This is a genomic window from Brevibacillus sp. DP1.3A (assembly GCF_013284245.2).
Taxonomy (GTDB): Bacteria; Bacillota; Bacilli; order Brevibacillales; family Brevibacillaceae; genus Brevibacillus.
Genome location: NZ_CP085876.1, coordinates 755,001 through 812,671, shown reverse-complemented (window position 1 = coordinate 812,671; position 57,671 = coordinate 755,001). Strand labels below are relative to the sequence as shown.

Below are 57,671 nucleotides of genomic sequence, written 5' to 3'. Positions count from 1 at the left end.
TAATAACCGTTCGTTCTCCCGCCGTGATTAATAGATGTCCCCTTAATGACGCCATAAATCTGGTCACCGTCGGCGATGGCCTTCGCAAGCGGCTTCAACAGGACGGCTCCAACGCCTTCCCCGGGGACATAGCCATCTCCGCCGGCTCCGAAGCTTTCGCAACGGCCTTTGGTGGACAGGAAATTTCCTTGGCCAAGCAACAGATATTTGTTCGGATGCAGCGAGACGTTTACGCCGCCAGCAATGGCTGCATCGCACTCTCCTCTTTGCAGGCTGTGGCATGCAAAATGGATGGCCGTCAGCGAGGACGAGCACATCGTATCAACAGCAACGCTCGGACCGTTAAAATTACAAACATACGATACCCGATTTGCAATCGACGCCGGACTTCCGTTCAGCGCGACCGGATTACCGTTCATCGTCTCCCGAACTCCGTAAAGCTGGTACTCCTCGTACATGACACCTGCGAATACCCCTACACTGGAACCGGCATCGTCCCCTTTTCTTCCTGCAAGACTGTCCCGGGTGTAGCCAGCATCCTCGATTGTTTCATAGACACACTGCAAAAAAAGCCGCTCCTGAGGATCCATGAGCTCGGCTTCACGCGGCGAAATATTAAAAAACAACGGGTCAAACTGATCGACGCCCTCCAGAAACCCGCCCCACTTGCCATTTGTTTTGCCGGTCGTTCCTTTGGCAGGGTGGAAATAAGGGGTATGATCCCACCGTTCCTTCGGAATTTCTGTCACGCAATCGACGCCACCTTGCAGCAGCTCCCAAAACTCATCCATATTTCGCGCACCCGGATATCTGCCGGCAACACCGATTATCGCGATATCAAGGGGGGCGCTACCGGGAAGGCTGCGCTGCTTAGTAGCGGCATCCTCGCTTTTCTTCTCTGTTAAAAGTACCGTTTGCCGCACAGCAGAATGTTCCGGCATACGCGCATCTTCCTGCAGCACCTTCGGCTGAGGACGATCGCCGAATAATTGCGCGCAACGTGATTCGTGCCGCTGTATGAAAAACTTCGCCAAGTCACGCAGATTTTGATATTCGAAAAACAGCGTTTTCGGCAAGGAGCCGAACAGACGCTCGAGCTGTCCCGTCAATTGCATGACGATAATGGAATCCAGCCCGAACGTCATCATGTGCGCATCCGCTTCCACCCGATGCAGCGGCAGCCGAATGACGGAGGAAACGATCTCCCTCACTTTTAGGAGGACACGTTCTTCCACTTCGGTCGAAAGGGTGTCCATTGCCGATTCGTACTGCTTCACGTCATCTGACGATACTTGGATATCCCCTGTCAGGGCTTGCTCCAATCGATCAGCGCTTCCGGCCGCGACGATCACGTTCGGCGAACCGATTGACATCGCCTGATCGAAGGCCCGGATTCCGGCTTTGGTGGACATCGGAATCAATCCGATCGCCTTGGCGAGCTCACGCTCCGCATGTTCGCCTGCCCTCATGCCGCCTTCTTGCCATAACGGCCAGTTAATGGAACAAGTATGGCCTTTTCTTTGGCCCTCCGCGGCCAGTCTGCTGCGGAAGGCGGCATACGCGTCCATAAACGCGTTCGCCGTGCTATAGTCCGCCTGCCCGGGATTGCCAAGCCAAGCAACCACAGATGAAAACATGACGAATACATCCAAAGGGATATGCTTCGTTGCTTGATCCAGGTGGACGAGCCCCGAAACCTTAGGAGCCAATACCGCATTCCATTCGTCCTTGCTTTTGCGAAGTAAATAATTATCCGCATGCACGCCGGCACTGTGAAGGACCCCGTTCAATCCGCCGTATTCCGTCTCGATAGCGTGAACCAGCCGCTTTACCTCTTCCATCCGTGTCATATCGGCTTGCTTATATACAATGTCGGCGTTTCCCGAAACAGAATTTTTGATCTCGTACAGCTTATTTGGATCGCACTGTGCTCGGCCGGTCAGAATGATCGTCGCTCCGCGTACGGCTCGAGCGATTTCCTTCGCAAAAATGATACCCAAGCCACCTGCTCCGCCCGTAATGAGATAAACGCCATCGTCCTTCCATAAACGGGAGTTCGTTCCCTCTTCAGGAGCCCGCCTCTTGAGTGTCATCACCATACGGCGGGAACCTTGATAGCCGATATGCGTATCCTCGGGATGATCGAGATTATCGCGAAGCTTTTGCACGATTGCGAGCTCTGTATCGTCTTGTGATATTTCAATCAGTTGCCCTGACATATGCGGGTTTTCCAGACGCATCGTTTTTAGCAGCCCTCGCAATCCCGCTAGCAGCTCGTGTCCGCTACCGGGGGTATAAACGATCTGTATGACGCCTCTCCCTGTTACTTGGCGTAGTAAGCGCTGGGTCTCTTCGAAGATCCGCTGCGCGAAGTGGCTGAATCTCTGCTCCATGGCGGCCTCTTCAGCCGTCAGCGCCAAGCAACGGACGCCGGGAAACGCGCTTTCCACTGATGCTTGCAGCATGGGAGCAGGCTCGCACAAGATCACGGTATGCTCGGTTACCCGTGAATTCGCAATTCCAGGCTGCGGAGCTTTGTCCCTCCATTCCGGAACCATAAAGAAGACATCCTCTTGCCTGGTACCCGCCTCCATCACTCTCGCGCAATACCCCTTCATTCGCACGCAAATATTACCCTGCTCGTCCAGCAGATCGATGTCAAGGCTTGGAAGCTGATTGTGCCGACCGCTGCCGCTACTGAAGCGGGCGAAAGCCCACATAACAGGCAGGCATTCATTCAGCAGCTCCATCTCCTGCAACGCAAAAGGAAGCGGAGGGTAGGTACCTGGTTGGCAGCCGGCTTCCGTATCGAGTCCGAGCAGCAGGCATGAAGCTGCCTGCAGCGCGCCGTCCAGCAAGCTCGGGTGCAACGCAAAACTCCGCACAGACGCAGCTAAGGATTCGGGAAGCACCAGCTTCGCAAGCGCCTTGCCCTGTCCGGTGAGCAGAATGTCCATGACCTGATGAGAAGGACCATAATGGACACCGATCCTATTAAATGTCTCGTAGCATTCCGTCCGGCTGATCGAACGTGCAGCACATTCCTTCAGCAGCCGGTCGATCTGAATGCGCGGCTGCTCACCCGGCTCCTCCAGGCATACGGATCCTTCACTGCATAAGAGGGTTTCGGCTTCTGCCGGACCGTATACCCGAAAAGCAATATCGCCGTCGGTCGACGGTGTCAGCGTAATTTCGGCCGAAACGGCTGCAGCCCCTGCCGTGATGGGCTTAGCCCATATCACATTTTTGAGCCGGATCTTCTTCCCGCTGTATTCCCCATCGCTTACGGCCGATTGAATGGCCGCCCTTGCCATCTCTAAATATGCAGCTCCCGGCAGCACCCGCTGCCCGTGCACCACATGGTCTTCCAAGAAAAACTCTTTGCCGGTAAAGATCGACTTAAACCGTTGTTCGGCAAACGTAGAAACATTCCGATGCAGCAACGGATGAAAAGCCTCCGAGGATTGCAAAGCTTCCTGTACTCCTGCACGCGGACTGCTCCCGCCCTCGTTTACCCAATACCGCTCATCGGCAAAGGGGTAGGTCGGAAGAGACACTCTGTTATAACTGCACCCTTCGAACAATTGTTCATAGTTCAAGGAATAGCCTTGGCTGTATAAGTCTGCCACGGCGGTCAGACTCTCGATAAACTTGGCATCTTGGTCGGCCGCTGCGCAAATGGCTATACATTCATTTCCATACTGTTTCAGATCCGGCTTCTCCCGTTGCTCTTTCGTAAGGCCATCAGATCCATAGATACCCGTACCTTCTCCATTCATCAGCCAAGTTTCAAGCCGGAGAAGAAGCTCCTCCGTATCCCTGACCAAGAAGGCGAGCCGGTCGGCAAAATGTCTCCGTCCAAGAAGAAGCGTTAAGCTCATATCCCCGATGAATATACTGCCGTTCTCCCGCTTGCAAAACGCAGCGAGCCTGTCTGCTTGCATACGCAGCTGCTCACCTGTCCGGGCGGATAGTACAATCAAGTAGAGAGGGCGCCTCCGCTTACCGCGTCCGATATGCGGCGGCGCCTCCTCAATGACCGCATGGGCGTTCGTGCCGCTGAAGCCAAACGAACTGACAGCAGCGCGGCGCGGCGTGCCGGGCTCCGTCTCCCAAGCCCGTATGGACTTGTTGATGAAAAACGGACTGCCTTCCAGGCGGATATTCGAATTGATGCGCTCTGCGTGCAGCGACGGCGGCAGCTGCTTATGCTTCAAAGCAAGCAATATTTTCATAACGCCGGCTACTCCGGCAGCGCCGACTGAATGGCCGATATTCGTTTTGATCGAACCAAGAGCGCAATAATGCTCCTTATCCGTATAATGCCGGAACGCACGCGTTAAGGCCTGAAACTCGATCGGATCGCCTAGTCTTGTTCCCGTTCCATGCGCCTCTATCATTTGGATCCCCTGCGGATCGAGCTGGAAGCGGTCATACACTTGGCGCTCCAGTCGTTCCTGGGATTTGGCGCTTGGCGCTGTAATGCCGTTGGTCGTCCCATCCTGATTAATTCCGGAGCCCCGGATGACACCATAAATATGGTCGCCGTCTGCCAATGCGTCCTTCAGCCGCTTCAGCATCACGACACCAACCCCTTCGCCGGGTACAAAGCCGTCCGCCCGTTCATCGAACGTATAGCAGCGGCCGCTCGGCGAGAGCATGCCGGCTCGAATGGCGTTTTCATAAAATCGAGAAGTCGCTTGCACGAAAACACCGCCTGCCAATGCCATTTCGACCTCATTGGACATAAGCGCTTGGCAAGCCAAATGAATAGCCGTCAGCGAGCTGGAGCAGGCCGTGTCAATCGTAACCGCAGGCCCCTGCAGATTAAGAAAGTACGAGATACGGGATGGGATTACGGATATCGCGTTCCCCCAAAACGATTGAGCCGGCGGATGATTACCGAATAATTCATTGTAATCGCTTCCGCAGCATCCGACATAGACCCCGCATTGCCGGCTTGAAGCTGCCGATCCCGCGTAGCCCGCATCCTCAAGCGTCTTCCACGCTTCTTCGAGAAACAGCCTTTGCTGGGGATCCATATACGATGCTTCGAGTCCCGAAATATTAAAGAACATCGGATCAAACCGGTCGATCTTGTCCAAAAAGCTGCCGTCGCGGCAAGCATCCGATCCGCTCCAGGCCAGGTGGGAAGAAAGATCCCAGCGGGTGATCGGGCCCACCAAATCATGGCCGCTTGCGATATGCTGCCACAGCTCATCCGTCGTTTCCGAGCCAGCAAACCGTCCGCTCATCCCGATAATCGCAATGCCCTCCGCCGTCATCGGGTCACAAGCAATCTCCTTTTCTTGCTCCGCAGTATCGATTACGACGCTGTCAGCTGCAGCATTAGCTGCTTCTGCTTTTGGTTCAAGCACATTTTTATGTATAAAAACGTCCATATAAGCCGACTGGATATATGCAGTCAATTCGTTCACGGAGGAGTAGTCGAACAGACTCGTTGTTTCCAGCTCCACCTTTAGCGCCTCGTTCAATATACGCACCAGATGAATGCCAAGGATGGAGTCGACGCCATAATCGGCAAACGATTCATCGTCTTGGATCATATCGGCACTCACCTTCAACGATTCGGCCAGTTTCTCCCGAATAACCACTCGAATCATTTCCGATATCGCGTGTCGGTCGATGTCCTGAACGTTCGCCGCTTCTACCTTGACGGGCGGCGCTGGGTAACCATGCTGCGTTTCGATCCGATCCAAGCGTACCGAAGACGAAGCCCGGGATCTCGCAGGCTCTGCAACACCGGCAAAGGCCGGACGTTTTTCAAGCTGTCGAACGATGCCGTCGCTCTCTGCAATGACAATTTGCTGCCCCCATTCATGTCTGCTTTCAGCAGGGAAAAATACGTGCCGAAAGCCCTCCTCCTCCAGCACCCGCTTCCATGTCTCGGGGTACAAGCCGGGACAGCCGGGTATTCGGAGCTCTGCATCCTCATACTTCCACCAGCCATCCAGAAATCCAAAGGTAAGATGGGAGAACAGGAAGTTGTCATTTAATTCATTGAGAAGAAGCAACCCATTCTTTTTAAGCGCGGCTTTGGCATTGCGCAGTGTTTGCCTGATCTGCTTTGTAGCATGAAGAACGTTCGTCGCAATCACCAGGTCATAGGCTCCCGGCTCTATGCGCTGCTCCGCTAGGGGTTTCTCCAGATCGAATAATTGACAGGTCAAATACGGATTGTCAGGCCGGTATTCTTTCTCGGCGTGCATAAAAAAAGCACGGGACAGATCCGTGTAGCAGTACTCCTCAATATTCGCCTGGTGCGGTTTCAGCTTGCGAAAGACCATCGCGCTCGTTCCGCCCGTGCCGGCGCCGATCTCTAAAATCCGGATGCGTACCGATGCGTCCTGACGCTTTCGTTCTTGTACATAATCGACCACGAGGTCTGCGATCACTTCATTGAAGTAATCCGCGGCCAGATTGTTCTTGTAAATCCCCTCCGTCAGCGCCATGGAGGCTTGAGGGAATATAACGTCGGTTGCAGGAATTTTGCCCGTAATGATCTCCGGCAGCGCCTTAAGCGCGGCTTCGACCAAGACGGCCTGCGATTTAAGATTCGGGTCGGCGAGCCACTCCATTTTTCGTCGGTCCCATTCAGCCCAGATGGTCTCGATATGGACAAGCGATGGATCGTAAACATTGATATTGCCGCCGCTAACCTCGAGATAACCGTGCCGCGCAAGTGCGGCGACACTTTCTTCCAGCCATCTATCGTATATCCCGCGCAAGCCGGCAGCTGCTTTTAGCGCATCCAGTGTCGTATTTCGTTCCCTAAACATGCCAATCGATTGCAGTTGACCCCAGAGCAACCGGCAAAGAAGCGGATCGTTCCACTTCATTTGCAGACTTCCAACCTTAAATCCCGACATTAGCAGGCCATCCTTTCTTTTATTATGCATCGCCTTCGGATATTGGGTATCAGCTCTTGTCAGCGCCAATTCCTATTGCCTCGCGCACACATGAACTGATCTGACGCAGCGATGCTTGAGCAGACAGCTCAGCCGGCTGCAAATCGATATGATATTGCAGGTTTACGGACACGAGCATTTCATTAAAAACGACCGCATCAATCCCGTATTCCTCCAGCCGAGTATCCACGCAAATTTCACCGAAATCCACTTGAAGCCATTCAGCGGCTAAACCGGATAAATACGTCAGCACAGGATCGTCTGTCTCATCAACCGATACCGAAGAAGCTGGGACAGGATACTCCTGCTCCGATGCACTGCGCCTCTTTCGCTCCGTTATCAGCCGTTGGATATTGGACGAGAGCTGTTCCGGATAGTTTGCAATCCATTCATCATGCTTCATATCAATTAGCGGATAAGGCTTTGTTGTTTTGATTAGCATCATTTGGTCAAACGGCCCGGCAAGGAGCGTCTCCAGTGCGTCCATCGCTTCTTCCGGCTCGATGGAGCCAACCCCTGCTTGTGCCATGCGCTTTCGGTATTGTTCCGAGGAAACGATGCCTGTGCCTCCCCAGTAGCCCCAGTTTATGACCTTCACTTTGCATGGCCATTCCATCGCCAGACGCTGTGCGAATGCATCTTTGAAGGTGCACCCTGCCGCGTAATTGCTCTGACCTCCGGGTTTTGCAAAAGAGTTCATGGAAGAGAAGAACAGAACGAAATCCAATTGTTCCCTTCCGAATACCTGTACGATCCTTACGCTCACGTCCACCTTTGCCGTCAATCCCGCTGCGAACCGCTCCTCCGACATATTCGCCAAACTTTGATCCAAAAGCACAATTGCCGAGTGTATGACGCCATGGATCCGTCCGTAGCTGGATTTTATGCTCTCGTACGCCAGTTCCAGCGCCTTCCCGTCCTTTGCGTCTGCTTGGATGTAGCACGGAGACGGCCCCAGTTTTGACAGCCGATCGATCTTCTCCTGAATACCGGCGTCAATCTCCCGTCGGCCAATCCAGACGATGTTCGCCTGATACCGGCGAATCATATATTCGCTCCATGCTTCTCCGATTCCGCCGGTTCCGCCGATTACCGCATAGACCCCTCCCTTCCGGTATACTGTACCTTCAGGTTTGGGGATCCGCGACGGGATCATTTTCTGCCGGTACCACTTCCTGGACCGGTATGCCCATACGTCGCCCCGCTCATCAGGCGGCAATGCGATCAACTCTTCGATCGGCCAAGCATCTTCCCGCTCCAAATCGGCAAAGCTAACCGACCAGTTCGGATATTCCTTGGCCATCGAGCCGATAAGCCCATGAAGGCTTGCATGGGCCGGCCGAATTGTTTCCTTCCGGAATACCTGCACGGTTTGGAATGTGATGACGCTCCACTTTAACGACTTTGCGCCATATCCAAACATAAGCAGCACTTTGATGATCCGAAACAGGAATAGCACGCCTTCATGCTGCGCCGCAAGCATCGCATCCGATTCGGCTGACTCTATCGAATCGTCAGGCGCAATCCAAACAAAATGGCCGATCTCGCCGCACTGCTCCAGCTTTCTTGCCAATACTTCCAGGTCATCCTCCACCTGTAGCTGCACATCCTGCGCATTCGGAATAACCCGCCCTATCTTGTCACGGCTCGCTGCCGAACCTCCGGCTATTACGGTTCGTATGTTCGGAGCATCCGTTTTACGTGCAGCCGGTGTGATCGGGTCCCATAACGGCACCATTAATCCCGCATATGCCTTTGACGCCTCCGGTTTTGCAGGATCTGAGACGCCGCCGGCGAACCCGCCCTCCAGCGGCCTTAGGACGAAGCCCTTGATGCTCACACAGACGCTGCCGTCCTCATCGCATACATCAATACGGAGACGTTTCATTTTGCTGTCTCCCGCTTCTTCCTCGCTTACAATCGCCCAAGCAGCAGAAGCGCACGGACGTATAATTTCGAGCTCCCGCAGCGTAAAAGGCAGCAAGGGCTTGCCGCTTTCACCAACAGTCGTTTGTCCGGCATTTGAATAACTGTAAACCGCCGTCTGCAGAGCCGCATCCATCAAGCTCGGATGAAGAACAAAGTGATTTCGCGTATCGGAAATGGATTCCGGCAGCAACAACTTAGCGGCAATAAAGCCGTCCATTTGATATAGTTGCTCAATTCCTTGATGAGCCGGACCATAATGAAGACCCATCGCTTCCATACGTTCATAACAGACGAGCGATGGGACGGGGGTTCGCCCGGAGTTTAAGAAATCTTGAATTTGCAGTTTCCTGGAAGCCGGATCAGCCGAACGAAACGAGACATGACCTTCGCAATGAAGAACACGATCTTGCTCTGATTCACCGGATACGCTGTAAACTTGAAAGCTGCAGCTATCGTCATTTTGAACCGAAAGCGACACATGAACCTCAACGGAGCTATCCGTCACAATAACAGGCTGCGACCACACCACCCGATTCAGCACGATACGCTTACGCTCGCCTAACCATTTCCTGCCGGCCTGTTCAGCCGCCTCGCGGACCATTTCCAAGTAAATGACACCCGGCAATACACGCTTCCCGGCGACGACATGATGAGCGAGAAAAAATTCCTCTCCTGTGAAAACCGAACTGTAGCGAACCCCGGCAAAGTCCGATGTGTTCCGATGCAGTACAGGATGAAGCTCACCTCCACCTCCGCTACCTGACGTCGGCACAATAGCGGATTCCGGAGTACTGCCCGTAATCCAGTATCGGTCTTTGGTAAAAGCATAGGCAGGCAATCGAAGTCTGTTCAGGTCCATTCCTTCAAAGAGCGCCAATGCATCGAAGTCATAGCCCTTTACGTACAGCTCTGCCAAAGCCGATATTTTCTCCCGATACTTTTGCGTATCATTCACACATTCGCGGAGCTCTCGGATCAGTAGGCCTGCCAGCTCTTGAAAAAGCGCAGTTTTGGTCTTTTCTATTTTTGAAGCTTCCTGCTTCAAAAATCGCTGTGCTTCTTCCCGGTCAGACAACAGCTCCTTTAAACGACCTTTAAGCTCCTCCGCACTTTGCGCCGCGATGGCGGTACGAATGCCAAAATGCTGTTTGCGCAGCAGCAAGGCGGCACTTAGGTCCGCGGCTTCGCACTCGCTTCCTTCGCTGTCCAACCATACGACTAACGTCTCTAGCGATAGAAGAAGCGATTTTTCAGACTTTGCGGAAAAACAAAATAGATGGCACGGCAATTCATGCTGCGCCATCTTGCGAGACGGCCTCTGCGGCGCTTCCTCGATCAGCACATGCCCATTCGTCCCTCCGAAGCCGAACGAGCTTACGCCGGCTCTTCTCGGAAGCGGCTGTTGATTATGATCCAGAAGCGGCTCCCATTCCCGCGGCCGGTCCACCATATAGAAAGGAGTCCCGGTTAATTCAACCCGATGGTTCAACGTTTTGAAATTTTGTAATCCGGGGAGTGTTCGGTGCTTCATGGAAAGCAGCACTTTAATCACGCCCGCGATGCCTGCTGCGGATTCGGCATGCCCGATATTTGTTTTGGCTGAACCGATGCCGCAATAACGCTGACTAAGCGGCTTATCCATCTCTGCTTCGAGTTTTTGAAACGCAAGCGTAAGGCCCTGAAATTCAATCGGATCGCCTTTAGGCGTTCCGGTGCCGTGTGCCTCCATATAATTCACCTGATCCGGCGTTAGACCCGCTTTGCGGAACGCCTCCTCGATGACTTCAGCCTGCGCCTGTGCATTCGGATAAGTTAAGGTGTGTGTCTTACCGACATGATTCACAGCGCTTCCTTTAATGACGCCATAGATTAAATCGCCGTCTTTTTCCGCCAGTGCCAAGGGCTTAAGCAAAATAAGACCGGCGCCTTCACTGCGGACATATCCATCCGCGTTATCATCAAACGTTTTACAGGAGCCTGTAGGTGACAGCATGCCTGTTCTGGAAAATGAAATATGGCGGGTCGGAGTCAGGATTAGACTGACGCCACCCGCCAAAGCCATGCTGCATTCACCTGTCTGCAGCGATTGGACCGCCAAATGAATCGCTTGCAGCGAACTTGAGCACGAGGTGTCCACTGAAAGGCTCGGCCCTCTCAGATTCATAAAATGGGATATTCGATTCGCGATAACAGCAGCTGCGGTTCCCGTCGAATAATGAGCTTCAATAAGGCTGGAGGGCCTCTCTTGCAGTTCCTTGTAATCCAAGTTGAACACGCCGATATAGACCCCTGTCTTGCTGCCCGATAACGCTGACGGGACGATCCCAGCATCTTCAAGACACGACCAGGAAAGCTGAAGCATCATCCGCTGCTGCGGGTCCATCACCTCCGCCTCTCTGGCCGATATGCCGAAGAACGCTGCATCAAAAGCGTCTACATCGTCAATAAAGCCGCCCCATTTGCTGTTGGTCTTCGAATATTCAACTTTCGGATCTCCCCAATAGTCTCTCCAGTCCCACCGCTCCTTGGGAATTTCCCGGATAGATGAACGGCCCTCGATCAGATTGGACCAGTATTCATGATAATTCCGCGCCCCAGGTAGTCTGCAGGACATCCCGATGATTGCTATATCAACCATAACGTTCTCCTTCTCAGTCAATTGCCAACCAATTCGGAAATTCGGTGGTTCAACAGGGCTGCCGTTTCATTCAGCAGCAGCTCTCCAATCTGATCAATATGACGGTTTCTCCAATGCTCCAGCTCCGTGCCCAGCACCCACTGGTTGAATGCTCCGAGCGCAGGACCGCAATGAATTTGGTAATCTACCTTATGTTCCTTGCTGCCCGTCATCGCCAACCGCGTCGAATAGGAGAAATACCACTTAAATATAAGGGCCATTTTATGCTTCGGATTACGCTCCGCCTTCTCGATTTCGGCAGGAGCTTTGTGTGCTATGACTTCCTGATAGATTTCTTCAAAGGAGCGATGGAAATACTTATCCTGAAGACGCTCCCTTGTCGGCTCGTCTAATTCTTCCAAGGCGTTGAAATGCCGGTACAGATCATACAATTTATTCGCTCTTGCGGGGAAAAACAGGCCCTTCTTTAAAACCTGTATCTTGGCGCCAATTTCAAACATATCGCCCGCCGGCGCATAATCGGTATCCTGCACATTCGCCTGCTGCAGAAGGTCTTTAGCGGCATCACTAGTCGCAGCCTCCACCGTACATTGGTTAATGGAACCAGTCACAAGGAAATCCGCACCTAGCAATATCGCGGCAGCCGCCGCCTCAGGAGTTCCTATCCCTCCGGCAGCACCTACAGAAATCTCGCTCGTATAACCATGTTCGCGTACCATGTCGTCACGCAGCCTGATCAATGTCGGCATGAGCACATACGCGCTGCCTTGATCGGTATGTCCGCCCGAATCCGCTTCGACGCACAGATCGTCGGCAACCGGTACCATTTGCAGCAAGCGGCCTTCTTCCTGCGTAATTTTACCTTCTTGAACAAGCCTCTCGATGATCCGCTCCGGTGCCGGCCTTAGGAAGTTGGATGCGACCTCTGGTCTGGAAACCTTGGCGATAATTTTATTTCGAATCTCCACCGTTCCGTCCGCTCTTCTTGTCAGTCCCTTCGCCCGATATTTAATTAGCGCAGGAGTCATCGTAATGAAGGAAGAAGCCTCTATTACGGTTATGCCGTACTTCAAGTAAAGATCGGCAACCGCTTCTTCGAGAGCCTGGTTATCCGGATGGTGAAGAAAATTCATTCCATAGGGCTCGCCGCCGCGTAATTGGCGCTGAATGTCCCGAATCGCTTCCTCGATTTGCGTAATCCTTAGTCCTCCGGAGCCAAAGAAACAGAGCATGCCGGCCTTTCCGGCTTTCACAACCATTTCGGCCGAGGAAATCCCCTTGTACATGGCGCCCAAAACATAGGCATATTTCAGACCATACCGTTCCTTGAACGCCAGGCTGCCAAGCGAAGCTGCAGTGATCGTCTTCCGGGCGCTGGGCATGGAGGCCGATTCCCTGTCAACCAACGGCAGGTCGTTCATTTGTTCGTTTGTGCTCGGCTCCTCCGGCGTTTCTTCCTCTACGAATAACGGAGAGCTCGACTGCCTGATCTTCTCCGTCAGCTTTGTAAGCACGTCTTTCGGCCCAACCTCCTCGAACAGCTCTACCTCTTTTCCCATTAAATAGCGAATGGTGTCCGTCCAATTGACGGAGCTTGTGATTTGCTCAGTCAAGTTGCGTTTGATTTCGTTGAACGGATAGGGACGGGCAGACACGTTTGCGATGACAGGGATAACAGGCTCGTTGAAGATAAAGTTATTCAGAAATTGCTCGAATTCTTTCTTCGCTTCATTCATATACCGGGAGTGGAATGCACCGCTGACATTAAGCGGAATGTACATCCCTGCCCCAGCCTGTTCAAAAATGCGCTGCGCCTCCATTATATGGTCTTTACGCCCCGACAAGACGGTTTGCACGGGCGAATTATAATTGGCAACGTCGATTTCCAAGTGTCCATTCCGGCGAATAATGTCTTCAACCTCTTGTGCTTGCATGCCGATTACTGCCGCCATTCCTCCGCCTGTAGCCAGTGCCATCAGCTCGCCCCGCTTCTTAACGAGACGCAGTCCGGTTTCGAAATCGAAAACCTCTGCCGCAAACAGGGCATTATACTCGCCCAAGCTATGACCGGCTACAAAGTCGGGACGTCTGCCTGTTTCCCTTCTTTTCTTCATATACATCAGAGCATTGACCGTGTATAAAAGCGGTTGGGTAAAAGCGGTGTTGCCCAACTGATGCTTCGGATCGTTCAGGCATAGCTCCTTTACCGAATAACCAAGAATGGCATCCGCCTTTGCAGTCAAATCCGGAAATTCATCAAAAAGTCCCTCCCCCATACCAACGTGCTGGGAGCCTTGTCCTGGAAAAAGATATGCGATCATGCTTTCGTCGTCCCTTCTCGTAATCGAGTCATTTGGTCGTGCGATCGTTCGCTTGAGCTCATTCATTTTCTCAAAGTCAAAACCATATACCGTCAGAAGCCCGGCGCTTTCAGAGCTTGAATCGTCCCTAAAGAGCCGTTTCGTGAAATTTGCGAGCACCCCTGAAGGGCTCAAATCCAAATAAACGGCCGGCTGTTCCCGCTCCATAGCAGTTACCGCTTCCCGAAACCTCATTGGCTGCCTGACCACATCCCAGAAGTATTCGTGCCTCAAAGCTTCAACCCATTCTCCATACATGCCGGACAAAAAAGGAACGGCCGGTTTCTGAAGCGATAAAGTACGAAGATGACTGATAAACGCGTTTTCGGCAGGTTCAATTTCCCTAGAATGGAACGCGTAGGAGACAGGAAGCCGAATGGAAGCAATACCTTTATCCCTCAAATGCGTATGAATGCCGTCCAAGCCCACATTACCGCCTGCGATTACGAAATGCCCATCGTAGTTAATTCCTGCCAGCTCGGTGTTGTTATATAAGAGCGGGTTCTCCCGAAAGGTGCGCGGATCATCCAATACGGCCAGCATCCCCCCGCTTTCACAACTCATCTCAAAGATTTGAGCCTGTTTGATGACAGCAATGAGGGCCTGCTCCGGGTCCAAAATATTGGAGACGGCGGCCGCGACAAATTCCCCGAGACTGCTGCCCAATACATAATCAGGAAAGATCCCGTGATGAAGCATCTCTTGTGCCAAGGCGTACTGCACCATAAAAAGAGCCGGATGAGTAAAAAGCGTTCTATCGAAAGATTCTGCTTTCGAATGTCGAGGGTCATAGAGCAGCTGCATGATGGATCGGCCAACTAACGGTTCGGCAATTTGATCTAGCCGGGTCATCCATTTTTCGAATACATCTCCCTCGGCCAGGAGCGTCTCACCCATGTGATAATATTGGGAGCCTTGACCCGAGAACATAAACACGACTTTTTTCTCCATTGTCCCCTCCGTTTTACTTTCGTCTCTCTCTCGCATCCGAGCCATAGCCTTGAGCATGACGCATTCGGAACGAAATGAATTGCGTGCGATTCACAAGGTGAAAATAGATGTTGTTCTCCAATAAATACCAAAGCGGATATCCAGGCTCTTTCCCGTATGAATGTCCAGGATAGACTCTGGCGTAGATCGGCACGGTGTCTCGTATTTTTTGCAAGCTGTCGAACATATCATCCGGATTTCCGCCGGTTGTATCGCATCTGCCGCAACCTTCGATAAATAGCGTATCTCCTGTTATCAAACAACCGGATAATAGATAACAGGCGCTTCCGGCAGTATGGCCCGGCGTAAGCATACAGGTAATCGTGGTGTTTCCCAGCGAAATGGTATCTAGATCGTTAAACGTATGTAAATTGGGAGCAGAAAACGCGTAATACCGCGCTTCCTTCGCTGATATGTACACCTTGGGCGCATACCGTACACTTAGCAATTCCACAAGATTTACGTGATCAAAATGGGAATGAGTTAACAAAATGGCATGCAGCTTCACGTCCAGCCCTTCGATCACCGTCAAAATTCGATCGAGCTCCCAAGAAGGATCTACAAGAGCGGCCAGCTTTGTCGCTTTATCGACGATTAAATAATTGTAATTGGACAATTCATTGAGATAGCTCGTACAAATGGTATGGATCTGATAGGAATCGCTCATTGCAGCTAACTCTCCCTTCAGGAGCAAAACCCAAAACAAAAAGCCCCACTAAGTGGAGCTCATCCTTCGAAGCATCATTTTTTCTATAAACACGGCTTTTATTTTATAGTTGCACTTCGTTTACGGCAGACGCAATCGAATGCCAGAAAATGATTTTGCATTTGCAAGGGATCTAAATGCCACTCGCTTTTGCGAGGGGCTACGATTGACCAGACGTAGCCGCAAGTCAGGTATGTTTTGGCGCTGTACTGCGGAAAATGCGTGAACGTACTCACATAAAACCCGTCGTAAGTCTGAATCGTTTCGATCTCTAGCAATTCTAACGGGATGGTAAGTCCCGTACGAAGCACCTTTGACAGCGCCTCTTTGCTGGACCACAACAACGTTAATAAGAATGCTTTGCTGCTAATAACAGTTGCGCCGCTCTCCATCTCCGCCACTGTCATTTGACTGGCCATTGTTTCGTTTCTTGACGGATTAATGGCTTCCACATCGATTCCCATTGGGCTCCCTTCGGGGAAAACAATAGCAGCTCCCACGCATTGGCAATGAGAAATGCTGACCGCTAATTTATCCGGGCTGCCGGTATGAAGAACTGGCTGTCCGAAGACTCCCCGGCTAATGGTTATCTTTGTTAAATCAGACCGGCTCATCATTGTCGAAGCCGCTCGTTTGGCAGCTATTCTGCCTAACAAATAATTTCTTTTTCCGACATCAAATGTTAATTTTTGACAATATTCCATTTCGTCGAGGCCGAATATAAGCGGATCTATCCCAGGTTCCTTATCCTCGCTGATATGAACGAAGCTTAGCCCGGCGTTCATGGTTAGATCGGACCTATTCAACACGATGCATTTCTCGAACGAACGCCACTGCAAAGATGACCACCACCCAAAAATGGACATGACGAGACATTTCGCGGCTATATAGCAGCAAAAAAATGCATCCATAATATTCAGAATCCAAAGCGAACTAACGTGCCGTAACAACGATTAGTTCGTGCCCTTTTGGACTATGTACAAAGATTGTTTAGTTAATTATAATATTAAAATATGTATCTTATTGTACCACAATTTCAAAATTATGTCGATTTTTAAAAATTATGTCGAAATAAATGTGATATTTTCAACTTACATCCTATGAGGAGGCAATCGATGAATTGGTATGCCCTTTATGTAGAGACCGGATACGAAGAACGAGTGGCCAAATTTCTTTCGGATAAATTCTCTTCTCGCCAATTAAGGGCCGTTGTACCGAAAAGAAGGCTTCCTGAACGAAAACAGGGTCTTATTACCCACCCTTTAAAAATTATGTTTCCGGGTTATCTACTCATCCAAACGAATATGGACACGAAGACATACTACGACATTAAAGAAACCCCTAGAACTTTCAGACTCGTAAATAATAATAAGCAGATAAGACAACGATCGGATGGTTTACTGCAAGTATCCGAAATCGAAGAAGCAGAAATCCGTCCGATTTTAAAAATGCTGGACACAGACGGGGTACTCGGATATTCAACCTTAATGATTACCGACTCCAAAATTACCGTCAAAAAAGGTCCCCTTGCCGGAAAAGAAGGAATAATAAAGAAAGTGGATCGGCGAAAGAAAAGAGCCAAAATTGTAATCGACTTTCTAGGAGACGAGAGAATGATTGACGTTGGAATTGAAATATTGGAATAAATATTCATATAGCGCAGAAAGGCTGCCGAATCAATTACCTGGCAGCCTCGTGTTGTGTTTTATTTAACTATCGCTCTCCGTTAGCGGAATGACTGTGGAACCTCCTGTCATAACTTGATAAGTATCGAAATATAATAAAAACCCGACCTGAAGGTCGGGTTATTTCTTAAATCGCAATAATTTTAGTTTAATATAATAATGATATACCAAGACTTTTGGCAAAGTTAGCTTGAGTCATATTATGTTGTTTCTAAAAGGCCCTTATGCCCGAATATAAATAAAAAACTTTAAGCATATGTTTGCCTAAAGTTTTTTAAAGCAGAATCTTGCCGTTGTGGCAAATATATGGTTTAAGTTACACCTCATCAGGTGGCTTCACTTTATGTATTTGGTGGAGGCGGGGGGATTCGAACCCCCGTCCGAAAACAGCGATACATGAGCATCTCCGAGCGCAGTCACTCATTTAAATTTCGGTACCGGATTCGCGGAGTGACGCGCTGACCCGTTACCTAGCCTGATTGCTCTTCTTCCTTCGGCTCCAGGCGGAAGCCTCCGGCGTATCCCACTAAAGTTGAGCGCTAGTCATGCCACATGGGCGATGGAATGGTAGCGCCTCACTGGTTATTAAGCAGCGAGAGAAAGTTGTTTGTTGCCAGTTAATGGCGTTCCGCGTTGTTGACGAGGTCCGCAGCCCCCCGGCTCGCTTCTCATGCTCTACCATCCCCGTCGAATCCAGAACGCCCCCAGGTAGGTGAGAAAAAGTCTAGGTGAAGAGCCATTAAATCCGCACCTAGACTATATTGTAACTAACAGTGTATTGGCTTGTTGTTGCTTATTAAATATAGCACAGGCGACAACCAAAACTCAACGTTGATTGCTACCAAGCCTGCCAGTGCAATCCAATCAAACCTTCTGACGTTCGCGCAGAGCACGCTCGATATCACGCGCAGACTCTTTTTTCTTGAGGTCTTCACGCTTGTCGTAGTTCTTTTTCCCTTTGACAAGTGCGAGCTCGACCTTGGCCCAGCCACCCTTCAAATAAATGCTGAGCGGGACCAGCGAGTACCCTCTTTCGCGAATCAGACCATTGAGCTTGAGGATTTCCAAGCGGCGCATCAGCAGCTTGCGAGTCCGTTCTGGCTCATGGTTAAAACGATTTCCCTGCTCGTATGGACTGATGTGCACATTGTACAGAAGCAATTCGCCATCCTGTACACGGGCGAAGCTGTCCTTGAGCTGGACACGCGCCGCACGCACGGACTTGATCTCCGTACCGGTTAGCTCAATGCCTGCCTCGTATACTTGCTCGATGTGGTAATCGTGGCGCGCTTTTCGGTTTTGGGCGATTGTCTTGGTTCCGGCCTTATCTTTTGACATGGAGATCACCTCACTTGTACGTACTGCGTTTCGTACCAGTTAGTCTAGCAAATTTTGCCCATTGTGGCAAGTCATTTACCCGGTAAATAGCCATCCCCGAAAAGGGGACCCGATCGCTCCGAGTACTTTTCGGGGATTAAACAACTGTTTAACGGCGTTTCCGTTTCACCTGACTGGCTACATTTTTGCGATTCTTTTTCTTGGACTTGACGAGATCTTCCCAGAATCCCTTCTGGCGTTTCGTTGGGGTATCCCCTTCTCCTGTACCAATTGGCAGCACTTCTTCACCGCTCGAAGCTTTGCCCGATCCAGCACGACGAGGAGGTTTGTTCCCTTCCGCTTTACGGCGATCCTTGTATTTCTGACGGATTTCCGCCGGATGCTTTTTATCCTTTTGACGATCTGGTCTGCCTGGACGATCTGGACGATCTGGACGGCCTGTACGTGAACGATCTTGTTGCTTGCCACGTGTCGGCTTACGGTCTCCACCGCGACCATCTATTACGCGAGGCGCACGCTCACGGCTACCGCGGAAGCCAGCCTTCGGCATCCCGACGACTTCGAAGTCGATGGTGCGTTCATCCACGTTGACATTCGCTACACGTACCTCAACGACATCGCCGATCCGATACTGCTTGCCTGTACGCTCACCGACCAGTGCGAACATTTTCTCATGGTAATGATAGTAGTCGTCGGTCAAAAAGCTGACGTGCACCAAACCTTCAATCGTGTTAGGCAGCTCGACGAAAATTCCAAACGAAGTGACGCTGGAGATGACGCCTTCGAATTCTTCTCCCACTCGTTCCAGCATGAACTCCGCTTTTTTCAGATCGTCTGTTTCACGTTCGGCATCGACAGCCAATCGTTCACGCTGTGACGCATGCTCTGCGATTACTGGCATTTGCTCTGCCCAGTACCCCAGACGTTTTTCTGATATTTGATTCCCTAGCTCGATCCATTCGCGAATGCGACGATGTACGATCAGGTCGGGATAACGGCGAATCGGCGAAGTAAAATGGGTATAAAACTCCGTAGACAAGCCGTAATGCCCCAGACTTTCCGCGTCGTAGCGCGCTTGCTTCATCGACCGCAGCATGACGGTGCTGATAATAATTTCTTCCGGCGTTCCTTTTACCTCTTCCAGCAACTGCTGCAACGCACGTGGATGAACAGAATTGCCCTTGCCGCGGATCGAGTAGCCAAAATTCGTGATGAACTCCATAAAGGCCATGAGCTTTTCAGCATTAGGATCTTCGTGAATCCGGTACATGAACGGCTGCTTCATCCAGTGGAAGTGCTCTGCCACCGTTTCGTTGGCTGCGAGCATGAACTCTTCGATGATCTGTTCCGCAATCGATCTCGTACGGAAGCCGATTTCCGTAGGGGTTCCCTCTTCATCGACGTAAATTTTCGCTTCGCGGAAGTCAAAGTCAATGGCACCACGCTGCATCCGTTTCTTACGTAGCGTCAGGGCCAGGTTTTTCATTTCCTCGAACATCGGGACGAGCTGGCTGTACTTCTCGATCAGCGCTTCGTCCTTTTCGTCCAAAATACTTCGTACATCCGCATACGTCATGCGCTCATCTGTACGAATCACGCTCAAAAATATATCGTACTTAACGGTGTTCCCGCCTGCATCCATCTCCATATCACAAGAAATCGTCAAGCGATCCACCTGCGGATTGAGACTGCATATTCCGTTGGACAAGCGATGTGGCAGCATCGGAATGACGCGGTCAACCAAGTAGACACTGGTACCACGACGATACGCCTCATTATCCAGCTGGGACTTATCGCGAACGTAATAGCTCACGTCAGCGATATGCACGCCGAGTCTTACGTTTCCATTTGGCAGCTTCTCAAGAGACACAGCATCATCCAAGTCTTTGGCATCTGCTCCATCAATGGTGACCATCATCCGATCACGCAAGTCACGACGACCCTTGATCTCTTCCTCGGATATCTCATCTGGTGCTGCCTCAGCCTCAGCTAATACGTCCTCAGGAAAAGCCTCAGGCAAGTTAAACTTGCGGATGATCGACAGAATATCGACGCCCGGATCGTTCTTATGTCCGAGAATCTCGACGACTTCACCCTCTGGATTCACACGTCCCTCTGGATAGCGAACGATGCTCACGACTACCTTGTGACCATCTACTGCTCCGTTGAAGGAGTCTTTCGGGATGAAAATATCTTTGCCGATTCGTTTTTCGTCGGGGATGACAAACGCGTAATGCCTCTCATCCTTGAATGTCCCTACTACCTGCTTGATTCCACGCTCGACAATGCGAATGATCTGCCCTTCCAGACGATTGCCGCCTGCTTCTTTTTCCACGCGGACAAAAACCGTATCGCCATGGAGCGCTCCATTCATATCATTCGCATGTACGTATACGTCATCCATGTCAGGTGTCTCCGGGATCACAAATCCAAAGCCCTTCGGATGACTTTGCAGACGTCCACGTACCAGATTCATTTTTTCAGGGACGCCGTACCGATTTGCTCTGGTGCGGATCACCTCTCCGCTCGCTTCCAGTGCATTCAGTGTTTTCACAAGCTCCTTGAACGTGGCAGAATCCTTAATTCCAAACGCTTCTTCCAGTTCCCTCACCGTCATCGGGTGGTATGCTTGCTCTCGCATAAACGCGAGTATTTTTTCTTGGTCTTCCATTCACAAACCTCCTTTTTCGCGTGGCATTCCCGCGTTTCTCCATGACCATCCTATTATGTAGTATTCACCGTTCCCGCATATCGCAATCGGAATAGAGAAAAAGACAGCAAGTTGCACTCGCTGTCTTTCGGCCATTCGTCTATTACGCTCCTGATTTCAAGAAATACCCGAGCAAAATCGCAAAAATCATGAAGCCAACCGCAAATACAACGGTCAGTTTCCCTAAAAGTGCGTCAATCCCGCGGGCTTTTTGTTTGCCCATCAGTTGCTCAGCGCCGCCACCAATCGCTCCGGAAAGGCCGGCACTTTTTCCCGATTGCAGCAACACGACGATAATTAAGCCAATACTTGCAATCACAAGTAAAATTTTCGCAGCCAATGCCATTTTCATTCACCTCAAAACGTATTTCCAAGGCGGAAAAAACCAATACAACAACTTTATCATACTTGTCTGGTAACAGCAACCCGCTATCCCTTCCATTATAAGAGAAATTCTTTCAAATAATATTGACCGTTGTAAGGTAGAATAACAGCAACGTGTTTTTACGAAAAAATGGCAAATTGTGTACTTTCTTTGTCTTGTTTGGTAGTCGCCTTGATATTGTCAAACTTTTGCCGTAAAATTACCATGAAACTTTATAATTTGCTTTGGGAGGTCTTTGTCAGATGGCTGGGTCCAACAAAAAAGACATGAATCAAAACGATGTAATTGATTCCGCGAAGGCCTTTTTCACTTCGTTTGGTATCTTGTTTCTAGTTTTTCTCATTGCACTTGTAGGATCAATTATTTTTCCACCAAAACATGGGGAAGAGGCCAATGGTGGCGGCGCACCAACTGCACAAATTGACGCTGCTGCTGTATTCAAACAAAATTGCGCTTCCTGTCACGGTCAAAATCTCGAAGGCATTGCAGGTCCAAACCTGACGAAAATTGGAGCGACGCTCAGCGCTGACGACATTGCTAAAATCATCAAAGACGGTAAGGGCGGCATGCCTCCTGGAATGCTGAAGAAACAACCAGAAATTCAAGCGGTTTCACAGTGGCTGTCGGAGAAAAAATAAGTACATAGATAGCCTGTAGGAAAGAAACACCGAAGACTCGTCCTCTTCGGTGTTTTCCGCGTTAATGGGGAGGCTTTTACATATGACCATCAAGATTGAAGCTTTAGGGAAACAAATACACTCTCCCACGAGTACATGGTTGTTCCGTGACGTAAACGCTAGTATTAAAGAACCTACGATTATTGGAATTCTGGGAAAATCAGGTCAGGGAAAAAGCACCTTGCTTCGTATTTTGGGTCGTCTTCTACAACCTGACGCCGGTACGGTTTTCTTGGAGAATAAAGAAATGTCACTATGGGACGCTAGAGCTTGGCGAATGAAAATCAGTTATGTGTCACAGCAAGCCGTTATGCTGCCCGGCAACGTGGAAGACAACCTACGGACAGTGAGCAGCCTGCATCAGCGTCCTTTTGATAAGAAGCTCGCTTCTGACTTGATGGAGCAGTTATATATGGAAGAGATCGATTGGTCAAAACCAGCCGCTCAACTGTCTGGCGGAGAAAAGCAACGGCTCGCTCTCGTTCGCAGCCTGATGCTTCAGCCACCTGTCCTGCTGCTGGATGAGGTCACCGCTTCACTCGATACGAAAAGCAAGCAGGCTGCTGAGCGGCTCCTCGTCGATTTGCACCGCCAAACGGGTACGACCTTAATTTGGGTCACACATGATTTAGAAGAAGCGCGAGTCGCTTGCAAGCGCATTTGGTTTATGGCCAACCACCAACTCGCAGAAGACGCTGAATGTGAAGCGTTTTTCCACTCTCCCCAATCCGTTGAAGCTCGTGAATTTTTGCAAGATGGAAATGTCAATGCTGCCCTAAGTGAGGTACAGCGATGACGCATACGTTTACGTTTTCATACATGTGGCTACTCTTTGCCTATGCCTTTGTTTTCATCGCCCTTCTGCTCTCCGTTTGGCAGAAGCTCGGCTTGGAAAAAGACATTTTGATTGGCACCATCCGCTCTACCGTTCAATTGCTCGCAATCGGTTACGTCCTACATTTTGTCTTTGCTGCCGATAGTGTCTGGTTTATTTTATTAATCATTCTCATGATGATCTCGGTCGCTTCATGGAACGCTGCCAGCAGAGCGAAGCATTTATCGGGGATCTTTTGGCGGATCTCCCTTTCACTTGCGATAACAGAGATCATCACCATGGGACTGTTGGTTGTACTCGGGCTTGTCTCTCCTACGCCGCAGTATCTCATTCCGATGAGCGGCATGATTATTGGCAGCTCCATGATCGTCACGAGCCTTTTTCTCACACATATGAACAGAGAAGTAGAAGCCTCGCGTGGGGAAATCGAAACACTGCTTTGTCTGGGAGCCACTACACGCCAAGCCGTGCATGTAGTGTTGAAGCGCGCGGTCAAAGCGAGCATGATTCCTACCTTTGACACGATGAAAACAATCGGACTCGTCCAATTGCCAGGGATGATGACCGGAATGATCGTCGCGGGTGCCAGTCCCATCGAGGCCGTACGCTATCAAATCCTCATTATGCTCAGCTTCAGCTCCTCTGCGGCCATTTCGGCGGTTCTGATCAGCATGCTCAGTTATCAGCTCTGGTTTACGCGTGACTCCATGCTCCACTCTTAAATACACACACTGTCGGATACAGCTTCCGGCAGTTTTTTTGTTTTTGTAATGAAATGCACCCTGAGTCGTCAAATTACAAGTAGAACGTACAAAAGGTGGTTCAGCTATGGACAAAAACGGTTTAATGGAGCAATGGTTCCTCCGCTATGGCGATGATATTTACAAATTTCTTATTTACTACACAGGAACCCACGATGTAGAAGACCTCGTTCAGGATGTCTTTTTAAAAGCACTTAAGTCTCTAGATGCATTCGAAGGCAGATCGCAACCGAAAACATGGCTATTGACGATCGCGAGAAATACCGCCATCGATCATAAACGAAAGCAACGTCTTCGTAATTGGCTGCCAGATAAATGGCTGGCGAACGTAGAGGCGGAAGAGAAAACACCGGAAGAAATTCTCCACGTACATGAGGAGCAACAAGCACTTTACCATGCAATCCGTGAGGTAAAACCCGCTTTTCGCGAGGTGCTCATTTTGCGTGGAGTCAAGGGACTGTCCTCCAAGGAGACGGCTGAAATACTTGGGTGGTCCGAAAACAAAGTAAACGTGACACTGCACCGCGCCATGAAAGCCGTCAGGGAAATACTTGAGCGTGAGAAAAAGGAGATGATTGGCGATGCGATCTAATTCAGACCATGACTTACTAGCTAAATTGAAAGGGATGCCGGATATGAAAATGAGCGGAGAAAAAAATCACGAGATCGTTTCTGCTATTCGCCAAACAAATGTGAGTAAATCTGGAGGGACTGCTTCTTATCGTGGGTTCTCTGCACTTGGCAAGGGCTTGGCCCTCTGCTCCGTACTTGCTGTGACCGTCTGGCTGGGAGCCTCACTCCTTACGAACCAACAACAGAGCACATTACCAGACACCGTTGCGCCTATTGCTCCTGGCTCTCCTACCGCTTCTCCGGGACCGGGTCCAAACAACAGCGTAACAACTCAGCCTATTCCGCAGTCAGAGGAGCTATTGTCACAAATTCGCTCAAATGCTAAAGAAGGCAGAGTCATCTCCCTTCCTTTCGTTCTGGAAAAAACGGTAGATGACGTAGAAAAGGGCTGGGGAAAGCCTGAGAAAACCTACACAGCAAATGGACTGATCTACTCCGCCTACCCGAAAAAAGAAGTCGTGTTTGGCTACAACAAAGGCATGCAGCTCGTAGACATGCACAGGACAGATTCACGTTTGCAGCAAATCAGCCTGTCTGCCGTCGAAAAGAGCTGGGGAAAGCCGGAGCGTATCAGTGAGTTTGGCGATCATACGATTTACACCTATGATGTGACGAGCAAATATCAGGTCAAGCTGATCTTCCAAGGAACAAAAAGCACGAGCAAGGAAGACCTGATTCTTGTTGAATACCATCTGTATTACCCGCAAGGAAACAAAAATCTCATGCTGTATGCGGACAATGCCGAGTTGTTGCAAAGCGTGCGTGATCTCGCCGGGAAAGGCCAAATCTTTGGTAGTCAGTATCGTTTGGAAAAGGATGTCTTCGATGACGCAGAAAAACAGCTGGGCAAACCGGATGTCGTCTCCTTCATCAATGGCATCACGTACAATACGTACCGGGATCTCAATCTAGTCTTCGCCTTTAACAAAGGAATGCAGATCGTTGATATTCGTTCCTATGATCCACGCCTGCAGGCAATCACACTTGCCGAGGTGCGTGAAACACTTGGGGAGCCAACTAGCAAAACCACAACGGGCGGCCAAACCATCTACACCTACAAGGTAACCCCTGATTATGAATTGAAATTCATTTTCTCAGGTATCATGACCGATGATCCCAACACCCTCTATATCGATCACGTAAACATTTACTACCCGCGAGGAACATTCAATAACATGGCGGGATAACAACAAAAAAAGACGGGAGCATCAGTCCCGTCTTTTCTCATTATTTACCGATGATGTAGCCTTCCAGCTCATCCAGTACTTTATTGGCAGCGATTACGCCACCGGAAGTATTCCAGATGGTGTCATCCACTTTGAATGCTTTGCCCGCTTTCACGACGTTCAGGTTTTTCCAAAGAGAATCGTTCGTCCACTCTTGCTCCAGCTTGGAAGCCTCGCCTTTGCCTGTTTCGTACGTGAAGTAGAACATGATGTCGCCGTCCATTTCTGGAATGCGCTCTTTCGTAACTTCTGCTGCGAAATCGTCTTTGTCTTGGGTAGCTGGACGAGCCAGGCCAAGGTCTTTGAAAATCGCGCCAGTGAAGGTGTTTTTGTAGTAGATGCGAACTTTGCCTGGCATGAAGCGTACAACGGATACTTTCGTGTTCAGCTTGTCGCCAGCTTTTGTTTTGAATTCTTCTACGCGCTTGTTCCAGTCAGCGAGGACTTTTTCACCCTCAGCCTTTTTGTTTACTGCTTCTGAGAACAAGGAGAAATTTTCTTTCCAGTCACCGCGTGGCTCATCCACAAATACGGTTGGAGCGATTGCAGTCAATTGTTGATAAATTTTTTCATGACGGAATTTCATACCCAGAATCAGGTCAGGTTTCAGTGCCGCGATTGCTTCCAGGTTAGGTTGACCTTCTGTACCTACGGATTTTGTCCCCTCAAGGAAAGACTTGGTGAAATCGTAGAATTGAGTAGGATCAACGGTCGAACCTACAGCCCCTACTGGTTTCACACCGAGAGCCATCAGAGTTTCAGTACCTTGGTTAGTCAACATGACGATGCGTTCTGGTGTACCTTTAATGGTTGTTTCGCCCATCGCGTGCTTCACTGTGTAGCTTTGGCCGGAACCCTCCGAATTGCCTGTTGCTTGATCAGCAGGCTTTTGTTCTGCCGGCTTTTGCTCACTTGCTTGCGGAGTACCACAACCAGTAACAACCAGCAAGAGCGCCATTAAGACAGCAAAGAAAGCTTTACCGCCTGCGGTCCGATATGTACGAGATAACATGATGAAAGGACCCCTTTCCCTTTTCTATAATGAGAATTCATATCAATGACAGAGTCTATCCTACTCCCCTGCTTGTCAAAAGTCAATGACAAAATGATAATGACTATCAACGTCATTGACACTTCCTTTATGTAGCTCTACACTTAACTATGAAACCATCTAAGAAATAAGGATGTAGCCATCATGAATTCTTTTTTAGCTAGCAACTTTCGTAAAATTCTGGGAGTGGTATTCGCCCTTTTCCTCCTGACTTACCTCAGTTATGCCAGCCTCATCTTTGGCGTCATTGACACGAGTTGGCAAACTGCGATTGATGCCTACACGAATTTCAACGGCTCCAATGAGCACATCGTCATTAAAGAAGTGCGAGTACCGCGTGTGCTCAATGCGCTTACAGTCGGTTTCTGCCTCGGCTTGGCCGGAACTCTGCTCCAATCCTTGACGAGAAACCCTGTTGCAGACGTTGAACTGTTCGGTCTTAATGCAGGTGCTTCTCTTTTTGTTGTGTTCGCCGTTACTTTTGTCGGGATCAGCTCCTTGACCCAGTTTACGTGGATTTCCTTTTTAGGAGCCGCTGTAGCAGGTTTGATCGTCTACTTGCTCGGTTCATTCGGCAGAGATGGGCTTTCACCTGTGAAGCTGGTTCTAGCGGGTGCAGCTATCACCGCTTTGGCTTCCTCGATCCGACACGGCATGATGGTCCTGAATGAAAAGGCTACTGATGAGGTGCTTTTCTGGTTGGCGGGTTCCGTTGGAGGCAGAAAGCTGGAGTATTTAGCCACTGTCTTTCCTTATATGATCATTGCCTGGATCGCTGCTTTTGTCCTCGCACGCCCGATTCAAACGTTGTTGATGGGTGATGACGTTGCAAAAGGTCTCGGACAACGCACATTATTGGTCAAATTCAGTGTCGGAATCGTCATTGTTCTCTTATCTGGTTGCGCGGTTGCTGTTGCTGGACCTATTGGTTTTGTCGGATTGGTCACTCCGCATCTGGCTCGCTATCTCGTCGGAATCGATACACGTTGGGTGCTTTTGTACAGCGGTCTGCTTGGTTCCATCCTACTGCTGTTAGCAGACATCGGCGCTCGTTATATCGCAATGCCTGCTGAAGTTCCTATTGGAGTAATGACAGCCCTGATCGGGATTCCGTTCTTCATCTATGTCGCACGCAAGGGGCTGGATAAATAATGAAAGACTACCTGTCTCTTCGTATCGGCAAGCGCTTTTCATCGCTTCAGCTACATAAAAAGACGATCTGGTTTTCGCTACTCGCCTTGCTGATCGTCATCGCAGTGGCGGTTGTCAGTCTCGGAATGGGTGAAATGAAAATCGCCCCGCTCGATGTGGTAAAAGTTCTGTTGGGAATCGGTTCAGAAGAGAACGCTTTGATTGTGGAGCAATTTCGCCTGCCGCGCATCGTCATTGCCATTCTGGTAGGTGCCGCACTCGCCGTTGCTGGTGCCATCATGCAGGGCCTCGTCCGCAATCCGTTGGCTTCCCCGGATATTCTTGGGGTATCCGGTGGAGCATCTGTGTTTGCAGTCGGCTTCTTGATCCTATTTGAAACAGCGAGCATCAAGTGGCTTCCGCCCATCGCTTTTTTGGGAGCAACATTGACGACATTCCTGCTGTACGCTCTCTCTTGGAAAAAAGGCGTCACGCCGCTTCGTCTCGTCATGATCGGTGTTGGAATCAAAATCGCAGCGGGTGCCATTGTCACCATGCTGATCATGTTCAGTCCGTTTTTGCTGCAAAATAAGGCATTGCTCTGGCTGACAGGAAGCATCTACGGCGTTGCCTGGAACGACGTATTCATGATTTTGCCGTGGGTCGTCGGACTGATTCTCGTAGCCGGCTTACTTGCTAGACGCGTGAACATTCAACAGCTCGGCGATGATCTGGCGACGAGTCTCGGCAGTTCCTTGCAATTGGATCGCTTCCTCCTACTCATGATTTGCGCGGCTTTGACGGGAACAGCCGTCTCTGTTGGAGGAGATATCAGCTTTGTGGCTTTGCTGGCCCCACACATTGCCAAGCAACTGATTGGTCCGTCCTTTGGCGGTGCCATGACACTCTCGGCTTTCTTGGGTGCCATTATCGTATTGCTTGCGGATTTGATTGCACGCATGGCTTTTTCACCAATCGAAGTGCCTGTAGGGGTATTCACCTCTGCCATCGGCGCTCCGTTTTTCATCTACTTGCTGTACAAAAACCGAAATCGTTAGGAAAAACTTTGTCTCGCTGTGGTGGTGGGGAGGAAACAGGAGAAAACGCTCAGCTTCTTGTCCCACCCACTGAGGGATTCACTGCCCGACTCCATGCAAAAAGCGAAACCGCGTCCAAAGTGGTTCTTTCAGGAAGTTTTTCAGAGGTGGACGCTTAAGAACGTGTTTCGCTTTTTGCATTCCGTCTCGGTCGGCGTGCCAAAGATCTTCGCTTATTTCTCCTGTTTCCTCTACGAGCTGTCGTGCTATACGGATTTTAAAAAGCCTTTAAAAGATTGAAGAATGTGATCAGTAACGCCAGAGAAGAATATTTCCAGACGTAGCGACTTGTGGAGTCCTACCGAGCGGAGAAGGGATTCGTGGGCAAAAGAAAGGCAACGTGCTCACGCTACGAAGCGGCTACCACTTTTGCGTTTCCCCGCGAATCCCTTCGGAGCGGACAGTGCACGCTTCCAGTGGGACGTAGCCTGGAGCCTAGACTGGAAATATTCTTCTCCCACCATAGCCACATGCGGCCCTGAATATATTTTTTAACTTCCTATGCGTTTGAAAGGAGTCCAACCCATATGCAAGCTTTGGAAACCCAACGGCTTACGTTATCGTACGGAGAACGCAACATCATTGAAGCATTAGATTTAAACATCCCGCGTGGAAAAATCACAGTTTTCATTGGCAGTAATGGCAGTGGCAAATCGACATTGCTGCGCTCTCTGGCACGTTTACTCAAACCAAAGGAAGGCGCTATCCTGCTTGAAGGAGAATCGATCGCGAAACGCTCTACCAAAGAGGTAGCCAAACGTCTTGCAATCCTTCCTCAAGGCCCATCTGCACCAGAAGGATTGACGATTCTGCAATTGGTCAAACAAGGACGCTATCCTTATCAAAACTGGCTACAGCAATGGTCAGAAGAAGACGAGCAGATGGTCAACAAAGCATTGGCGGCTACTCAACTCACGGATATGGCTAACCGTGCCGTCGACAGTCTCTCTGGCGGACAACGTCAGCGCGCCTGGATTGCGATGACGCTCGCCCAAGGAACCGAAACGATTTTGCTGGATGAGCCTACGACTTATTTGGATATGTCGCATCAGATTGAGATTTTGGACCTGTTGTTTGAACTGAATCAAACGGAACAGCGCACCATTGTCATGGTTCTCCACGATCTGAATCTCGCTTGTCGCTATGCCCACCATATCGTTGCCGTTCACAATCAGACCGTAGTGGCAGAAGGCGCTCCAAACGAAGTGCTGACGACCGACCTTGTCCGTACGGTATTCGATATGGATTGCCAAATTACGCAAGACCCGCTGTATGGAACTCCTATGTGTATCCCGTACAGTAAAAGTCGCCTGGGCACTGTGCAGACCGAACGAAAAGCATTCGCCATGTCATAAGCGCCAAACAACAAAAAGACTGTCCATCGAGTAGTATGGGCAGTCTTTTTTCGTATGCAAAAACTTGAACGGGCAACGAATCGAGGCTTCCGGTGGCATGTTTCTTCCATCCTATAAAAAACAGCGGCAATCCCGGACTTTTTTGCGTCCTGGACTGCCGCGTGCTCTTTTTATCTATCAATCATACTGCTTACTTCTTCAGGTTGTAGAATGCAGAACGACCGCCAAAACGAGCTGTATCAGCGAGTTCGTCTTCAATACGCAGCAATTGGTTGTACTTCGCTACGCGGTCAGTGCGGGAAGGCGCACCAGTCTTGATTTGACCTGCATTTGTAGCGACTGCGATATCAGAGATAGTAGAGTCTTCGGTTTCACCGGAACGGTGGGAAATCACCGCAGTATAGCCAGCCAGCTTCGCCATTTCGATTGCTTCGAATGTTTCTGTCAGCGTACCGATTTGGTTTACTTTTACCAGAATGGAGTTACCAGTAGAGGTCTCGATTCCACGTGCCAGACGCTCTGTGTTCGTTACGAACAAGTCGTCACCTACCAGCTGAACTTTGCTGCCCAACTTGTCAGTCAGCGCTTTCCAGCCATCCCAGTCGTCTTCAGACAGACCGTCTTCGATGGAGATGATTGGGTATTTGTTTACCAGCTCTTCGTAGAACGCGATCATTTCTTCAGTTGTTTTCACAACGCCTTCGCCTTCGAAGTGGTATTTGTCATCTTTGAACATTTCTGTAGCTGCTACGTCCAGCGCGAGGAACACGTCTTTGCCTGGCTCATAGCCTGCTGCTTTGATCGCATCCAAAATGGTTGTGATCGCTTCTTCGTTGGATTTCAGGTTTGGAGCGAAGCCGCCCTCATCCCCTACTGCTGTGCTTAGGCCTTTTTCACCCAATACTTTTTTCAGGGAGTGGAAAATTTCCGCACCTGTACGCAGTGCTTCCTTGAAGGAAGTAGCACCTACTGGCATGACCATGAATTCCTGAATGTCTACGGTGTTGTCTGCGTGCTTACCACCGTTCAGGATGTTCATCATAGGAACTGGCAACATTCTCGCGTTGAAGCCGCCGAGGTAGTTATAGAGAGGAACGCCGAGAGAATCTGCAGCTGCACGTGCTACTGCCATGGACACGCCGAGAATCGCGTTTGCGCCCAGCTTGGCTTTGTTTGGCGTACCGTCGAGCTGAATCATCGCCATATCGATGCCGACTTGATCCAGGGCATCCATGCCGATCAGTTCAGGAGCAATGATTTCATTCACGTTCTCTACGGCTTTCAGAACGCCTTTACCCAAGTAACGGGATTTGTCACCGTCGCGAAGCTCAACTGCTTCATACGCACCTGTAGACGCTCCAGATGGAACATCTGCGCGACCCATCGAGCCATCTTCGAGATACACTTCTACTTCCACAGTTGGATTACCGCGGGAGTCCATAATTTCGCGTGCATAAATGTCAGTAATCATTGCCATTTCTCGTCCATCTCCTTTTTTCATGTGCACTTACAATCTATTTTTCGATAAACGCCAAGCTACCCTTACAGTGTGTCCCAGTAAAGCCTATTTTGCAAGTAACGATTTGCCTGTCATTTCGACCGGTTGCGCTACCCCCAAAAGCTCCAAAAGCGTTGGCGACAAGTCGGCCAAAATACCGTCTTCGCGCAGAGCAGCCCCGTCTTTGGTCACGATTACAGGCACCGGATACGTACTGTGTGAAGTAATCGGACGTCCCGCTTCATCCAGCATCAGATCCGCATTTCCGTGGTCAGCCGTGATGACGGCTACGCCACCTTTTGCTACGATTGCATCGACTACTCTGCCCAAGCATGCATCGACTGTCTCGACTGCTTTGATCGTCGGCTCCATCATACCGGAATGACCAACCATGTCGCAGTTTGCAAAGTTCAGGATGATCGCATCAAAATTATCTGCCTCGATCTCAGCGACAACAGCGTCTGTCAGCTCTGGTGCACTCATCTCCGGCTGCAAATCGTACGTCGCCACTTTTGGCGAAGGAATCAAGATACGTGTCTCACCTGGAAACTCCTTTTCACGGCCGCCACTGAAGAAGAACGTCACGTGCGGATATTTCTCCGTCTCGGCAATGCGCAGCTGCTTCAAGCCTTGCTGGGAAAGCACCTCTCCCAACGTGTTATCCAGATTGGAAGGCTTGTAAGCGACATACCCGTCAACCGTCTCGGAAAAATGCGTGAGGCACACAAAATGCAGATCGCGTGGGCGCTCATCTCCGCGGTCAAAGCCACGGAAATCTTCATTCGTAAAGGCTTGCGACATTTGAATCGCACGATCCGGGCGGAAATTATAAAAAATAACTGAATCGCCGCTTTGAACGGTCGTCACTGGTTTTCCTGCCTCATCGAGAATCACCGTCGGCATGACGAATTCATCCATGATGGACTTTTCGTAGGATTCCTTTACCGCTTGAACCGGATCACGATAAGCCGGAGCATCTGCGTACACCATGGCACGATACGCCTTCTCTACACGCTCCCAGCGTTTGTCACGATCCATCGCATAGTAGCGGCCTTGTACGGTAGCAATACGGCCAACGCCGATCTCTGCGATTTTAGCTTGCAGCTGTTCGATATAGCCCACTGCACTGTCAGGCGATACATCGCGACCATCGAGAAAACCGTGGATGAACACATCCGCAAAGTCCTGCTTTTTCGCCAATTCGAGCATCGCAAACAAGTGGTTAATGTGACTGTGTACACCACCATCGGACAAAAGCCCGAACAGATGGAGCTGCTTGCCGTTTTGCTTCGCGTGCTGGAAAGCAGCGATCAGTGTTTCGTTTTCAAAAAAAGCGCCTTCTTGAATCGACTTGGTAATGCGCGTCAGATCCTGATAAACAACACGCCCTGCCCCGATATTGAGATGGCCTACCTCGGAGTTGCCCATCTGTCCTTCTGGCAGTCCAACAGCCAGCCCACTTGCCTCCAGGGTCGCGTGAGGGTATTGATTCCAGTAACGGTCAAAATTCGGTTTGTTGGCTTGTGCTACTGCGTTTCCATGCGTCTCGTTACGCAAAGCAAAACCATCCACAATCAAAAGGGCAACCGGTTTTGGTCTTTGTGCCATTGCTTTCTCCTCCTATCGCGACGTAGCTCCTGCCACAAGCTGCAAGTAACTGTCCGCTACGAGACTCGCTCCACCGACCAATGCTCCGTCGATATCCGGCTGTGCCATGTAACTTGCGATGTTTTCCGGCTTTACACTTCCGCCGTATTGAATGCGCACTTTCTCGGCTGTCGCTTGTCCGAAGCGTTCACCGATTACACGGCGAATAATCGCAATCGTTTCATTCGCATCCTCTGCCGTGGAAGACTTGCCTGTGCCAATCGCCCAAATCGGCTCGTATGCAATAACGGTATCCGCCACTTGTGCAGCGTCCACTCCAGCAAAGGCACCTTCTGTCTGCGTACGGACTACGTCAGCTGTCTCGCCTGCTTCCCGTTGCTCCAGACTCTCGCCTACACACACAATTGGTACGAGACCTGCTGCTAATGCGGCTACAACCTTTTTGTTCACAGTCTCATCTGTTTCATTGAAATATTGACGGCGCTCGGAGTGACCAAGGATCACGTACTCCACACCGATTTCTTTCAGCATGGACGCGCTGATTTCGCCTGTATAAGCACCTTGCTCTTCAAAATGCATGTTTTGCGCGCCGATGGCAATATCCGTGCCCGCCAGCTCTTCCTTAAGTGCAGCCAGCGCTGTAAAAGGTGCGCAAATGACTTTTTGTACCCCGGAAGTATTGTTGCCTGCCTTGGCTTCCTGCGCAAACGCTCTTGCCTCGGCCATCGTTTTGAACATCTTCCAGTTCCCCGCGATAATTGGTGTTCGCATGCAAACTCCCCCTCTTCGCTCTTATTAGTTATCTGCCAACACAGCTACGCCTGGCAGTTCCTTGCCTTCCATGAATTCCAGGGACGCTCCCCCGCCTGTAGAAATGTGTGTCATCTGCTCGGCTACGCCTGCTTTCTCCACAGCTGCTACGGAATCACCGCCACCGATGATGGTCGTTCCGCTGCATGCTGCCATCGCCTTGGCTACGCCAATCGTGCCGCCTGCAAAAGCATCCATTTCAAATACGCCCATCGGACCGTTCCACACCACTGTTTTGGATTCTACGATGACACTGTGGTACTGCTCTACTGTTTTTGGCCCGATATCGAGTGCCATCCAGCCATCTGGGATCGCATCAATTGCCACGACCTGCTTTTCTGCATCTGCCGCAAAACGGTCAGCTACGACAACATCAACTGGCATCAGCAATTGAACGCCGCGCTCTTTTGCCTGACCCATCAACGTACGTGCGAGATCGAGCTTGTCGTCTTCACACAGAGAAGCCCCAATGCCGTAACCCTGTGCTTTGAGGAATGTATTCGCCATACCGCCACCAATAATCAAGTGATCGACTTTGGTCAACAAATTTTCAATGACAGCAATCTTATCTTTTACTTTTGCACCGCCGACAATCGCTGTAAACGGAGGCTCTGGATTGGACAGGGCTCCGCCCATAAAGCGAATCTCCTTTTCCATCAACAAGCCCGCAACTGCTGGTATGTACTCAGCGATTCCCGCTGTAGAAGCATGTGCCCGGTGAGCTGTCCCGAATGCATCATTCACAAACAGATCAGCCAAGGCCGCAAAGCTTTTTGCCAGTTCTGGATCGTTCTTTTCTTCTCCCGCATGGAAGCGTACGTTTTCCAACAGGATGACGTCGCCAGACTCCATCCGTTCTACTGCCGCTTCTACGTCAGCACCATGGCAATCCTCCAGCTTACGCACGTCCTTGCCCAAGAGCGAAGACAGATGAGCTGCGACAGGAGTAAGACGCATCTCTTCCACTACTTGGCCTTTAGGACGCCCAAAATGGCTCGCCAGGATTACTTTGGCTCCTGCCTCCATCATGAAACGGATGGTTGGTACAGCAGCACGAATGCGTGTATCGTCGGTGATTACCCCGTCCTGCATCGGCACGTTAAAGTCGACACGGCAGAATACGCGCTTGCCTGCCAGCTCAACATCGCGGATAGATTTCTTGTTCATGAACGATCCTCCCAAATCATTGGCTTTTTATTCGGAAAAAAGATATGGGAAAAGGGAGATTGCTCTCCCTTTTTTTCCACAACAGTTCTATTTTACGTGTTAGAAGCCGCGCTGTGCAACATAATGACACAAGTCTACGACACGATTGGAGTAACCCCACTCGTTATCGTACCAGGAAACGACTTTCACCATGTTTCCTTCCAGTACCATTGTAGACAAAGCATCGATTGTGGAGGATGCAGGGTTTCCATTGTAATCAGACGATACGAGCGGCTCTTCGGAGTAGCCGAGAATGCCTTTGAGTGGGCCTTCTGCCGCTTCCTTCAGAGCGTTGTTGATTTCTTCAACAGTTGCGTCTGTCTTCAACTCAACTACCAAGTCCACTACGGATACGTTTGGAGTTGGTACGCGCATTGCGAAACCATTCAGCTTGCCTTTCAGCTCAGGCAGTACGAGTGCTACCGCTTTTGCCGCTCCTGTAGAGGTTGGAATGATGTTCTCCGCAGCTGCACGGGCACGGCGCAAATCTTTGTGCGGCAGGTCGAGAATTTGTTGGTCATTGGTGTATGAGTGAACAGTTGTCATCAATCCGCGCACGATACCGAATTTTTCATTGAGGACCTTCGCATATGGCGCCAAGCAGTTCGTTGTGCAGGACGCGTTGGAGATCACAGTGTGTTGTGCTGGATCGTACTTGTCTTCGTTTACACCGATTACGACTGTAATGTCTTCATTTGTTGCTGGAGCAGAGATGATGACTTTTTTCGCGCCACCTTCCAAGTGCTTCGCTGCATCTTCGCGCTTCGTGAAGCGTCCAGTCGATTCCACTACGATTTCAACACCGTAATCTGCCCACTTGAGTTGAGCTGGGTCGCGCTCTGCCAATACCTTGATTTCTTTGCCGTCAACGATGAGCGTGTTTTCGGAAGCTTCAACGCTCACGTTCAGAACACCATGAACTGAGTCATATTTCAAAAGGTGAGCCAGTGTGTGTGCATCTGTCAGGTCATTGACCGCCACGATTTCTACATTCGGATTGTTCAGTGCTGCACGAAATACGTTACGACCAATACGACCAAATCCGTTAATACCTACTTTTACCATAATGTATACCTCCTGCTCATTAGCTAGCTTTATTCTTCATCGCGAGAAACCTGCCCTCTGGCGAAAACCAGCGGGTCGATAATATCGTAACAATCGGTAATAAGATTGGAAAAAACACAAAGGGTAATGTCTGGATCGTCGAAACACCTAACGTGAGTGCCATCATCATCGATAGTCCGTTCCATGGGATCAGTACAGGCATGACAACTGTGGAGTCCAGCATCGTCTTGCCCAACAGCTCGCGCCCTCCCTTCCATTGGGAGAATCTCCTAAGAAGAGTCGAGCCGAGAACTAGAATCGGAATGGTTTGATTACAGCTGATGATGACCACTAACAACGACAATGCCGTTGCCTTCGCTACCAACACCGTCTTATTTTTTGTATGGCCCATCATTTTGTCTACGATGGGGGTTAATAAATTGGCTCTGTTCAAAATGCCGTTTAAAAAGCCTGCGAGAATGATTAACGCCAGAACACTGAAGATGGCGAACATCCCGCCCCCATGGACCAATTGATCCAGCGGCGTTCCTGAATGAAGCTCAAATCCATATAGCATCGATGTAAAAAACGCCTTCACATCCAAATTCCCATTGATCCCGACTAGAATCGCACTGGCTCCGATACCGAAAAGCAATGCCTTCACTGCTTTTACTCTCAGTGCAAAAGAGGCAATTAACACGACGAGAGGCAGCATGAGCATCCAATGTACAGAAAAATGACTGACTAACAGCTCTTGGTACATCTGAATGGTATCCGTCGAGTTCGCCTGAGATCGAAACAGATCAAGGATCAGGAAAAGTAACGCGCAAATCGCTACCGTAAGTAATGCAGGACGCCGTATTTTTCTTTCCTGCTCTTCTGTCATACCGACATTCGAAAGCACCAGTAATCGACTGCTGGATATCGGTGAGAAACGTTCCCCCACCATCGCTCCAGAGATGAGCGCACCTCCTACGATTGCAGGTGATATCCCTGCTGCTTGGGCAATGCCCATCAGGGACAGCCCAATCGTACTCAGCGTACCGATTGATGTACCCAATAAATAACTGACGCCTGCGGTCAACAGAAAAGAGAGAACGAACAAATACTCGACATTCACAATCGATAATCCGTAGTAAATGATGGCGGGAATAGTTCCTCCCATCATTAATAGCGGGATCAAGAGTCCTACTAAAAACAAAATCGTAAGGACGGGCTTTGCCTTTTGGACACCTTCCCAGCCAAACACGAACTGCTGCTTCCACGGATAACCCAATCTTTTTACACTAACCAGTGTGACCAAGATCGCAAAAACAATCCCCCATGCGATCGGAAAACCGAGCGATAGGCTCAAAATGATGCCAGCGATCATTGCCAAGATGGGTGTTACCGATGTGATAGACATGCGACCGACTTCCTTCCGTTACAATCGTGTGGACAACAGCGTATAAGCTGCCCCTTCGTCCGTAATGAGTACATTCTGACACGATTGCTTAGCAAAGGAAAGAATCGCTTTTGCCTTGCTTTCGCCCCCCGCAATGGAGAGCACAGTTTCTGCCTTGTGCACTTCCTCTAGCTGTAAACCAATTGTCGGCATTCTGTGGACCGTTTCTCCCGCTTCATTAAAGTAGTAGCCGAATGCTTCTGATACAGCACCCGTTTCCACTAATTCTGCGAGTTCTTCCTCCGAATAATTCCGCCTTCTCGCCATCGTGACGGCATCCCCGATCCCATGCAAAACGATTCGAGTTTCGCCCAAGAGCGACAGCACATCTTGTACTTGCGGCTCTTTAACCAATGTCTGCAAGGCTTCTGGATGAAGGCGATCCGGTACGTGAAGAAGCCGATAAGAAGCACCTGTTTTCGCTGCCATGGCGGAAGCGAGCGTATTCGCTTGCAGCTCTACGCGTTCTCCCAGTCCACCGCGAGCAGGGACAAACTGAACGTTTTTGAACGAAGCAGAAGGCATCAGATGACTTGCTACGCTGGCGATGGATGAACCACCTGTTACCGCTACAATGTCTCCTTCTTGCACGACCTGTTTGAGGATCCTTGCCCCTACCCGTCCAAGCTCTTCCTTTACCCAAGGCGATTGGTCTGCATTGCCCTGCACCACAATGACTTCTGATATGCCCAGCTTTTTTTGCAGTCGCTCCGCCAAGTCTGTAAGGCCGAATAGCTCTCCGACGAGAGGCTCCATGTCGTCCAAGACTTGTTGTCCTTCTTCACTCAGGCTCATTCCCGCAGCCGTTACATGAAGGAGCCCCGTCTCTTTTAGCAGTTCCACTTCTGCCCGCAAAATACGTTCAGTGGTATCCATGGCTTGAGCAAGACCTCTTCTGCCAATCGGCTGCAAATGATAGATGGATCGGAGCAACATGTACCGCTGACGCAAAACCTGAATCAAGTCAGGCAACAATTTTTGTTGCAGTTCCAGTAAACGTCGCATTTTGCCTTCTTCCTTGGTTACAAATTGTCAATCGGGACGTTTAATGTCCCTGTATATACATTTTATGTCCCGCTTGGTGCAAAAAAAAGATCACTTGCTACAAGTTGAATGTATCATATTTAGCAATATCTTGCAAGTTCCCACGAACCCATATAAAAAAGTGCCACTCATGACCGAGCGGCACGTCTATGTAATTCGTTTCGCAGCTCCTCGAGCGTCACCACATGTGTAATGGAACGAAACACGATCTCTCCATCAATCTCGACCACTGGAATGACAAACATCATTTCTTCATGCAAGACCGGATCACTTTCAATATCAACCATACGCATACGAAGGGGGAACTCCTCCGCCAGACTGCGGATGTAGAGCTCCACCTCGTCGCACAAATGACATTTATTTCGTCCGTACAAGACCATTTCAAACGTTTTTTCATTCATTCCCATTAAAACCTCTTTCGTTTAGCCGACGATGGGATCAGCATTTCTTCCCGGTACTTGGCAACCGTGCGGCGGGAGATTTCAATCCCCTCTGTAAGCAGCATCTCACCCAGCTTTTGATCAGATAACGGAGACTTCCGATCTTCTTGCTCGATCAGTGCTTTGATTCTGCGCTTCACACTCTCAGAAGAAGTCGCTTCCCCGTTGGAAGTAGAGAGTGCTGACGTAAAGAAATACTTCAGTTCAAAGATTCCGCGCGGTGTCTGGACGTATTTGTTGCTAGTTGCCCGGCTGATCGTCGATTCATGCAGGCTCACCCGCTCTGCTATTTCCTTTTGTGTCATGGGCTTTAAATAATGAATCCCCCGATCAAAAAACTCCCGTTGCATATCGAGGATGGCCTGTGTTACACGCATGAGCGTCAGGCGGCGCTGCTCTAGACTTTTTGCCAGCCACATGGCGGCATTCAGCTTATCGTGAATGAACTGCTTGGCTTCATCTTGACTTTTTTGCTGGCTCAGCATTTTTTCATAAAAGCTGTTGATTTTCAGCCGCGGTGCAGCAACATCATTGACCAATACCACATAATCATTCCCGACTTTCTCTACGGTCACATCTGGAATGACATATCTTGTCTCTACTGTGGAAAAGGCCGCCCCTGGACGCGGATTCAGCGTACGGATCAGGTCTGCCATCGCCTGTACCTCTTGCGGTGTACATCCGATTTTGTCTGCAATCCGCTGGTATCGATTGTCCGCCAAATCTTGCAGGTGGTTGCGAACGACCTGAACGATCTTTTCGTCATCGAGGGCCAAATGCCCGAGCTGTAGCAAAAGACATTCTTCCAAGCTACGCGAAGCTACGCCTACTGGATCAAAATGCTGCAAAACGGACAACACGTCCTCAATCTCCAGCATTTCAGCACCCAGGCGCGCACTCGCTTCCTCCAGTGTAATTTCCAAATATCCTTTCTCATCTAGATTCCCGATCAAAAAGAGAGCGATCTGTTTTTGCAGCGACGAGAATCCTTTTACATAGCCAAGTTGACGCTCCAGATGTTCGTACAGCGTCTCCGCACCTTGCTGGACGTAATCCAGCGGATTGTAAGTGCTTTCATTTTTCGACGAAGGGTACTCACCTGTCGCGCGATTGCCCACAATTTCTTTCCAGTCAATCTCAGGAGCTGGTTTCTCTGCTTTTGCAGAAGCGACTTCTCCAGCCACTTCAAGGTCAAAAACAGGATTTTCATTTGCCTGATCCTGCAAATAGGAGATGAGATCAATGGCTGAATACTGCAATATGGTAATCGCTTGGCGTAATTCCGGCGTCATCACTAATTTCAGTGTTTGTTCTTGAAATAACCCCAATCCCATGTTCATGAAGCTCGCCTCCTTCGCACTTGCTCATGCTGCTCGATGACTCTTTATTTTCATTATATTCGTTCTCTCATGCAATTTTCCTGCCAAATTGATGAAACAGAACACAAAAAATGGCGAAAGATCTTCACCAATGGACTTTTTCACTCTCGCTTACCTTATCGCTAGTTTTTTCTGCTGAACTACTTTTTTTCGTTTGCATTGAGATTCTCGATGTTTTATAATAAAAGTTGTCGTCACAATATACGCCTGTAGCTCAGTGGATAGAGCAATGGTCTCCGGAACCATGTGCGGGGGTTCGATTCCCTTCAGGCGTACCATACGTACAAACAATAAGCGATCTCTTGAATTTCAAGAGGTCGCTTTTTTATGTTGAACCTTCATGGGAACAAAAAAACAGCCCGATTAAGGACTGTTTCTCTTGAGCTACATTTACTGGTTAAAAATCGCTTTGAAAGAATAAGGGATTGGTTCTATTGGTCTATTATCTAATATTGCATTTGGCGTTCCCAGATAAATGCTGTACTGGCCTTCTTCCGGGATATTTACTGAAAAAGATGTATTACCTTTGGTAACAACTCTATGTAGAAACTCTCCTGTTGGCTTCCTCACCAAGATTGTAATCGGCTCAGAACTTGATGACAGGCTGCTGAATGCAAAATTAAACGTTCCTGGTTTTGCGTAAAAATTAAAATAATCAGAATCTCTATAGTGATTAATTGCAGCTGTGTATGAAACGTTCGAATTAATGTATGGAGCGAATGCAACACTATCATTTGGTTCATATGGATCGGTTACAGAAGCCGCTGCTTTCAGGGAAGACTTCATATTTTTAGCTGGTTCTGCTGCAAATGCGGAAGCAGATGCTGATAAAGCTACTGCGAGTGTCAACAAACTAACTACGACTTTTTTCATGAATAAAACCTCCGCATATATTTAGTAGAAATAGTCTGAGATTTTATTGATTATAAATGGCTTTAAATGCATAAGGGATTGGTTTGATTGGCTTGGAATCAAATGCAGAGTAGTCATAAATCATGATGTAGTAAATGCCCTCTTTTGTGAGATCTTGTGTGAAGCTTAACTTCCCATTTTCTACAAACTGAGGTGACCCTGACATTTTACTTTCATGAAACACCGATACCCGTAGGTTCCCTCTTTCTGATGTTAAGTTACTAATCGCAAAATTAAGTTTCCCCGGTTTCGCGTAAAACTTAAACCAATCGAAATCTTTGTTATGGCCAATCTCTGCTGAATACGAAACATTGGAATTAACAAATGAAGCAAATGCAGGCTCATCATTTGGCTCAAACGAGTCGCTTGCCGCCGCAGCTTTTTGAGGTGCTTTCAAACTTTTTGCAGGTTCTGCAGCCAGTGCAGATACAGAAGCAGATAATACAAGTGACAGGCTCAATAGACTTGCTACGACTTTTTTCACGAATAAATCCCTCCAAAAGCTGTGATAGTAGATACTATTATTATTTACCATTTTATAACCTAATTGTAAATATTTGTTTTGTATATTTTTGCAAAAATTTGGTAATTAATCAAGAATAAACTCGACATTTATCGATTTTTGCTATTCCTCATATATTTGGAGGACCATGCACAAGAAATCCTTTCACGATTAATTACATAGACTATCATAAATGTAAACTTCACTAATATTTACCATATTTAATCCGTTTTGTAAATTTTATATTTGTAATATTTTGTAATAAATTGCTGAATGGTACATACAAAAAAGCCCTGGAGCATTACTTTCCTCCAGGGCTTTCCCTCAACAATAGATAACCAACTTCAATTACCTACTGATAATTCCTCGTTTTATACAAAAGATAAACAAAAAACGGCGCTCCAATCGCTGCGGTAAAAATCCCAGCTGGCAAATCATGCGGTAAAAACACCGTTCTCCCAATCAAATCAGCCAAGACGACGAGAATCCCGCCCAAAACAGCGGAAGCCGGCAACAAGTAACCATACGCAGAGCCAACTAGCCTACGAGCAATGTGTGGAGCCATCAAACCGATAAAACTGATCCCTCCTGCCACACCGACCGCAGCACCTGCCAGCGCCACACTGATCGCGATCAAGAGCAATCTCTTTTTATCAATCGCTACGCCAATGCCTTTAGCGATATCATCACCGAGCTCCTGGGCATTCAAATAACGGATTTGGAAAATCGTAGCGACGAGAAACAAAACGGTCCACGGAAGCAACGTCATGACATTTACCCAAGACATACCGTACACCGTTCCTGTCATCCATCCGAGAGCGTTTGAGGCTTTGTGGGTTTGGGTGATCACCAGGAAAAAGATCGTTAATGCCCCCATACCCGCTGAGATACATACACCGACAAGCGCGAGGCGAAAAGGTGAGACTCCCTCCTTCCACGCAGTGAGATACGTAAGCGTAGCCGTTAACAATCCACCAACCAAGGCCACCAATGGCATCCATTGCACACTTACATCTTTTGTGAATGTGATAAATGCTACCGCCGCTGCCGTCGCTCCCGCTGTGGTCCCGATCAAATCAGGCGAAGCTAACGGATTTCGCACCAAAGACTGCAAGATGGCCCCCGATACCGCCAGGGAAGCTCCCACCATGACTGAAACGACAACGCGAGGCAACCGCCAATCGAGCACGATCAATTCATTCTGTTCACTGCCCGCTCCCACAAAAGCTTTGATGACTTCCCACACAGGAATATGCAAGCTACCTAAGCCAATACTCAATACAATCACAACAGATAACAGCAAAAATAGAATGAAATTAATTCCTAACGCCCGCTTATTTATATGAAACGAGAGCGCTGGCTTTTTGGTCCGAATAACTACATGTCTATGCATACGCCCTCCCCCTGACCAGTGGGATGATAAAAGCCACTCCGATCATGGCAGTTGCTACGCCTACTGGTACTTCCAGACGCATAGGCATCAAAACAAGGCGAGAAAGCAAATCAGCGCAAACCAGAAAAGCTCCGCCAAAGACAATCGAATAGGGAACCAACCAGCGATGATCAAGGCCGACTAAAAAACGACAAAGATGCGGGATGATGATGCCCACAAATGCAATTGGTCCGGCGAGCGCGACACTCCCACCTGCCAAGAACACCACGAGCAAAATCGCTGTAGCTTTTACTAAGATAATCTTTTGGCCCAGGCCAGTCGCTACATCATCACCGAGTACCATCAAGTTTAACGAGCCGGTCAATAGCATAGCGCCTAACCAGCCTACTAGCAAATAAGGAATGATCATAAAAAAATGATCGAGCTGTCTTCCCTCCACAGAACCAACTAACCAGTAAAAGGCCTCTGTCATCGTCTTTTCTTGCAGCAGCATAAATAGAGAAGTCACAGACGAAGCAAAAGCGGCCACCGCTGCACCCGAAAGTGTCAGCTTGATCGGAGTCATGCCTCCCCGCCCAGCGGAAGCCAACCCGTATACAAGCAGAGCCGTCACACCCGCTCCAATAAAACCTGCCCACATCATTTGCGACATTGGGAATTGCGAGCCAAAAACAGCAATCGTCGTCACAATAGCTGCTGCAGCTCCAGCGTTCACACCGATAAGAGATGGTGAAGCCAAAGGGTTACGCGTCAACGCCTGCAACAAAACACCAGCTACAGCGAGGCTGCTCCCCACCGCTACCGCTGTCAGTGTACGCGGCATTCGGGAAGTCGTAATAATCAAATGTTCCTCTGAACCGGAAAATTGGGTGTATGCCTCTACTGCAGTAGTGAGCGAATACCGATTGATTCCGAAAAGGATACTAGCTACCATCACAACTGCCAGGACGACGAGCCCTACTATGAGTACAGTAGTCTTTTGCAGTCGGCTGGACAAAATCACATTCACGCCTGTTCCCTTCTTTCCGTTGCATTCTACCTATTCTGTCTATTCGCTACATAAGTATGTAAGTTTCTCCCACTAATCAGTCTAAGCTTGCGGATAGGGCTAGTCAATGATATTGATTTTTATTATCGCTATTGGAAAATTCAGCACAAAAATATCTATAGTTTTCCTTTGATTCCAAAAAATATATTGACACATTGTCATATAAGCATATACAGTAGTGAAGAAAAAATGATAATCATTATCAGTTAAAAGGGGGATTTTCCATCATGCGCAAAACTTCCCTGCGTTTGATGCTCGGGGCTATGCTTTCCGCTGTAATGCTCGTAACAGGTTGCGGGGGACAGGCAACGTCTTCATCCAGCTCATCTTCTTCTACTCCAGCTGCATCAACAACTACACCAGCAGCGTCTGAAGAGAGAGAAGTAAAACACTTTATGGGGTCAACAAAAATAAAAGGGACTCCGCAACGTGTCGTCGCTCTTACCAGTGAAAGCACAGAGGCTGTTCTCGCATTAGGGATTACGCCAGTTGGTGCTGTCATGAGTGGTCTCGGTAAACCTGGTGACCCATGGCATCCACATATTAAAGAAAAAATGAAGGATGCAATTGATTTGGGTGACGAGAACCAACCAAACGTTGAGCTGATCGCCAGCCTGAAGCCAGACCTGATTCTGGGAACAAAAGGACGCCAAGGACAAGAAAAAGTATACGCTCAGCTTTCCTCGATTGCCCCAACCGTCTTCTCCGAGGATCTCGTAGGCAGATGGAAAATCAACTTTGCACTTTACTCAGAAGCACTGAATAAAAAAGCTGAAGGCGACAAGCTGATGGCTGATTTCGATAAGAAGATTGAGGATGCAAAAGGAAAACTGGGTGACAAGACGAAGATGAAAGTCTCTGTCGTTCGTTTCGTAGCTGGCAAAACTCGTCTTTACTTGAAAGACACTTTCTCTGGCGTTGTTTTGAGCCAGCTCGGCTTTGCTCGACCAGTCTCCCAAGACATCGATGAGTTCAAAAAAGACATTCCAAAAGAGCTCATGGCTGAAATGGATGGCGACATCATGTTTTACTGGATCGGCGATTATTCCGGTGATGGATCTGCTAATAAATACACCGAGGAATGGATGAAAGATCCGCTCTATCAAAAACTGAATGTCGCGAAAAACAATAAGGCATTCCAAGTTGACGAAGTGATCTGGAACGTAGGCGGCGGTATCCTTTCTGCGGAACTGCTTGTTGATGACATCGTAGAACGCTTCTCCAAACTGTAGGCTATATACTTTCCGATACCGTCAATAAAGCAGGAGTGGTTGAGATAACCACTCCTTTTCTTTTGCCTACTGGCATTATTGATCGAGTTCCTTAATACCAGCAGTATCCTTACTGGGCAGAATCGGATCTATTTGTTCAGGTTTACGCGAATAAGCTTTGTTTGTAACCAAAATCGTCGCACCGATGATGACGATAAAAATGATCACCAACGCAACGATAAAACCAGTAGTCATGCATACACCCCCGACTTTTTTCTAACTCTCATTATAGCTGATTTCCATGCGAGTCAGAACCTTCATGCATAACCAATTCATTATGGAATAACAAACTATTCCAAATTTTGATAGGAAAATGGCTCCTATATCTCGAATAGTTACGACAACGCTATCTCACTCAAATACTTGATAGACTATGCGGGGGAAATCTGATGAACAAGCTTAATACCCCTTTCTTATGGAAAAAGAAACGCTCAAAAAAGGAAATCACGCAAGTGTTGTTTCCAGATCAAATATTAAAAGCATTTTTTCACTTTACGACGGATGCCATTTCGATTAGTGATCTCGATAACAATATCGTCTTGGTAAATCATGCTTTTGAGCAATACTACGGTTGGTCCATGGAGGAGATTTACGCTTCACCGCTCTGCTTTATTCCAGACGAGTATAGGAGCGAGACCAAACAGTTATTTGATGCGGTCAGGAGCATGGGTGTATTACTAACCAATTACGAAACCATCAGGCAGCGAAAAGATGGCACGAAGATGGATGTCATTCTGTCAGCTGCTCCAATCAAAGATGAAACGGGAAAAATTATTGGTGCATCCTGCATTACCCGTGACATTTCCGACCGCAAAAAAATTGAAGAGGCCTTGCGTCAAACCGAAGCCAAATATCGTCTCCTCATCGATCATACCCAGGATATCGTGACGATTTATGATTTATCCATGCGACGCATCTATGCATCCCCATCAATCGAGCAATTGGGTTTTGTTCCAGCCGAGGTTACTTCCCCTAACAACCTGCAACTCACACATCCAGAGGATATCCCTATGTTCCGGGACAAATTTCAAGAGATCATGGCAACGAAACAACCCGTTCATTTCGAGACGCGCTCTATGGATAGGAACGGAAACGAGGTCTCCTTCGAAACACGCGGAATCCCCATTTTAAGCGCGGTAGGAGACGTCCAAAACATCATGTTAGTCTCGCGAAATGTCACAGAACGCAAATACTCTGAGGCCGCCTTGTTTAAAAGCGAGAATACGAACAAAATCATCTCGGAATACACAGATGATCTTATTCTGATTACGGACAAAAACGGGGATATCCTCTATCTCTCCCCATCGCATTCACGTGTAATCGAAACGAGTGAAAATTGCCGACAGCTCACCTTTGTCGAGATTCATCCAGAAGATCGGCAAACTGTCATTGACCATTTTCACCATTTGCTGGCGACCAAAGAACCAAAGATATGCGAGTTTCGTTTCCAAACGAAAAATAACAAATGGATCGTTCTCGAATCAAAGGGTGCCCCTATCCTGACAAAAACGGGAGATTGTGATGGCTTTATCATTGTATCGCGGGATATTACAGAACGCCGAAATAACGAGGAACTATTACGAAAGGCTGAGAAGCTCTCCGTAATTGGGGAGCTGGCTGCTGGAATCGCCCATGAGATTCGCAATCCGCTCACATCTTTGAAGGGCTTTATCCAGTTTCTTTATCCGAGCATGAATGATAACCAGCAGTACGCCGACATCATGCTCTCTGAACTGGACCGGATCAATTTTATTGTGAGTGAATTGTTAGTCTTGGCAAAGCCACATAGCATCCAAATCAAGCCTCTTCCGCTCATCCCTTTGCTGGAAAGCGTCTTGGCACTATTAAGATCGGAAGCAAATTTGAAAAACATCAATTTCCGTACCGCATTTGCTTACCATCCGATCATTGCGGGAGAAGAAAACCAGCTCAAGCAAGTTTTTATTAACATCATTAAAAATGCCATCGAAGCGATCGACGGACATGGTGAGGTTCTTATTGCCACCGCCTTAAAAGACAATCATCAAGTACTCATTACACTCACGGATACTGGCTGTGGAATCTCTGAAGAAATGATTCACAAGCTGGGTGCCCCCTTTTTCACGACAAAAGAAAATGGAACTGGCCTCGGCCTTATGATCAGCAGCAAAATCATGAAAGACCATAACGGCAGCCTGGAAATTAAAAGCAGGGAGCATGAAGGTACAGTGGTAGAGATTACACTGCCGATTGTTCAGGACCAAATTGGGTCATCCTAGAAAGGTGTACATCCCATCATCAGTGGAGGTGCCCTATGGATTTCACCAAAATGAGCACAAGTGAGTTCGTGGCCAAAATTCGCGAATCCCAAGCAAAAAACCTGCGTAACAAACAGCATCAGGGCTACGGTCATCCGGAACAGCGTCTGCCCAGCAAGCAACGAGTATAACGAAGCAAAAACCCACCTGCGAGCTCACTGTCGAGCCAGGTGGGTTTTTGTTTGTTATTGTGGATCCTGTTTATTCAGGTTACGATCTCTTTCGGACTTTTGCTTTTGGGTGCCTTGCGTCTTGCTGCTGTGTCCTTGGTTGCCGCCATTCTTCGTATTACGATTGTTTGACATCAGAATCCCTTCCTTTTCATTCTGGTATTCATGCCAAACGTAGTATGTCCCAAATAGCTTATTCATAATGAAGAATTACTTCGCTTCACCCATAAATACTTTCTTTCCATCCTCATACTTGTACACGTATACGGAAGCAAAGTCGTTGTCGCCTTTATCATTGAATGTTACGTTAACGAATTTGCCTTTGTAATCTTTGGTTTTATGAACAGCTTCCAGCACTTGTTCACGAGTTGGCTTTTTGCCGCCGTTTGCTTTGATCGCTTCTTCCAAACCGTTCAGCATAACACCCATGGAGTCATAACCAAACGAAGTGAAGATCCCTACTTTGTTGCCAGTCGCGCTCTCGAAGTCTGTGATCCATTTCTTGCCGTCTTCCGTAGCACCAATATCGCCAACAGTAGAAGTAAAGACTACGTTATTCGCATTTTCCGCACCAGCAATTTTCACCATGTCAGCGGAGTCGTAGCCATCGCCACCCATAAAGACACCTTTGAAGCCTTTTTCACGTGCTTGCTTCACGATGATCCCTGCATCAGAGTAATATCCACCGAAGTAGATCATCTCTGGATTTTTCGCAAGGATTTGGGTGATGATCGCACTATAATCCTTCTCGCCTGCTGTTACCCCTTCAAAGCCGAGAACTTGTACGCCGTCTTTTTCAAATTGTTTTTTCACTTCTTCCGCAAGACCTTGTCCATAAGCAGCCTTGTCATGCATAACAAAAGCCGTTTTTACATTCAACTGATTTTTGGCAAAAATAGCTGCCTTGGAGCCTTGTTGATCATCACGCGCACAAATGCGGTGTACGATCTTCTTGTCTTGCTCAGTCAAATCTGATCCCGTTGCAGAAGGAGATACCATTACGAGCTTCTCTTGCTCGTATTGCGCTGCTGCCGTAATCGAAGCACCTGTTGTAGCATGGCCAACTACTCCGACTACGTCAGGATTTGAAATCAACATTTGTGCGACTGCTACCCCTTGTTTCGGGTCAGCTTGGTCATCTTGCGCGGACAATTCAACATCAAAGCCAAGTGCTTTGAATGCCTCCTTTTTTTCTTTCAATGCATATTCAGCACCAGCTTTTGCAGTGCTTCCGTAGTCAGAGTACTGACCAGACATCGGACCAACTACAGCAATCACGAGCTTCTCAGTAGATCCGCTTGCACCGCCCGTGCTTCCTCCGCTATTGTTGCTCGGCTGTGGTGTCGCGCTTTGTCCACCAGTCCCCGTACCTCCACCACAGCCCGCGAGCAATGTACTCAGAGCAAATGTTGCAGCCAGTATCGACAATGATTTCTGTTTTTTCATAGGAAAGCTTCCCCCTCTTTATTTATGAGCAAACTATGAATCACAATCTTATTGTAGGATATTTTAGAAAATTTGCAATAGAAATGATTAAAAGAAGAATCAATCAAAAAACCTCTATCGCTGTCTGCTAATAGAGGCGTACACGTGGTGTATTGAGGCAAATAGCCACTTCTACGCATAGAAGTGGCTATCTTGATGAGAAGTATCTCATTGATTATTAGGAATTAATTGGAATACTCAGCTTGTAAGTGAGCGTTTTTGCATCGTACTCTACTTTTGCACCCAATTCTTGGGCAATGAATACGAGAGGAACGAGAACTGCTCCTGTCACTGGACGTGGCGGATTTGCTACACTGGTTTCTTTGCCGTTTTTATAAGCAAAGTTTTGGTTTTCGTACATACGCAGAGCGTAGTGGTTGTCTTTGGCAACCAGCAGAGATTTGGTCGTGCTATCCCATGCTGCAGAACCACCCAAAGCAATCGCCAATGTGCTCGCATTTACATACGCAACACCATTTTCAGTAACGATTTCTTGTGGGAATGGGAACTCCTTGCCGTTTAGCTGAACCTTGATTTTTTGTTGCTGTACAGGAGCAGGAGCAGTTTGGGCAAACGCAGCCGTTGCCGCTACACTTCCTGTTAGAAGAGCCGCTGTCAGCATCATTGTTGAAAACTTGCGAAGCATAATAAACACCCCTTAAATATCATGAAATGAATTCCAATTTTGTAAAGTTCGACACGAATCAACTTTTTCCTTCTTTTTTATTCCATACATTTCCTATGTAATTCTCTCCCCAAACATGACAAGACTAGGAAAAAAAATAAATATCCCACGAACAAACGTTTTTGTGCACAACCTGTGTATAACATTGTGGATAACTTTCGAAAGTGAGGCTTACCATGGCAGGGGAACGTTTTTTTCTCATTTATCAAGAGGCCAGTGACGAAGAATGCTTATTGACCATTGAACCGTATAAAGACCAACAGGAGCTGGCGGAAGCCATCAATCAGCTGCAAGCCAAACAAGTCGATGAATATACGATCATCAAGGGAAAAAAGATGAAAGCCACGTTGAAACTCGCCGTCCATTTGGCCGAGGCCGATGAGAATTCCAAGGAATGAATGTTTTCTTTTTCGAGTACGTTTATACAGAGGGAAATTGGCAAACATGGTAGTGAGGGCACGCACTTATGTGTTTGACCTTCATTGACCTTTTGTGTATGATATTGTTACAAAGAGAGGAGGAAGACTAGATGCATATGAATTTAATTCCAACCGTCATTGAACAGACGAACCGTGGGGAACGTGCTTATGATATTTATTCCCGCCTGCTCAAAGACCGCATCATCTTTCTGGGAACCCCAATCAACGACACCGTAGCCAATATCGTTGTGGCACAGTTGTTGTTCCTTCAGGCGGAAGATCCGGAGAAAGACATTCACTTGTACATAAACAGCCCAGGCGGTTCTATTACTGCTGGTATGGCGATTTACGATACTATGCACTTCATCAAGCCAGATGTATCCACCATTTGTATCGGAATGGCTGCGTCCATGGGAGCATTCCTGCTGGCTGCTGGAGCAAAAGGCAAACGCTTTGCTCTGCCAAACAGTGAAGTCATGATCCACCAACCATTGGGTGGAGCCCAAGGACAAGCGAGCGACATTGAAATTGCCGCAAAGCGTATTTTGAAGATGCGTGATCATCTGAACACCATCCTGGCTGAACGCACTGGACAGCCTTTGGAGCGCATCCAAAAGGATACCGATCGCGACAACTTCCTCTCTGCCGCAGAAGCAGTAGAGTACGGACTGATTGACAAAGTCATCACTTCCGAATCGTCTTCCAAAAAATAAGAGATACGTAGTAAAAAAAGAAGCACTCGTGCCTGGACTACGGGCCGAGTGTTTTTTTGTATGCCGAGCAAACCCCCTTGGTTTGCTCGGCCTTTTCGATGGATCATTGTGATACTTCCATTAACTGACTGACATAGACCGTCCGGCTATGCCCTGGATTTTTTTCATCATGCACACGTGCTTTTGACGTTTTTTCGTCTACAGCATCGATCCAAACGGCTTGTCCTTCGTACTCTACCTTGATATGGTCGTCGGAGCTCATGATGGCTTGTGCTCTCGTTACATTCATAAGCCGCTCCCTATTGCTCATCTTCAAGGGCTTGCTTGGCTGACGACGCCCCTGTCATCGTGTCTACAGTCGTTTCTTCAATCAGTCCGTTTTGGTCGGAAACAACTCCGCCCCCCAGCCCCTCATTTACCATCCGATCAATGTCCATATCATAACAATCGCGGCCTTCGTAACACTTATCACGGTTACTCATGTGTCATTCCTCCTTCATGCAATATACATGGTTAGAAATGCCCTGCCCGAAGTGAATTGATACATAATCATCTAGATGACCAACAAAAAAAGACACCTCCCTACAAGGGAAAAGTGTCTCTCGTAACTCTATTCTTCCTTGCTTACCAGATTCGTAAGGCTGGTGACTGCCTGGGAGGCATCCGGCCCTTCTGCCAAAATGGTAATTTCCGTTCCAGAGCTGATTGCGAGGCTCATGATACCCATGATGCTTTTCGCATTGACCTTCTTGTTGCCTTTTTCTACGAATACTTCCGATGCAAAACGGTTAGCCTCCTGAACGAAAAAGGCTGCTGGACGAGCTTGCAAACCGGTCTTTAAGTGAACCACGACCTGCTGTTGAACCATGAATGGACCTCCTCACTTGTAGACTATTATCCTTTAGTATAACATGCATCTACATCGAAATATTTTGTTTTTCTCGTATTTTGTCAGCGATTTCGTTAATTTTTCGCAAGCGGTGGTTAATGCCCGATTTGCTCACTACTCCGCTTGGCACCATCTCACCCAATTCTTTCAAATTGATGTCAGGATGAGCCACTCGAAGCTCCGCGACCTCTCGCAGACGTTTTGGCAAATTCTCCAATCCCATCTCTTGATCGATGAGCTGAATATTTTCCATTTGTCTGGTGGCTGCATTCACCGTTTTGTTTATGTTGGCGATTTCGCAATTGTGTAAACGGTTTACCGAGTTCCGCATGTCCTTTACGATTCGGACGTCCTCGAAATACAGAAGCGCCTGATGAGCTCCAATCAAGCTCAAAAACTCTGTAATCTTTTCGCCTTCTTTAATATAGAGAACATACCCTTTTTTCCGCTCGATGCACTTGGCATTTAGTTTATACCGATTGGCGATCTTGGTCAATGCTTCGCAAAAATCCTGATAGGAAGTGAAAATCTCCAGATGATAGCTGGATGCTTCTGGATGATTCACAGATCCCCCCGCCAAAAAAGCCCCCCGCAAATAAGCAGCGCGGCAACAGGACTTTTTTACAATCTCAGGAGCGATTCCTGGGATAAACGACAGGCTTTGATCCATTAGCCCCAAGTCTTGCAAGATCTCATTGGCCTTATTTGGAATACGCACAATGTAGACGTTGTTCTTTTTCAAACGCATTTTTTTGCGAACCAGTAGTTCAGCGTGTATCTGAAACAGCCTTTTGATTAACGTGTAAATGCGTCGGGCAATCGCCGCGTTCTCTGTCGTCACATCCAGCACCAGTCGTCCGGCTCCAAACTGCAGGCTTCCATTCATCCGAATCAAGGCTGAGAGCTCTGCCTTGCTGCAGCAATCGGCACCCTCCGTCATGGTAAGTTCTTTTTTGGTATGCGCGGCGAATGACATCGACTTCACTACTCCTTCTCTATCTTCAGCACCTTCCGTCTTCGTCTGACGAGCGACACAACCTGCTTGCTGACAGCATGTGCATCATGACGTAGGTATCCGTCCTCAAATGTGACTAACGGCCTCGCCACAACATGCAGACCGATTTGGCGCAATTGCTTTAAGTCACATCGGACAGGAGCTGCTCCTTTTTCCGCATATTTGTCCAATACATGGGCAGGCAGCTCGGCTGAATTGACAATGATCATATCCAAAAATGGTCTATCTACATGTTCATACATGACTTTCACGTGCCTGGATGCAGAAAAACCGTCTGTCTCCCCCGGTTGTGTCATGACGTTACAAATGTAGATTTTCGGGGCTTGTGCGCGTGTAATCGCTTCAAATAACCCGCGTACTAATAAATTGGGCAGGATGCTCGTGTACAAGCTCCCAGGCCCAATCAAAATGGCATCCGCGTCGGCAATAGCCATCAGGGCTTCGCTCAGAGGAACAGCATCCTCCGGGTCAAGGAACACCCGCTTGATTTCTTTGCCAGTCAACGGTATTTGGGATTCTCCGATTACAAGAGATCCATCTGTCATTTCCGCTTTCAACTGAATCGATTGCGTGGAAGCTGGCAATACATCTCCACGTACTGCCAAAACCCCGCTTAATGTTTTGACTGCGGTGACAAAATCTCCAGTGATTTCGTTCATCGCTGCAAGTAATAGATTTCCCAAATTATGCCCTGCTAATCCCGTGCCTGTGGAAAAACGATATTGCATGACTTTTTCCATCAACGGCTCTGTATCGGCCAGAGCAGTCAAGACGTTTCGAATGTCGCCAGGTGGAAGCATATCCATTTCTTCTCGCAAACGTCCAGAGCTTCCCCCATCGTCTGCTACCGTAACAATCGCTGTGATATGCACTGGCTCGTGCTTCAAGCCGCGTAGAAGGACGGACAGACCCGTTCCTCCGCCAATAACGACTACCCGTAATGGCCTTGACTGTAGCCTCCCGACTCCCTTAGTAGGCATATGTCACCTCATTATTTCTAATACATATACCACAGGTGGCTATTTATGCGCGTTTCAGTCTTTCCTGCCATCTTATGCTCATTTGTTCTTTTCCATGTCTCGATGACTGACACGGACAGAAAAATCTTTGCCAAAGGTTTCTCCCAAATGTTCTGCAATGGCGACCGAGCGATGTTTGCCACCGGTGCATCCAATTCCTATCACAAGTTGACTTTTTCCTTCTCGCTGGTAATGCGGCAGGGTGTACCCCAAAAAGTCTGTAAGCTTTTCTAAGAATTCTTTTGTGTCCTTGTGCTGCATCACATACTCTGCCACGTCTGGATCACATCCTGTTTTCGGACGCAAATCCTCCACATAATGTGGGTTAGGCAAAAAACGGACATCGAACATCAAGTCAGCGTCTATCGGTGCGCCGTATTTGAAACCAAACGACAGCACATTAATCGTAAGGGGTGATCCTTGTTGACCGTATTGGTTGATGATTTTTTCTCGAAGCTGAACTGGCTTCATTTGACTCGTATCGATAATCTGATGCGCCCAGCCCTTCATTTCCTCCAACAAACGGCGCTCAGCGTGAATTCCTTCTAAAGGCGAACCGTTCGGGGAAAGCGGATGTCTGCGACGTGTTTCCTTATAGCGAGAAACCAATGTCTGATCGTTCGCATCCAGATAAAGGATGTGGTACGATAAACCATTCATCTGATTGAGGCTCTCCATGGTTACGGCTAGATTTTCAAAAAACTCACGCCCTCGCAAGTCAATCACCAATGCGACTCGCTCAATACTCCCACCAGACTGTTTGACCAACTCAGCAAATTTGGGAATCAGTACAGGGGGTAAGTTGTCTACACAAAAAAAGCCTAGGTCCTCCAAGCTTTGTACAGCAACTGTCTTTCCCGCACCTGACATTCCGGTAATAATCAGGAGATTCATGGCCTTGTCGTTTCCCAATTCCGTCACGCAACTCGCCTCCTACGATTCTGACAATAGCATACCATATTGTCCACCTTATTCGCACCTTTTTGAACCGCTTCCCCTGTTTTTCCAATGACGTCTTCAATAGGCATACAAGCTTTTTTAGAAAAAAAGATGCGTGACTGAATGCCAGCCACGCAACAATTGTTTATATAGATAAGGGGGTCAATTCATTGTCTATAGATTACTCTTGAATTATTTCACCCATGTTACAAGCAGGTTAAGAGATTGTGACATTTTGTTCCTTTAGCTTTTCATTCAGCTCTTCTACATAGTGTTGAGCAGATTGAGCAGCGATAGAACCGTCTCCAGTAGCAGTCACGACTTGACGCAGCATTTTTTCGCGTACATCTCCTGCTGCAAAAACACCTTTTACTTTGGTTTTCATTTTTTCGTCTGTCAGTACGTAGCCTGCGTCGTTGGTGATGCCCAGTGGACGTACGCTTGCAGTCAATGGGTCCATACCAACGTAGATGAACGCTCCATCTGCTGGGTATTCTCTTTGTTCACCTGTTTTCGTGTTTTCCAAGAGAACCGCTTGTACTTTGCCTTCACCACGGATCTCTTTTAGTTCTGTATCCCAGATCACTTCGATTTTTTCGTTATCGAAAGCGCGTTTTTGCAGGATTTTCTGTGCACGGAACTGATCACGACGGTGTACGATCGTCACTTTGGAAGCGAAGCGAGTAAGGAATACAGCCTCTTCTACCGCGGAGTCTCCTCCACCAACAACCACCAGCTCTTTATTGCGGAAAAAGGCACCGTCGCAAACCGCGCAGTAAGAAACACCACGGCCGGACAATTCTTTTTCGCCTTGTACACCGAGCAAACGATGCTCAGCACCAGTTGCCACAATAACAGATTTAGTCAAGTATTCCTTGTCACCCGTGATAACGCGCTTGTACGGCTCTTCATCACGGATTTCCTTGATTTCGCCATATGCATACTCCGCACCGAATTGCTGTGCATGCTCAAACATTTTTGTAGAGAGATCAGGGCCAAGAATGGAAGTGAAGCCTGGGTAGTTCTCGATATCTTCCGTGTTGGCCATTTGACCGCCTGGAATTCCTCTCTCCAGCATCAATGTGCTCATGTTCGCACGGGATGTATATACTGCAGCCGTCATTCCAGCAGGGCCAGCTCCGGCAATAATAACATCATAAATTTTTTGATCGCTCATGCTTGTTGCCTCCTCATCTCACACAGTTTTGTTGCCTTATTTAAATTAATTATAATGTAATAATCTATTTAAAATCAAGTGTCGACAAAACTTTGACGCACTTTGCCAAGGTAGCGGCAGAAATGCCGTATTTTTGAGCTAGAAGGGCTTGTGACTGTTTTTCGTTCGTTATCGTTCCGTATACATATTCTAATGCTGCGACCCACGCTACTTCTTTTCGCACTTGTACACGACTTTGGGCATATTCATGATGCTTGCGCCATACATCGAGGCACCATTCTCCGGCCTCTTGCTTGCCCTGCGAGAGCAAATAACGGCTTATTTCTTCTTCTATACTGCTCTTTTGCTCTTCCGTCGTCGGTGAACTATTCGATCCATCAGGAGTTCCTTCCGGCATGTCTGCACCCATATCAGCCAGAGCCAGCAAAGCCAACTTTTGCAGCTGTTGGTTATCCGTCTGGTAATAAAATTGACGAACCGCAGTTTCAGCTTCATCGTCTCCGATCAGAGACAATGTTTGCAGCACCGCGAATTTCACTTCATCGCGTCCATGCTGCAATGCCCAGAGAAGGGAAGCACGGATCATCGGGTCTGTTTTAAAATCTTCCACTCCCGTGAACGAAGCCTTTTCCCAAGAAACATCACGTTGGGTCGTATTGTATTGGTAGGGGATCGGTTTTATAGTCTCCCCTTCTTGTTCGTTTTTTACCATTTGAATGTATTGATCTGCGATTCCTGCTTCTGGATCTAACTGCTTGGCTTTTTGCCACCAGCGCAGTGATTGATCCTTTTTCCCGCTCAAATAAGCGGAGATCGCTGCATAATGGT

Annotated in this window: 47 protein-coding genes, 1 tRNA gene and 1 other RNA gene (2 of these 49 cut by a window edge); 15 read left to right on the top strand and 34 right to left on the bottom strand. The window is 48.5% G+C overall.

Annotated elements, in window-relative coordinates; all coding sequences use genetic code 11:
* From HP399_RS04035 to HP399_RS04015, 5 genes are all read right to left on the bottom strand, one after another.
* Nucleotides 1–6,890 carry the 5' portion of an SDR family NAD(P)-dependent oxidoreductase gene (locus HP399_RS04035; RefSeq protein WP_173616938.1) on the bottom strand. It extends 2,842 nt beyond the left edge of the window, so 6,890 of the gene's 9,732 nt are visible here — the first part of the coding sequence; its start codon is at nucleotides 6,888–6,890; its stop codon lies beyond the left edge, outside the window.
* 49 nt (nucleotides 6,891–6,939) lie between these two features.
* Nucleotides 6,940–11,496, bottom strand: a complete 4,557-nt coding sequence (locus HP399_RS04030; RefSeq protein ID WP_173616939.1) for a type I polyketide synthase — start codon at nucleotides 11,494–11,496, stop codon at nucleotides 6,940–6,942.
* A 17-nt stretch (nucleotides 11,497–11,513) separates the two neighbouring features.
* Complete coding sequence (gene fabD / locus HP399_RS04025; protein ID WP_173616940.1) at nucleotides 11,514–14,807, bottom strand: ACP S-malonyltransferase; 3,294 nt, start codon at nucleotides 14,805–14,807, stop codon at nucleotides 11,514–11,516.
* Nucleotides 14,808–14,820: 13 nt separating this feature from the next.
* Nucleotides 14,821–15,513: an MBL fold metallo-hydrolase gene (locus HP399_RS04020; protein WP_173616941.1), complete on the bottom strand. Its 693-nt coding sequence runs from the start codon at nucleotides 15,511–15,513 to the stop codon at nucleotides 14,821–14,823.
* 98 nt (nucleotides 15,514–15,611) lie between these two features.
* Nucleotides 15,612–16,361 (bottom strand): 4'-phosphopantetheinyl transferase family protein, encoded by a 750-nt coding sequence (locus HP399_RS04015; protein ID WP_173616942.1) that lies wholly within the window; start codon nucleotides 16,359–16,361, stop codon nucleotides 15,612–15,614.
* A gap of 306 nt (nucleotides 16,362–16,667) precedes the next feature.
* On the opposite strand from HP399_RS04015, the gene loaP reads away from it, so the two are divergent.
* Nucleotides 16,668–17,198 (top strand): antiterminator LoaP, encoded by a 531-nt coding sequence (loaP, locus tag HP399_RS04010; RefSeq protein WP_173616943.1) that lies wholly within the window; start codon nucleotides 16,668–16,670, stop codon nucleotides 17,196–17,198.
* A 389-nt stretch (nucleotides 17,199–17,587) separates the two neighbouring features.
* On the opposite strand, the gene ssrA is transcribed toward loaP, so the two are convergent.
* The 4 genes from ssrA to secG form a co-directional block, all read right to left on the bottom strand.
* Nucleotides 17,588–17,943: a transfer-messenger RNA gene (gene ssrA, locus HP399_RS04005) on the bottom strand.
* Between the two features lie 158 nt (nucleotides 17,944–18,101).
* Nucleotides 18,102–18,575, bottom strand: a complete 474-nt coding sequence (gene smpB, locus HP399_RS04000) for an SsrA-binding protein SmpB (protein WP_173616944.1) — start codon at nucleotides 18,573–18,575, stop codon at nucleotides 18,102–18,104.
* Between the two features lie 148 nt (nucleotides 18,576–18,723).
* On the bottom strand, nucleotides 18,724–21,246 hold the full coding sequence (rnr, locus tag HP399_RS03995) for a ribonuclease R (RefSeq protein ID WP_173616945.1): 2,523 nt from the start codon (nucleotides 21,244–21,246) through the stop codon (nucleotides 18,724–18,726).
* 142 nt (nucleotides 21,247–21,388) lie between these two features.
* Nucleotides 21,389–21,631 carry a preprotein translocase subunit SecG gene (gene secG / locus HP399_RS03990; protein WP_007728789.1) on the bottom strand — a complete coding sequence of 81 codons (243 nt, stop codon included), beginning with the start codon at nucleotides 21,629–21,631 and terminating at the stop codon, nucleotides 21,389–21,391.
* Between the two features lie 281 nt (nucleotides 21,632–21,912).
* Here secG and HP399_RS03985 point away from each other — a divergent pair, with 281 nt between their 5' ends.
* The 5 genes from HP399_RS03985 (at nucleotide 21,913) to HP399_RS03965 (ending at nucleotide 25,763) form a co-directional block, all read left to right on the top strand.
* The gene (locus tag HP399_RS03985) at nucleotides 21,913–22,308 is read left to right on the top strand and encodes a YqzM family protein (protein ID WP_007728788.1); all 396 of its coding nucleotides are present in this window, start codon (nucleotides 21,913–21,915) and stop codon (nucleotides 22,306–22,308) included.
* Between the two features lie 82 nt (nucleotides 22,309–22,390).
* Nucleotides 22,391–23,143 carry an ABC transporter ATP-binding protein gene (locus HP399_RS03980; protein ID WP_173616946.1) on the top strand — a complete coding sequence of 251 codons (753 nt, stop codon included), beginning with the start codon at nucleotides 22,391–22,393 and terminating at the stop codon, nucleotides 23,141–23,143.
* A complete protein-coding gene (fetB, locus tag HP399_RS03975) occupies nucleotides 23,140–23,904 on the top strand; it encodes an ABC transporter permease (RefSeq protein WP_173616947.1) in 765 nt (254 codons plus the stop codon). Before HP399_RS03980 ends, fetB begins: the two co-directional genes overlap by 4 nt.
* 106 nt (nucleotides 23,905–24,010) lie before the next feature.
* Nucleotides 24,011–24,535: an RNA polymerase sigma factor gene (locus HP399_RS03970; RefSeq protein WP_173616948.1), complete on the top strand. Its 525-nt coding sequence runs from the start codon at nucleotides 24,011–24,013 to the stop codon at nucleotides 24,533–24,535.
* Entirely contained in the window at nucleotides 24,525–25,763 is a 1,239-nt protein-coding gene (locus HP399_RS03965; RefSeq protein WP_173616949.1) for a YjgB family protein, read from the top strand. The genes HP399_RS03970 and HP399_RS03965 overlap by 11 nt, the downstream gene beginning before the upstream one ends.
* A gap of 40 nt (nucleotides 25,764–25,803) precedes the next feature.
* Here HP399_RS03965 and HP399_RS03960 read toward each other — a convergent pair whose 3' ends face one another.
* On the bottom strand, nucleotides 25,804–26,814 hold the full coding sequence (locus tag HP399_RS03960) for an ABC transporter substrate-binding protein (protein ID WP_173616950.1): 1,011 nt from the start codon (nucleotides 26,812–26,814) through the stop codon (nucleotides 25,804–25,806).
* Nucleotides 26,815–26,997: 183 nt separating this feature from the next.
* Here HP399_RS03960 and HP399_RS03955 point away from each other — a divergent pair, with 183 nt between their 5' ends.
* The 3 genes from HP399_RS03955 to HP399_RS03945 all read left to right on the top strand — a co-directional run bounded on the left by HP399_RS03955 (nucleotide 26,998) and on the right by HP399_RS03945 (nucleotide 30,436).
* The gene (locus HP399_RS03955) at nucleotides 26,998–28,005 is read left to right on the top strand and encodes a FecCD family ABC transporter permease (protein ID WP_173616951.1); all 1,008 of its coding nucleotides are present in this window, start codon (nucleotides 26,998–27,000) and stop codon (nucleotides 28,003–28,005) included.
* Nucleotides 28,005–29,042: a FecCD family ABC transporter permease gene (locus HP399_RS03950; RefSeq protein ID WP_173616952.1), complete on the top strand. Its 1,038-nt coding sequence runs from the start codon at nucleotides 28,005–28,007 to the stop codon at nucleotides 29,040–29,042. Before HP399_RS03955 ends, HP399_RS03950 begins: the two co-directional genes overlap by 1 nt.
* Before the next feature lie 566 nt (nucleotides 29,043–29,608).
* Nucleotides 29,609–30,436: an ABC transporter ATP-binding protein gene (locus HP399_RS03945; RefSeq protein ID WP_007729437.1), complete on the top strand. Its 828-nt coding sequence runs from the start codon at nucleotides 29,609–29,611 to the stop codon at nucleotides 30,434–30,436.
* Between the two features lie 190 nt (nucleotides 30,437–30,626).
* On the opposite strand, the gene eno is transcribed toward HP399_RS03945, so the two are convergent.
* The 9 genes from eno to rpoN form a co-directional block, all read right to left on the bottom strand.
* Nucleotides 30,627–31,913: a phosphopyruvate hydratase gene (eno, locus tag HP399_RS03940; RefSeq protein WP_173616953.1), complete on the bottom strand. Its 1,287-nt coding sequence runs from the start codon at nucleotides 31,911–31,913 to the stop codon at nucleotides 30,627–30,629.
* A gap of 87 nt (nucleotides 31,914–32,000) precedes the next feature.
* Nucleotides 32,001–33,542, bottom strand: a complete 1,542-nt coding sequence (gene gpmI / locus HP399_RS03935; protein ID WP_173616954.1) for a 2,3-bisphosphoglycerate-independent phosphoglycerate mutase — start codon at nucleotides 33,540–33,542, stop codon at nucleotides 32,001–32,003.
* Between the two features lie 12 nt (nucleotides 33,543–33,554).
* On the bottom strand, nucleotides 33,555–34,313 hold the full coding sequence (tpiA, locus tag HP399_RS03930; protein ID WP_173616955.1) for a triose-phosphate isomerase: 759 nt from the start codon (nucleotides 34,311–34,313) through the stop codon (nucleotides 33,555–33,557).
* A gap of 24 nt (nucleotides 34,314–34,337) precedes the next feature.
* On the bottom strand, nucleotides 34,338–35,519 hold the full coding sequence (gene pgk, locus HP399_RS03925; RefSeq protein ID WP_173616956.1) for a phosphoglycerate kinase: 1,182 nt from the start codon (nucleotides 35,517–35,519) through the stop codon (nucleotides 34,338–34,340).
* 99 nt (nucleotides 35,520–35,618) lie between these two features.
* Nucleotides 35,619–36,623, bottom strand: coding sequence for a type I glyceraldehyde-3-phosphate dehydrogenase (gap, locus tag HP399_RS03920; RefSeq protein WP_048034950.1), 1,005 nt, complete (start codon nucleotides 36,621–36,623; stop codon nucleotides 35,619–35,621).
* 19 nt (nucleotides 36,624–36,642) lie between these two features.
* Nucleotides 36,643–38,007, bottom strand: a complete 1,365-nt coding sequence (locus tag HP399_RS03915; protein WP_173616957.1) for a Na+/H+ antiporter NhaC family protein — start codon at nucleotides 38,005–38,007, stop codon at nucleotides 36,643–36,645.
* A gap of 18 nt (nucleotides 38,008–38,025) precedes the next feature.
* Nucleotides 38,026–39,051, bottom strand: coding sequence for a sugar-binding transcriptional regulator (locus tag HP399_RS03910; protein ID WP_173616958.1), 1,026 nt, complete (start codon nucleotides 39,049–39,051; stop codon nucleotides 38,026–38,028).
* 167 nt (nucleotides 39,052–39,218) lie between these two features.
* The gene (locus HP399_RS03905) at nucleotides 39,219–39,497 is read right to left on the bottom strand and encodes a glutaredoxin family protein (RefSeq protein ID WP_173616959.1); all 279 of its coding nucleotides are present in this window, start codon (nucleotides 39,495–39,497) and stop codon (nucleotides 39,219–39,221) included.
* Nucleotides 39,497–40,870 (bottom strand): RNA polymerase factor sigma-54, encoded by a 1,374-nt coding sequence (gene rpoN / locus HP399_RS03900; RefSeq protein WP_173616960.1) that lies wholly within the window; start codon nucleotides 40,868–40,870, stop codon nucleotides 39,497–39,499. The genes HP399_RS03905 and rpoN overlap by 1 nt, the downstream gene beginning before the upstream one ends.
* 242 nt (nucleotides 40,871–41,112) lie before the next feature.
* Between rpoN and HP399_RS03895 the strand changes: the two genes are divergently transcribed.
* A tRNA-Arg gene (locus tag HP399_RS03895) sits at nucleotides 41,113–41,187 on the top strand.
* A 112-nt stretch (nucleotides 41,188–41,299) separates the two neighbouring features.
* Here the strand turns inward: HP399_RS03895 and HP399_RS03890 are convergent.
* The 4 genes from HP399_RS03890 to HP399_RS03875 form a co-directional block, all read right to left on the bottom strand.
* Nucleotides 41,300–41,782 carry a hypothetical protein gene (locus HP399_RS03890; RefSeq protein ID WP_173616961.1) on the bottom strand — a complete coding sequence of 161 codons (483 nt, stop codon included), beginning with the start codon at nucleotides 41,780–41,782 and terminating at the stop codon, nucleotides 41,300–41,302.
* A 43-nt stretch (nucleotides 41,783–41,825) separates the two neighbouring features.
* Complete coding sequence (locus HP399_RS03885; RefSeq protein WP_173616962.1) at nucleotides 41,826–42,305, bottom strand: hypothetical protein; 480 nt, start codon at nucleotides 42,303–42,305, stop codon at nucleotides 41,826–41,828.
* 370 nt (nucleotides 42,306–42,675) lie between these two features.
* Nucleotides 42,676–43,716 carry a FecCD family ABC transporter permease gene (locus HP399_RS03880; protein WP_173616963.1) on the bottom strand — a complete coding sequence of 347 codons (1,041 nt, stop codon included), beginning with the start codon at nucleotides 43,714–43,716 and terminating at the stop codon, nucleotides 42,676–42,678.
* Nucleotides 43,709–44,725, bottom strand: a complete 1,017-nt coding sequence (locus HP399_RS03875) for a FecCD family ABC transporter permease (protein WP_173616964.1) — start codon at nucleotides 44,723–44,725, stop codon at nucleotides 43,709–43,711. Before HP399_RS03875 ends, HP399_RS03880 begins: the two co-directional genes overlap by 8 nt.
* 266 nt (nucleotides 44,726–44,991) lie before the next feature.
* On the opposite strand from HP399_RS03875, the gene HP399_RS03870 reads away from it, so the two are divergent.
* Complete coding sequence (locus HP399_RS03870) at nucleotides 44,992–45,996, top strand: ABC transporter substrate-binding protein (protein WP_173616965.1); 1,005 nt, start codon at nucleotides 44,992–44,994, stop codon at nucleotides 45,994–45,996.
* A 75-nt stretch (nucleotides 45,997–46,071) separates the two neighbouring features.
* On the opposite strand, the gene HP399_RS03865 is transcribed toward HP399_RS03870, so the two are convergent.
* A complete protein-coding gene (locus tag HP399_RS03865; RefSeq protein ID WP_173616966.1) occupies nucleotides 46,072–46,230 on the bottom strand; it encodes a hypothetical protein in 159 nt (52 codons plus the stop codon).
* Between the two features lie 194 nt (nucleotides 46,231–46,424).
* Here HP399_RS03865 and HP399_RS03860 point away from each other — a divergent pair, with 194 nt between their 5' ends.
* A complete protein-coding gene (locus tag HP399_RS03860) occupies nucleotides 46,425–48,293 on the top strand; it encodes a PAS domain-containing sensor histidine kinase (RefSeq protein WP_173616967.1) in 1,869 nt (622 codons plus the stop codon).
* Nucleotides 48,294–48,328: 35 nt separating this feature from the next.
* Nucleotides 48,329–48,463, top strand: a complete 135-nt coding sequence (locus tag HP399_RS03855; RefSeq protein WP_007720451.1) for a DUF4023 domain-containing protein — start codon at nucleotides 48,329–48,331, stop codon at nucleotides 48,461–48,463.
* A gap of 249 nt (nucleotides 48,464–48,712) precedes the next feature.
* Here HP399_RS03855 and HP399_RS03850 read toward each other — a convergent pair whose 3' ends face one another.
* Nucleotides 48,713–49,948, bottom strand: a complete 1,236-nt coding sequence (locus HP399_RS03850; RefSeq protein WP_173616968.1) for a branched-chain amino acid ABC transporter substrate-binding protein — start codon at nucleotides 49,946–49,948, stop codon at nucleotides 48,713–48,715.
* Between the two features lie 217 nt (nucleotides 49,949–50,165).
* Nucleotides 50,166–50,633, bottom strand: coding sequence for a copper amine oxidase N-terminal domain-containing protein (locus tag HP399_RS03845; protein ID WP_173616969.1), 468 nt, complete (start codon nucleotides 50,631–50,633; stop codon nucleotides 50,166–50,168).
* 215 nt (nucleotides 50,634–50,848) lie between these two features.
* Here HP399_RS03845 and HP399_RS03840 point away from each other — a divergent pair, with 215 nt between their 5' ends.
* Nucleotides 50,849–51,070 (top strand): hypothetical protein, encoded by a 222-nt coding sequence (locus tag HP399_RS03840; RefSeq protein WP_173616970.1) that lies wholly within the window; start codon nucleotides 50,849–50,851, stop codon nucleotides 51,068–51,070.
* 131 nt (nucleotides 51,071–51,201) lie between these two features.
* A complete protein-coding gene (clpP, locus tag HP399_RS03835) occupies nucleotides 51,202–51,804 on the top strand; it encodes an ATP-dependent Clp endopeptidase proteolytic subunit ClpP (protein WP_304502538.1) in 603 nt (200 codons plus the stop codon).
* 103 nt (nucleotides 51,805–51,907) lie between these two features.
* Here the strand turns inward: clpP and HP399_RS03830 are convergent, their stop codons facing one another.
* The 8 genes from HP399_RS03830 to HP399_RS03795 all read right to left on the bottom strand — a co-directional run.
* Nucleotides 51,908–52,093 (bottom strand): H-type small acid-soluble spore protein, encoded by a 186-nt coding sequence (locus tag HP399_RS03830; RefSeq protein ID WP_173616971.1) that lies wholly within the window; start codon nucleotides 52,091–52,093, stop codon nucleotides 51,908–51,910.
* Nucleotides 52,094–52,103: 10 nt separating this feature from the next.
* Nucleotides 52,104–52,286 carry a hypothetical protein gene (locus HP399_RS03825; RefSeq protein ID WP_007720436.1) on the bottom strand — a complete coding sequence of 61 codons (183 nt, stop codon included), beginning with the start codon at nucleotides 52,284–52,286 and terminating at the stop codon, nucleotides 52,104–52,106.
* Between the two features lie 128 nt (nucleotides 52,287–52,414).
* Nucleotides 52,415–52,672 (bottom strand): HPr family phosphocarrier protein, encoded by a 258-nt coding sequence (locus HP399_RS03820; RefSeq protein WP_173616972.1) that lies wholly within the window; start codon nucleotides 52,670–52,672, stop codon nucleotides 52,415–52,417.
* A 49-nt stretch (nucleotides 52,673–52,721) separates the two neighbouring features.
* Nucleotides 52,722–53,669, bottom strand: coding sequence for a DNA-binding protein WhiA (gene whiA / locus HP399_RS03815; protein WP_173616973.1), 948 nt, complete (start codon nucleotides 53,667–53,669; stop codon nucleotides 52,722–52,724).
* An 8-nt stretch (nucleotides 53,670–53,677) separates the two neighbouring features.
* A complete protein-coding gene (yvcK, locus tag HP399_RS03810; RefSeq protein ID WP_173616974.1) occupies nucleotides 53,678–54,688 on the bottom strand; it encodes a gluconeogenesis factor YvcK family protein in 1,011 nt (336 codons plus the stop codon).
* A 78-nt stretch (nucleotides 54,689–54,766) separates the two neighbouring features.
* On the bottom strand, nucleotides 54,767–55,648 hold the full coding sequence (rapZ, locus tag HP399_RS03805; protein WP_173616975.1) for an RNase adapter RapZ: 882 nt from the start codon (nucleotides 55,646–55,648) through the stop codon (nucleotides 54,767–54,769).
* A gap of 235 nt (nucleotides 55,649–55,883) precedes the next feature.
* Nucleotides 55,884–56,843 carry a thioredoxin-disulfide reductase gene (gene trxB, locus HP399_RS03800; protein ID WP_173616976.1) on the bottom strand — a complete coding sequence of 320 codons (960 nt, stop codon included), beginning with the start codon at nucleotides 56,841–56,843 and terminating at the stop codon, nucleotides 55,884–55,886.
* Nucleotides 56,844–56,907: 64 nt separating this feature from the next.
* Nucleotides 56,908–57,671: the end of a tetratricopeptide repeat protein gene (locus tag HP399_RS03795; RefSeq protein ID WP_173616977.1), read on the bottom strand. 880 nt of this gene lie beyond the right edge of the window; the window shows 764 of its 1,644 coding nt (coding positions 881–1,644); its start codon lies off the right edge, out of view; it ends in the stop codon at nucleotides 56,908–56,910.

Bases quoted from the DNA above. Each gene is read 5' to 3' on its own strand.
- HP399_RS04030 (WP_173616939.1), bottom strand. From the start codon at position 11,496: ATGGTTGATATAGCAATCATCGGGATGTCCTGCAGACTACCTGGGGCG.
- fabD (WP_173616940.1), bottom strand. From the start codon at position 14,807: ATGGAGAAAAAAGTCGTGTTTATGTTCTCGGGTCAAGGCTCCCAATAT.
- HP399_RS04020 (WP_173616941.1), bottom strand. From the start codon at position 15,513: ATGAGCGATTCCTATCAGATCCATACCATTTGTACGAGCTATCTCAAT.
- loaP (WP_173616943.1), top strand. From the start codon at position 16,668: ATGAATTGGTATGCCCTTTATGTAGAGACCGGATACGAAGAACGAGTG.
- smpB (WP_173616944.1), bottom strand. From the start codon at position 18,575: ATGTCAAAAGATAAGGCCGGAACCAAGACAATCGCCCAAAACCGAAAA.
- rnr (WP_173616945.1), bottom strand. From the start codon at position 21,246: ATGGAAGACCAAGAAAAAATACTCGCGTTTATGCGAGAGCAAGCATAC.
- secG (WP_007728789.1), bottom strand. From the start codon at position 21,631: ATGGCATTGGCTGCGAAAATTTTACTTGTGATTGCAAGTATTGGCTTA.
- HP399_RS03985 (WP_007728788.1), top strand. From the start codon at position 21,913: ATGGCTGGGTCCAACAAAAAAGACATGAATCAAAACGATGTAATTGAT.
- HP399_RS03980 (WP_173616946.1), top strand. From the start codon at position 22,391: ATGACCATCAAGATTGAAGCTTTAGGGAAACAAATACACTCTCCCACG.
- fetB (WP_173616947.1), top strand. From the start codon at position 23,140: ATGACGCATACGTTTACGTTTTCATACATGTGGCTACTCTTTGCCTAT.
- HP399_RS03970 (WP_173616948.1), top strand. From the start codon at position 24,011: ATGGACAAAAACGGTTTAATGGAGCAATGGTTCCTCCGCTATGGCGAT.
- HP399_RS03965 (WP_173616949.1), top strand. From the start codon at position 24,525: ATGCGATCTAATTCAGACCATGACTTACTAGCTAAATTGAAAGGGATG.
- HP399_RS03960 (WP_173616950.1), bottom strand. From the start codon at position 26,814: ATGTTATCTCGTACATATCGGACCGCAGGCGGTAAAGCTTTCTTTGCT.
- HP399_RS03955 (WP_173616951.1), top strand. From the start codon at position 26,998: ATGAATTCTTTTTTAGCTAGCAACTTTCGTAAAATTCTGGGAGTGGTA.
- HP399_RS03950 (WP_173616952.1), top strand. From the start codon at position 28,005: ATGAAAGACTACCTGTCTCTTCGTATCGGCAAGCGCTTTTCATCGCTT.
- HP399_RS03945 (WP_007729437.1), top strand. From the start codon at position 29,609: ATGCAAGCTTTGGAAACCCAACGGCTTACGTTATCGTACGGAGAACGC.
- eno (WP_173616953.1), bottom strand. From the start codon at position 31,913: ATGGCAATGATTACTGACATTTATGCACGCGAAATTATGGACTCCCGC.
- gpmI (WP_173616954.1), bottom strand. From the start codon at position 33,542: ATGGCACAAAGACCAAAACCGGTTGCCCTTTTGATTGTGGATGGTTTT.
- tpiA (WP_173616955.1), bottom strand. From the start codon at position 34,313: ATGCGAACACCAATTATCGCGGGGAACTGGAAGATGTTCAAAACGATG.
- pgk (WP_173616956.1), bottom strand. From the start codon at position 35,519: ATGAACAAGAAATCTATCCGCGATGTTGAGCTGGCAGGCAAGCGCGTA.
- gap (WP_048034950.1), bottom strand. From the start codon at position 36,623: ATGGTAAAAGTAGGTATTAACGGATTTGGTCGTATTGGTCGTAACGTA.
- HP399_RS03915 (WP_173616957.1), bottom strand. From the start codon at position 38,007: ATGTCTATCACATCGGTAACACCCATCTTGGCAATGATCGCTGGCATC.
- HP399_RS03910 (WP_173616958.1), bottom strand. From the start codon at position 39,051: ATGCGACGTTTACTGGAACTGCAACAAAAATTGTTGCCTGACTTGATT.
- HP399_RS03905 (WP_173616959.1), bottom strand. From the start codon at position 39,497: ATGGGAATGAATGAAAAAACGTTTGAAATGGTCTTGTACGGACGAAAT.
- rpoN (WP_173616960.1), bottom strand. From the start codon at position 40,870: ATGAACATGGGATTGGGGTTATTTCAAGAACAAACACTGAAATTAGTG.
- HP399_RS03890 (WP_173616961.1), bottom strand. From the start codon at position 41,782: ATGAAAAAAGTCGTAGTTAGTTTGTTGACACTCGCAGTAGCTTTATCA.
- HP399_RS03880 (WP_173616963.1), bottom strand. From the start codon at position 43,716: ATGCATAGACATGTAGTTATTCGGACCAAAAAGCCAGCGCTCTCGTTT.
- HP399_RS03870 (WP_173616965.1), top strand. From the start codon at position 44,992: ATGCGCAAAACTTCCCTGCGTTTGATGCTCGGGGCTATGCTTTCCGCT.
- HP399_RS03865 (WP_173616966.1), bottom strand. From the start codon at position 46,230: ATGACTACTGGTTTTATCGTTGCGTTGGTGATCATTTTTATCGTCATC.
- HP399_RS03860 (WP_173616967.1), top strand. From the start codon at position 46,425: ATGAACAAGCTTAATACCCCTTTCTTATGGAAAAAGAAACGCTCAAAA.
- HP399_RS03855 (WP_007720451.1), top strand. From the start codon at position 48,329: ATGGATTTCACCAAAATGAGCACAAGTGAGTTCGTGGCCAAAATTCGC.
- HP399_RS03850 (WP_173616968.1), bottom strand. From the start codon at position 49,948: ATGAAAAAACAGAAATCATTGTCGATACTGGCTGCAACATTTGCTCTG.
- HP399_RS03845 (WP_173616969.1), bottom strand. From the start codon at position 50,633: ATGCTTCGCAAGTTTTCAACAATGATGCTGACAGCGGCTCTTCTAACA.
- HP399_RS03840 (WP_173616970.1), top strand. From the start codon at position 50,849: ATGGCAGGGGAACGTTTTTTTCTCATTTATCAAGAGGCCAGTGACGAA.
- clpP (WP_304502538.1), top strand. From the start codon at position 51,202: ATGCATATGAATTTAATTCCAACCGTCATTGAACAGACGAACCGTGGG.
- HP399_RS03830 (WP_173616971.1), bottom strand. From the start codon at position 52,093: ATGAATGTAACGAGAGCACAAGCCATCATGAGCTCCGACGACCATATC.
- HP399_RS03825 (WP_007720436.1), bottom strand. From the start codon at position 52,286: ATGAGTAACCGTGATAAGTGTTACGAAGGCCGCGATTGTTATGATATG.
- HP399_RS03820 (WP_173616972.1), bottom strand. From the start codon at position 52,672: ATGGTTCAACAGCAGGTCGTGGTTCACTTAAAGACCGGTTTGCAAGCT.
- whiA (WP_173616973.1), bottom strand. From the start codon at position 53,669: ATGTCATTCGCCGCGCATACCAAAAAAGAACTTACCATGACGGAGGGT.
- yvcK (WP_173616974.1), bottom strand. From the start codon at position 54,688: ATGCCTACTAAGGGAGTCGGGAGGCTACAGTCAAGGCCATTACGGGTA.
- trxB (WP_173616976.1), bottom strand. From the start codon at position 56,843: ATGAGCGATCAAAAAATTTATGATGTTATTATTGCCGGAGCTGGCCCT.